The 57,480-nt window shown below is 71.9% G+C and carries 45 protein-coding genes, 1 tRNA gene and 1 riboswitch (1 of these 47 only partly in view); of the genes, 18 read left to right on the plus strand and 28 right to left on the minus strand.

Going from position 1 to position 57,480, the window contains the following annotated elements; genetic code table 11:
• Positions 1-678 (minus strand): hypothetical protein (locus VGO10_RS11675; protein ID WP_327468431.1); only part of this gene is annotated, 678 nt, incomplete at its 3' end.
• 22 nt (positions 679-700) lie between these two features.
• Here VGO10_RS11675 and VGO10_RS11680 point away from each other — a divergent pair.
• Positions 701-1,939: a glycosyltransferase family 4 protein gene (locus VGO10_RS11680; protein WP_327468433.1), complete on the plus strand. Its 1,239-nt coding sequence runs from the start codon at positions 701-703 to the stop codon at positions 1,937-1,939.
• Here VGO10_RS11680 and VGO10_RS11685 read toward each other — a convergent pair.
• Complete coding sequence (locus VGO10_RS11685; protein ID WP_327468435.1) at positions 1,917-2,903, minus strand: hypothetical protein; 987 nt, start codon at positions 2,901-2,903, stop codon at positions 1,917-1,919. The two genes, VGO10_RS11680 and VGO10_RS11685, sit on opposite strands and share 23 nt — an antisense overlap.
• 27 nt (positions 2,904-2,930) lie before the next feature.
• Between VGO10_RS11685 and VGO10_RS11690 the strand changes: the two genes are divergently transcribed.
• Genes VGO10_RS11690 through VGO10_RS11715 form a run of 6 tightly spaced genes read left to right on the plus strand, consistent with a single transcriptional unit; the run spans position 2,931 to position 10,079 of the window.
• On the plus strand, positions 2,931-3,746 hold the full coding sequence (locus VGO10_RS11690) for a hypothetical protein (RefSeq protein ID WP_327468437.1): 816 nt from the start codon (positions 2,931-2,933) through the stop codon (positions 3,744-3,746).
• Positions 3,747-3,755: 9 nt separating this feature from the next.
• Positions 3,756-4,976 (plus strand): glycosyltransferase, encoded by a 1,221-nt coding sequence (locus tag VGO10_RS11695; RefSeq protein ID WP_327468439.1) that lies wholly within the window; start codon positions 3,756-3,758, stop codon positions 4,974-4,976.
• A gap of 33 nt (positions 4,977-5,009) precedes the next feature.
• On the plus strand, positions 5,010-6,164 hold the full coding sequence (locus VGO10_RS11700) for a glycosyltransferase family 4 protein (protein ID WP_327468441.1): 1,155 nt from the start codon (positions 5,010-5,012) through the stop codon (positions 6,162-6,164).
• 2 nt (positions 6,165-6,166) lie between these two features.
• A complete protein-coding gene (locus tag VGO10_RS11705; protein ID WP_327468443.1) occupies positions 6,167-7,117 on the plus strand; it encodes a hypothetical protein in 951 nt (316 codons plus the stop codon).
• A gap of 37 nt (positions 7,118-7,154) precedes the next feature.
• Positions 7,155-9,056, plus strand: coding sequence for a polysaccharide deacetylase family protein (locus tag VGO10_RS11710; RefSeq protein WP_327468445.1), 1,902 nt, complete (start codon positions 7,155-7,157; stop codon positions 9,054-9,056).
• 45 nt (positions 9,057-9,101) lie between these two features.
• Positions 9,102-10,079, plus strand: coding sequence for a COX15/CtaA family protein (locus VGO10_RS11715; RefSeq protein WP_327468447.1), 978 nt, complete (start codon positions 9,102-9,104; stop codon positions 10,077-10,079).
• On the opposite strand, the gene VGO10_RS11720 is transcribed toward VGO10_RS11715, so the two are convergent.
• The 5 genes from VGO10_RS11720 to lon form a co-directional block, all read right to left on the minus strand.
• Positions 10,076-10,489 carry a type II toxin-antitoxin system VapC family toxin gene (locus VGO10_RS11720; protein WP_327468449.1) on the minus strand — a complete coding sequence of 138 codons (414 nt, stop codon included), beginning with the start codon at positions 10,487-10,489 and terminating at the stop codon, positions 10,076-10,078. The two genes, VGO10_RS11715 and VGO10_RS11720, sit on opposite strands and share 4 nt — an antisense overlap.
• Complete coding sequence (locus VGO10_RS11725) at positions 10,486-10,710, minus strand: FitA-like ribbon-helix-helix domain-containing protein (RefSeq protein ID WP_327468451.1); 225 nt, start codon at positions 10,708-10,710, stop codon at positions 10,486-10,488. Before VGO10_RS11725 ends, VGO10_RS11720 begins: the two co-directional genes overlap by 4 nt.
• A 69-nt stretch (positions 10,711-10,779) precedes the next feature.
• A complete protein-coding gene (locus VGO10_RS11730) occupies positions 10,780-10,947 on the minus strand; it encodes a hypothetical protein (protein WP_327468454.1) in 168 nt (55 codons plus the stop codon).
• A gap of 106 nt (positions 10,948-11,053) precedes the next feature.
• Positions 11,054-13,534: a SpoIIE family protein phosphatase gene (locus VGO10_RS11735; RefSeq protein WP_327468456.1), complete on the minus strand. Its 2,481-nt coding sequence runs from the start codon at positions 13,532-13,534 to the stop codon at positions 11,054-11,056.
• Positions 13,535-13,603: 69 nt separating this feature from the next.
• A complete protein-coding gene (gene lon / locus VGO10_RS11740) occupies positions 13,604-15,898 on the minus strand; it encodes an endopeptidase La (protein WP_327468458.1) in 2,295 nt (764 codons plus the stop codon).
• A 189-nt stretch (positions 15,899-16,087) separates the two neighbouring features.
• Here lon and VGO10_RS11745 point away from each other — a divergent pair, with 189 nt between their 5' ends.
• A complete protein-coding gene (locus tag VGO10_RS11745; protein WP_327468460.1) occupies positions 16,088-17,260 on the plus strand; it encodes a helix-turn-helix domain-containing protein in 1,173 nt (390 codons plus the stop codon).
• On the opposite strand, the gene VGO10_RS11750 is transcribed toward VGO10_RS11745, so the two are convergent.
• From VGO10_RS11750 to ftsH, 4 genes are all read right to left on the minus strand, one after another.
• Entirely contained in the window at positions 17,244-17,837 is a 594-nt protein-coding gene (locus VGO10_RS11750) for a CAP domain-containing protein (RefSeq protein ID WP_327468462.1), read from the minus strand. The two genes, VGO10_RS11745 and VGO10_RS11750, sit on opposite strands and share 17 nt — an antisense overlap.
• A gap of 59 nt (positions 17,838-17,896) precedes the next feature.
• On the minus strand, positions 17,897-18,121 hold the full coding sequence (locus VGO10_RS11755; protein ID WP_327468464.1) for a hypothetical protein: 225 nt from the start codon (positions 18,119-18,121) through the stop codon (positions 17,897-17,899).
• A gap of 115 nt (positions 18,122-18,236) precedes the next feature.
• Positions 18,237-19,577 carry a hypothetical protein gene (locus VGO10_RS11760; protein ID WP_327468466.1) on the minus strand — a complete coding sequence of 447 codons (1,341 nt, stop codon included), beginning with the start codon at positions 19,575-19,577 and terminating at the stop codon, positions 18,237-18,239.
• A 99-nt stretch (positions 19,578-19,676) separates the two neighbouring features.
• Entirely contained in the window at positions 19,677-21,707 is a 2,031-nt protein-coding gene (ftsH, locus tag VGO10_RS11765) for an ATP-dependent zinc metalloprotease FtsH (protein ID WP_414642231.1), read from the minus strand.
• Between the two features lie 105 nt (positions 21,708-21,812).
• Positions 21,813-21,974: riboswitch (cyclic di-AMP (ydaO/yuaA leader) on the plus strand.
• Positions 21,975-21,984: 10 nt separating this feature from the next.
• Here ftsH and VGO10_RS11770 point away from each other — a divergent pair.
• From VGO10_RS11770 to VGO10_RS11780, 3 genes are all read left to right on the plus strand, one after another.
• Positions 21,985-22,659, plus strand: a complete 675-nt coding sequence (locus VGO10_RS11770; RefSeq protein ID WP_327468470.1) for a transglycosylase family protein — start codon at positions 21,985-21,987, stop codon at positions 22,657-22,659.
• Positions 22,660-22,783: 124 nt separating this feature from the next.
• The gene (locus tag VGO10_RS11775; protein ID WP_327468471.1) at positions 22,784-23,047 is read left to right on the plus strand and encodes a hypothetical protein; all 264 of its coding nucleotides are present in this window, start codon (positions 22,784-22,786) and stop codon (positions 23,045-23,047) included.
• A gap of 215 nt (positions 23,048-23,262) precedes the next feature.
• Entirely contained in the window at positions 23,263-23,808 is a 546-nt protein-coding gene (locus tag VGO10_RS11780) for a PASTA domain-containing protein (protein ID WP_327468472.1), read from the plus strand.
• Here VGO10_RS11780 and VGO10_RS11785 read toward each other — a convergent pair.
• The gene (locus VGO10_RS11785; RefSeq protein WP_327468473.1) at positions 23,805-25,361 is read right to left on the minus strand and encodes a serine/threonine-protein kinase; all 1,557 of its coding nucleotides are present in this window, start codon (positions 25,359-25,361) and stop codon (positions 23,805-23,807) included. The two genes, VGO10_RS11780 and VGO10_RS11785, sit on opposite strands and share 4 nt — an antisense overlap.
• 91 nt (positions 25,362-25,452) lie before the next feature.
• On the opposite strand from VGO10_RS11785, the gene trxA reads away from it, so the two are divergent.
• A complete protein-coding gene (gene trxA / locus VGO10_RS11790) occupies positions 25,453-25,779 on the plus strand; it encodes a thioredoxin (protein ID WP_414642232.1) in 327 nt (108 codons plus the stop codon).
• On the opposite strand, the gene VGO10_RS11795 is transcribed toward trxA, so the two are convergent.
• Positions 25,776-26,657: a LysR family transcriptional regulator gene (locus VGO10_RS11795; RefSeq protein ID WP_327468476.1), complete on the minus strand. Its 882-nt coding sequence runs from the start codon at positions 26,655-26,657 to the stop codon at positions 25,776-25,778. The genes trxA and VGO10_RS11795 overlap by 4 nt on opposite strands.
• Before the next feature lie 64 nt (positions 26,658-26,721).
• Between VGO10_RS11795 and ppc the strand changes: the two genes are divergently transcribed.
• Positions 26,722-29,319: a phosphoenolpyruvate carboxylase gene (gene ppc, locus VGO10_RS11800; RefSeq protein ID WP_327468478.1), complete on the plus strand. Its 2,598-nt coding sequence runs from the start codon at positions 26,722-26,724 to the stop codon at positions 29,317-29,319.
• 5 nt (positions 29,320-29,324) lie between these two features.
• Here the strand turns inward: ppc and VGO10_RS11805 are convergent, their stop codons facing one another.
• Both VGO10_RS11805 and VGO10_RS11810 read right to left on the minus strand, forming a co-directional pair.
• Positions 29,325-29,768 carry a hypothetical protein gene (locus VGO10_RS11805; RefSeq protein ID WP_327468480.1) on the minus strand — a complete coding sequence of 148 codons (444 nt, stop codon included), beginning with the start codon at positions 29,766-29,768 and terminating at the stop codon, positions 29,325-29,327.
• Between the two features lie 92 nt (positions 29,769-29,860).
• Entirely contained in the window at positions 29,861-31,519 is a 1,659-nt protein-coding gene (locus VGO10_RS11810; RefSeq protein WP_327468482.1) for a DUF6909 family protein, read from the minus strand.
• A 142-nt stretch (positions 31,520-31,661) separates the two neighbouring features.
• Here VGO10_RS11810 and VGO10_RS11815 point away from each other — a divergent pair, with 142 nt between their 5' ends.
• The gene (locus VGO10_RS11815; RefSeq protein ID WP_327468484.1) at positions 31,662-32,048 is read left to right on the plus strand and encodes a cupin domain-containing protein; all 387 of its coding nucleotides are present in this window, start codon (positions 31,662-31,664) and stop codon (positions 32,046-32,048) included.
• 60 nt (positions 32,049-32,108) lie between these two features.
• Here VGO10_RS11815 and VGO10_RS11820 read toward each other — a convergent pair whose 3' ends face one another.
• Positions 32,109-32,636: a hypothetical protein gene (locus VGO10_RS11820; RefSeq protein ID WP_327468486.1), complete on the minus strand. Its 528-nt coding sequence runs from the start codon at positions 32,634-32,636 to the stop codon at positions 32,109-32,111.
• 144 nt (positions 32,637-32,780) lie between these two features.
• On the opposite strand from VGO10_RS11820, the gene VGO10_RS11825 reads away from it, so the two are divergent.
• Complete coding sequence (locus VGO10_RS11825) at positions 32,781-33,170, plus strand: helix-turn-helix domain-containing protein (protein WP_327468489.1); 390 nt, start codon at positions 32,781-32,783, stop codon at positions 33,168-33,170.
• 107 nt (positions 33,171-33,277) lie between these two features.
• On the opposite strand, the gene VGO10_RS11830 is transcribed toward VGO10_RS11825, so the two are convergent.
• The 4 genes from VGO10_RS11830 to tmk form a co-directional block, all read right to left on the minus strand.
• Positions 33,278-36,115: a vitamin B12-dependent ribonucleotide reductase gene (locus VGO10_RS11830; protein WP_327468491.1), complete on the minus strand. Its 2,838-nt coding sequence runs from the start codon at positions 36,113-36,115 to the stop codon at positions 33,278-33,280.
• A 141-nt stretch (positions 36,116-36,256) separates the two neighbouring features.
• Entirely contained in the window at positions 36,257-36,775 is a 519-nt protein-coding gene (locus VGO10_RS11835) for a hypothetical protein (RefSeq protein WP_327468493.1), read from the minus strand.
• Positions 36,776-36,807: 32 nt separating this feature from the next.
• Positions 36,808-42,324 (minus strand): hypothetical protein, encoded by a 5,517-nt coding sequence (locus VGO10_RS11840; protein ID WP_327468495.1) that lies wholly within the window; start codon positions 42,322-42,324, stop codon positions 36,808-36,810.
• Between the two features lie 166 nt (positions 42,325-42,490).
• Entirely contained in the window at positions 42,491-43,090 is a 600-nt protein-coding gene (tmk, locus tag VGO10_RS11845; protein WP_327468497.1) for a dTMP kinase, read from the minus strand.
• A 28-nt stretch (positions 43,091-43,118) separates the two neighbouring features.
• On the opposite strand from tmk, the gene VGO10_RS11850 reads away from it, so the two are divergent.
• A complete protein-coding gene (locus VGO10_RS11850; RefSeq protein WP_327468499.1) occupies positions 43,119-44,234 on the plus strand; it encodes a hypothetical protein in 1,116 nt (371 codons plus the stop codon).
• 56 nt (positions 44,235-44,290) lie between these two features.
• Here the strand turns inward: VGO10_RS11850 and VGO10_RS11855 are convergent, their stop codons facing one another.
• The 6 genes from VGO10_RS11855 to VGO10_RS11880 form a co-directional block, all read right to left on the minus strand.
• Positions 44,291-44,734: a hypothetical protein gene (locus VGO10_RS11855; RefSeq protein WP_327468501.1), complete on the minus strand. Its 444-nt coding sequence runs from the start codon at positions 44,732-44,734 to the stop codon at positions 44,291-44,293.
• 849 nt (positions 44,735-45,583) lie between these two features.
• On the minus strand, positions 45,584-46,402 hold the full coding sequence (locus tag VGO10_RS11860) for an undecaprenyl-diphosphate phosphatase (RefSeq protein ID WP_327468503.1): 819 nt from the start codon (positions 46,400-46,402) through the stop codon (positions 45,584-45,586).
• 80 nt (positions 46,403-46,482) lie between these two features.
• Positions 46,483-47,361: a PHP domain-containing protein gene (locus VGO10_RS11865; protein WP_327468505.1), complete on the minus strand. Its 879-nt coding sequence runs from the start codon at positions 47,359-47,361 to the stop codon at positions 46,483-46,485.
• A gap of 83 nt (positions 47,362-47,444) precedes the next feature.
• A complete protein-coding gene (locus VGO10_RS11870) occupies positions 47,445-49,352 on the minus strand; it encodes an HD domain-containing phosphohydrolase (protein ID WP_327468507.1) in 1,908 nt (635 codons plus the stop codon).
• Positions 49,353-49,468: 116 nt separating this feature from the next.
• Positions 49,469-52,714 (minus strand): hypothetical protein, encoded by a 3,246-nt coding sequence (locus tag VGO10_RS11875; RefSeq protein ID WP_327468509.1) that lies wholly within the window; start codon positions 52,712-52,714, stop codon positions 49,469-49,471.
• Positions 52,711-54,657 carry a PKD domain-containing protein gene (locus VGO10_RS11880; RefSeq protein WP_327468511.1) on the minus strand — a complete coding sequence of 649 codons (1,947 nt, stop codon included), beginning with the start codon at positions 54,655-54,657 and terminating at the stop codon, positions 52,711-52,713. Before VGO10_RS11880 ends, VGO10_RS11875 begins: the two co-directional genes overlap by 4 nt.
• A gap of 142 nt (positions 54,658-54,799) precedes the next feature.
• On the opposite strand from VGO10_RS11880, the gene VGO10_RS11885 reads away from it, so the two are divergent.
• Both VGO10_RS11885 and VGO10_RS11890 read left to right on the plus strand, forming a co-directional pair.
• A tRNA-Thr gene (locus VGO10_RS11885) sits at positions 54,800-54,872 on the plus strand.
• Between the two features lie 1,357 nt (positions 54,873-56,229).
• Positions 56,230-56,652 carry a hypothetical protein gene (locus tag VGO10_RS11890; RefSeq protein ID WP_327468513.1) on the plus strand — a complete coding sequence of 141 codons (423 nt, stop codon included), beginning with the start codon at positions 56,230-56,232 and terminating at the stop codon, positions 56,650-56,652.
• Here the strand turns inward: VGO10_RS11890 and VGO10_RS11895 are convergent.
• Complete coding sequence (locus VGO10_RS11895) at positions 56,603-56,944, minus strand: hypothetical protein (protein WP_327468515.1); 342 nt, start codon at positions 56,942-56,944, stop codon at positions 56,603-56,605. The two genes, VGO10_RS11890 and VGO10_RS11895, sit on opposite strands and share 50 nt — an antisense overlap.
• 509 nt (positions 56,945-57,453) lie before the next feature.
• Positions 57,454-57,480, minus strand: partial view of a hypothetical protein gene (locus VGO10_RS11900; protein ID WP_327468517.1) — the end only. It continues 234 nt past the right edge of the window; 27 of the gene's 261 nt are visible here — the last part of the coding sequence; its start codon lies beyond the right edge, outside the window; its stop codon occupies positions 57,454-57,456.

Here is a 57,480-nt window from a genome sequence, read left to right on the forward strand (position 1 = left end):
GCTCTCGAAGGAGTAGAGCCAGCGCTCGCCGTGCAGGGCGATGCCGGCGTCCGCCGTGCCGAGCGTGTCGCACAGCTCGGCGCCCATCAGCGCATGCGCGTAGTGGCGCACGTCGAACTCATGCTTGAGCCCGAGCAGCGACTCCTCGCGGTGCATCGTCGAATGCCCGATGAAGATGACCCGCGGCGGCCGGTGCGACGGCCGCGGCGTCCGGTAGAGCCGGTCGTCGACGGGCAGCGGCAGGCAGCGCCACATCGGCAGCAGCTCCGCCGCCGCGTCCCAGCCGTAGGGGTCGAAGCCGATGACGCGGTCGACGTTGCCGGGGTCGATCCGGCCCAGCTCGGCCAGGTTGTAGTCGTAGTTGGGGTGCGGCTCACGATCGCTGCGTGGCAGCGGCTCGGTCAGGACGCCCAGCACCGGCGCGTCGACGCCGTCCAGCGCGCCGGCAGGCAGGGCATCAGGGCGAAAGACGACGACGACATGCGGCGCGCAGCGGCGGAGCGCGTCGTGCAGCGGACCGGTCTCGCTGCCGCCGCGATAGTCGATGAACGACGGGATGAGGCCGCCGGCCGGGGCGCTGAGCGCGCACGGCTCGAAGTACGTGCGCTGGCCGACGAACGCCACGCGCACCGGCGCGCCAGGCTCGGGCAAGGCGTACGGGAGGTCGTCGCGGCGCACGCGTCCGTACGATAGGTCACCAGTGCGCGTCGCGTTTGTGCTCCAGGATCTCCAGCTCTCGGGCGGGGTCGGTGTGATCGTCGAGCACGCCGCCCAGCTGCGACGCCATCACGGCCTGGACGTGCAGCTGGTCCTGTCGCGCCCCCAGCAGCACCCCGACTGGAGCTATCGCGGTCTGGGCGAGGTGCCGGTGCTCACGCTCGACGAGGCGCTGGAGATCGATTGGGACGTCGCGCTGGCTACCTGGTGGGAGACGACCTCAGCGCTCTTCGCGTTGCGCGCACAGCGCTACGCCTACTTCATCCAGCTGTTGGAGGACTCGACCTACCCGACGGGCGCGCCCGAGCAGCTCGCGGCAGCGATGACCACCGCGCTGCCCGTGCGGTTCATCACCGAGGCGCGCTGGCTAGCTGAGTTGTTGGAGGACTACCAGCCCGGCAACCGCGTGCTCTACGTCCGCAACGGGATCCCCAAGGACGTCTTCGCCTCGCCGCCGGAGGTCCCGATCGCTGCCGACGGCGAGCCGCTGCGCGTCGTGCTCGAGGGTGCGCGGGGCTACGTCCACAAGGGCGTTGACGATGCGCTGACGGCGGTCGCCTCGATGGCCGAGCCGGCCCACGTCACCTGGGTCTCGCCCCATCCGACGGAGCCTCCGCCGGGCGTCGATCGCGTGGTCAGCGGGCTCAGCCACAGCGAGATGGCGGCGCTCTTCGCCGACAGCCACGTGCTGCTGAAGCTCTCGCGCGCCGAGGGGATGTATGGGCCGCCGCTGGAGGCCTTCCACATGGGCGCGACCGTCGTGACCACCGCGGTGACGGGCCACGACGAGTACGTCGAGCACGGGGTCAATGGCCTGGTCGTCGGCTGGGACGACCTGCGCGGGACCGCCCGGACGCTCGACCTGCTCGCGCGCGACCGGCGGCTGCTGCACGAGCTGCGGTGTGGGGCGTTGCGGACTGCGACGGCGTGGCCGGATTGGCGCCAGTCCTCCCAGTGGATGGCGATGGCCTTGCGTCGCGTGGCCGATGAGTCGCCGCCGTCGGTCGCTGCGGCCGGGCGGCGGCTGGTCTCGGACTTCTCGTCGGTGACCAGCGAGGGCCAGGAGGCGCAGTGGCGCCTGGAGATCGAGCGCGACCTGCGCGAGCAGCTCGCCGAGCAGAAGGCCATCAAGTACGCGCTGGCGCTGCGCGGGCTGCGCTATCGCGTCCGGCTGGCGCGTCAGCGTGCCGTGGCGCGCGTCAAGCGCGTGCTGGGACGCTGACCGCGACCTCGCGGTGCGTGCCGAAGGCCTGCAGATCTGCGAGCAGATCGCGCATCAGCGCCGGCCAGACGCGCGACGCGCGGACCAGCTCGGCCTTCTGACGGCCGCGCACGCGGATGCGGTGAAAGGCGTCCGGGAAGGCGCGCGCCTCGGTCGCCACCGCGAGCAGATCCTCGGGATGGCTGACCTGCACGAAGTCGAAGCCCGGCTCCAGGCCGTGCGTCGGGCTGAGTGGCTCGGAGATGACCAGATGGCCGGCGGCGAGATGCAAGAGCACGCGGTTCTCGAAGCTCGGGTACGGCTCGTTGTGGATGTTGAAGGTGATCTGGTGGGCGTCGAGCAGCTCCTCGAGCTCCTCGACCTGGATCCCGAAGGCGACGTGCAGGCAGTCAAAGCGGTGTTTGACATCGATCAAAAAGCGTTCGCGGTGCACGGTCGAGCGGCCGACGAAGAGCATCCGCGGGGTGCCGTTGACACGCTGGACCGGGCGGTAGAGGCGGTCGGCGACCGGGATCGGCAGCGAGCGCCAGACGTCCATGACCTCGTCGACGGTCTGCACGATCAGCGGGTCGAAGGAGATCAGGCGGTCGACGTTGGCGCGGTCGAGCTTGGCCATCGCGCGGCGGCGCTCTTCGAGGTCCCAATGGAGCGCCCCGCCGCTGCTTTCCCGCGAGATCGGCTCGGTCAGGAAGCCGAGGATCGGCACCGCGAGGTCGGCCAGCAGCCCGGCCGGGACGGTCTCGGGGCGAAAGACGACGACGGCGTGGGGCGCGAAGGCGGCCAACTGCGCCCGCATGAGGTCGGGGTCGCGGCCGTCGCGGTAGTCGATGAACGCCGTGCGGATCCGGGCCGAGTCTTCGTCCAGGGCGCAGGCGCGGAAGTAGGTCTGCTGGCCGACGAACGCCAAGCGCAGCGGTGCGCCCTCAGGCGGTGCGGGATAGGGCGAGCCGGCGGGACGAGCCATCGAGGGGCATACGTTACGCTGCCCGCGATGCCGACTTGGGAAGCCCGTGTGACGCGCGGGACCGCTCCGGCCGACCGGGTCGACGCCGAGCTCCGGTACGCCTATGCCGCGCCGTTGTTGCGCGACGCCGCGCTCTGGGTCGATCTCGGATGCGGGACCGGCGTCGCCGCCGGCGCTGCGCTGCGCGAAGCATCGGTCAGCGCGCGCGCGCTGCTGGTCGACCACGAGCCCGACGCGCTGGCCGAGGCGCGCCGCGAGGTCGGGGTCGAGGTTGTCGCCGCGATTGAGGCAGACCTGTCTTCGGGCTCAGGGGCCGACGCGGTGCGCGCTGCCGTCGCCGAGGTCGGCACCGACGGCCCGATCGTCGTCACCTGCTTCGACGTCTTGCACCAGCTCGCCGACTTCACCACCGCCGTCGAGCTGCTGCTCGGGCTGGGGGAGACCGCGACGGTCGTCCTGAGCGTGCCCGACGACGCCGCCGGCGCGCTGGACGACCCGCACCGTCGCAGCGCGTGGTCGGCCGGTGCGGCCGAGGAGCTGCGACGCCTGTTGCCCGCCGGCGCGATCGCCGCTCGGCAGGTCCCGGTGCGCGCGGCGGCGATCGTGCCGGCCGGCGCCGAGGCGGAGAGCGCGCCGCTAGGGAGCATGGTGATCGGCGCCGACCGCGCGCCCGCTCATCACCTGCTGGCATTCGGCGTTGGCGCCGACCGTCTCGTCCCGGTCGCGCTGGCCCGTGCCGCCGACCTCGACGCCGAGCGCACCGACGCCCGCCGGCGCGAGAGCGACCTGGCCTACCTCGAGGCGCGCCTCGCGCAGCTCGAGGCGCCCGTCACCTCGGACTAAGGGACCGTCATGCGCGTCGCGTTTCTCGTCCCCGCGCTGGATCTCTTCGGCGGCGTCGGCGTCGTCGTTGGCCACGCCCGGCGGCTGCGAGAGCGTCACGGCATCGATGCGGTGCTGGTGCTCACGCGCGCCGACCGCGCCACCAGCGAGCACGGCTATGAGGAGCTTGACGGCCTGCCGGTGCTGGAGCTCGACGGCGTGCGCGACGAGCGCTTCGACGTCGCGGTCGCCACCTGGTGGGAGACGACGCTGCAGCTCCACGAGCTGGCTGCCGAACGCTACGCCTACTTCGTGCAGTCGATGGAGGATCGCTTCTACGGGGCCGACACGGCGGAGCGCGCGGCGGCCGCGATGACCCATGCGCTGCCGGTGGCGATGATCACCGAGGCGCGCTGGATCGCCGACCAGCTCGAAGCGCTGCGCGGGACCCGCAACGGGTTCCTGGTGCACTACGTTCGCAATGGCATTGACAAGTCGGTCTTTGCTCCTCCGGCCGGCGAGGCGGCGCCCTCGCCGCGGGTCGACGGTCCGTTGCGGGTGCTCGTGGAGGGGCGGCCGGGCGTGCCGTTCAAGGGCGTCGACGAGGCGCTGGCCGCGGCCGGCGCGATGCGCGAGCCGGCGCACGTGACGCTCGTCTGCGCTGATGGCGCGGTGGTTCACGGGCCGGTGCCCGCGGGCGCCGACGAGGTCGTCGGGCCGTTGGACGCGCCCGGCATGGCCGCGTTGTACGCCAAGACCGACGTGGTGTTGAAGCTCTCGCGCGTGGAAGGGATGGCCGGCCCGCCGCTGGAGGGCTTTCACTGTGGCGCGACGTGCATCACCACGCCGGTCACGGGGCACGACGAGTACATCTCCGACGGCCGCAACGCGCTGCTGACCAGTTGGGACGACGAGCGCGGCACATCGCGGCTGCTCGACCTGCTGGCGCGCGACCGCCGGCTGCTGCACCGTCTGCGCGTCGGCGCGCTGCGCACCGCGCGGTCGTGGCCGTCGACCGAGCAGTCGACCGCGATGCTTGCGCTCGCGCTCGGCCGGATCGTGGCGGCGCCGTTGCCGGATCCGACGGGCTCGGCGGCCTCGATGGCCGCTGACATCCGGACGACGATGCAGCGCCATCAATCGGCCGAGCGCGATCACGAGCGGTTGGAGGTGCGGATGCGCCGGATCGAGTCGCTGCTGTCCAAGGGGCCACTGAAGATCGTGCGCCGTGCCGTGGCGGGGCGCCGCTAGATGGGGCTCGGGATCAAGACGAGGTTGAAGCGGATGGCCAGCGGGCCATTCGTCAACGACGAGTACGTCGAGGCCCGGGTGCTGGGAGAGCTGCTGCGCGCGCCCACGGGCGTTGCGCTGGATGCGCCGGCCGAGGGCGTGGCCCTGCACGTGGCGTTCGTCGTCCCGTTCTTTCAGCAGGGCAGCGGTGGGCACATGACGATCGCCAACCTCGTGCGCGCGCTGGAGCGCCGCGGGCACCGGTGCTCGCTGTGGATCGACGACCCAGGCGGGCGCTGCGCTGGTGGGGCGGACGGCGCGGTGCGCGACCTGCGGGCGTGGTTCGGGCCGTTCACGGCGAGCGTCGCGTACGGGCTGGAGGCGTTTGCGGGCGCTGACGTGGCGGTCGCCACGGGCTGGCAGACGGTCGCGCGGGTGCGCACGCTGCCGGCGGCGGGGCGCGCGTATCTGGTGCAGGACCACGAGCCGGAGTTCTTCGGGACCAGCGTGCAGCGGGCGTGGGCCGATGACTCCTACCGGCACGACCTGTACCCGATCACCGCGGGCCAGTGGCTGGCCGACACGATGGGCGAGCTGTACGGGTTGCCTGCCACGCCGTTTGACCTGGGCATCGACGGCGAGCGCTACCGACCGCTGCCGGAGGTGCAGCGGCGCTCCAACGTGGTGGTGGCCTACGCGCGCTCGACGACGCCGCGCCGCGGGGTGCCTGTCGCGCTGGCCGCGCTGGCCGAGCTGCACGACCGGCGCCCGGAGGTCGAGGCGTGGCTCTTCGGGCACGGTGGCGATCCGGGCGTCGACTTCCCCTACAAGAACCTCGGCGTCGTTCCCGAGCCGGCGCTGCCGGCGGTCTACGCGGAGGCGACGGTCGGGTTGGTGTTGTCGATGACCAACTACTCGCTGGTCGCCCAGGAGATGCTCTCCTGTGGGCTGGCCTGTGTGGAGCTGGACGCGCCGAGCGTGGTCGCCGCCTTCGGCCGCGGCGGGCCGGTGGACTTCGCGCCGCTTGACCCGATCGCGATCGCCGACGCGCTGGAGCGGTTGCTGGCGGATCCGGCGCTGCGTGCCGATCGGGCGGTGCAAGGCGCTGCGCTGCGGGCCGAGCGCACGTGGGATCGTGCGGCGGCTCAGGTCGACGTGGGTCTGCGCGCCGCGATCGCCTACGCCCACCGCGACCGCGGGGCGGTCTGACCGTGCCGGCGCTGCGACGCCGGCGCGGCGGGGGCGATGAGGGCGTTGCGCCGGCGGTGCCGTGGGCGCTGGGGGAGCTGCTGCGGGTCGGGCCGGCGCCGCTGGCCGATCGCCCGCTGGGAGCTGGTGATGGGCTCGATGTGGCGCTCGTGCTCGGGCCGGGGCAGGTCGAGGCGCGTGAGGCCGGGGTGCCTGCGGAGTTGTTGCAGGCGTTGAAGGGCGAGGGTGTTGTTGTCCAGGTTGTTGCGGACGGCGATGACCCTGCGCGCGCCGATGTCGTCCTCGCGGCCGGCTGGCCGGCGGCGCCCGCGGTGCTCCGCGCCGCCGGGGTCCGGGCGCGCGCCGTGCTGGCGACGAGCGCGCCGGCGCCGTTGGTCGGGTTGGGGTGGACGGCGGGGATCGAGGTGCTCGGTCCGCCGTGGCTGGACGGCTCGCTGCCCGGCGGTGCTGACGCCGCCTACACGCCGCTCCCAGTCCATCGCCGCGAAGACCTCGTGCTGGTGCATGGCGACGAGCCGTTCGGCCTGCTCGCCGCGGCTGAGCTGCGCCGGCGCCGCGACGACCTGACGTTCGCGGTCAGCGGCGTGCGCCAGGATCTCGAGCTGCCGTTCCCGTTTCTGGGCGTCGAACCCGGCGGCGACGCGCTCGCGCACGCCTTCGCCTCGGCGACCGTGGCGCTTGCCCCGCCGGTCCGCGGCTGGCGGCCGGCCGCCGTGGCGATGCTGGTCTGCGGCCAGACGATCGTCGCACCCGACGACGCGCCGACCCGCGTCGCGCTCGGCGCGACCGCGTCGTTCGCGTCCGGGCCGCTCGCCGCCGCCAACGAGGTCGAGGCCCTGCTCGCCGATCTCCCACTGCGCGCCGAACGCGCCCGCGCCGGCTTCGCCCACATCGCCTCTGGCTGGTCGGCGACCGCCACGGCGCTGGCGACCGCACTGCGAGAGCTCCCATGACCACCGTCGTCCCTCGATGGCTACGAGTGGTGGTGGCGTGAGGGTCTGCGTTGTTGTCGTGGTGGCTCCGGGCGCCGATGGTGGCCCGGCGGTGGCGGCGCTGCGCGCTGCCGGCGTCGAGGATGCGTTGACGGTCGTCCTGGAGCGGCCGGGCGCGTGGGCGGCGGCGCGCAACCGCGCTCTCGACCTCGCGGCCGAGAGCGACATCATGGCCTTGGTCGAGGATGATGTACGGGTTGATCCGGGGTGGGGTGCGGCGGTGCTCGAGGCGTTCGCCGATGCGCGGGTCGGCGTGGCCGGTGGGGCCCTGCGGGCGGACGGCGCACCCGCGTGGCTGGATGACGCAGGCCACGCCGAGGTGCTCGGCCTGCACGATGGCGATCCGCAGCGATCCGGGCCGTTCCCAGGCGGCAGTGTCGCCTTCCGCGTTGCGGCGCTGCGCGGCGTCGGTGGCTTCTTCCCTGCACGCGGACACGCGGCCGCGCGTGACAGCGTGGGCGAGGAGCGTCGCGCGCAGCATGAGTTGCAGGATGCGGGCTGGAAGATCGTCGCCGCGCCTGGGATGTCGGCCATGCGCGACCTGTCCGCGCTGCGCCCCGCCGAGCTCCTGCGCCGTCGCGCCCAGACCGGTGCTCGCGCTGCGGTCCTTGGCTCCACCGATCGCCAGACCGGCGCGGCCCTGGTGGCGCGTGCTGCGGCGTCGGCTGCGATCAATCTCCTACGGGGGCGCCGCGCCGCCGCGATTGACCGTACCGCTTGGGCTGCCGCCGGCACCGGCGCCATCCTCGGCCCGGCGCTCGCCCACCGCGGCCTCCAACCCGATCGTTCTTCGACCAGCCTGCGCGCCGACGTCCCGGCGCCGCTGCCGCACCCGCTGCGCACACCGCGCTCCGGCGGCGCCTCCCCGGCGCCGTTCGCGCTGCGCGAGCCGCGCCTCGGCCGCGCCGACGCGCCGGCCCTCGCTACGCGCTCCCGCCGCACGCGCCACCGTGCGGCGTCACCTAACACCCTCTACGGCGCGATCCTGCTCTACCACCGCGTCGCCGACATCGGCCCCGATCCGCTCGGCCTCGCCGTCACGCCCGCGCACTTCGCCCAGCAGCTCGAGGCGCTCGCGACTGGCTGGACGCCAGCGCCACTAGAGGCCGTCATCGCCGGCGAGGCCGGTCCCCACGCCGTGGCCATCACCTTCGACGACGGCTACCACGACAACTTGGTCCATGCCCTGCCGGCGCTGGCCGCGGCACACATCCCCGCCACGCTCTTTGCCTCCACCAGCCACATCGCCACCGGCGTCGGCTACTGGTGGGACGGCGTCGATGCGGCGCTGGCCAGCCCCGAGGGCGACGACCGCGACATCCTCACCCTCGACCTCCCCGAGGGCGCGCGCGCCTGGGCGCCGCACACACAGGACGAGCGCGCTGCGGTTCGGGGCCACGTGCACGCCGCGCTGCGCACCCGCGACCGCGCGACGATCGCCGGCGCGCTGGCCCAACTCCGAGCCTGGGCCGGCCAGGACGGGGCACCCCAGCCGCCGGACCGCGACCGCCCGCTGACGCCCGATGAGCTCGTCACGCTCGCCACGGCCGGCCCCTTCGCCGTCCAGGCCCACGGCCGCACGCACCTCAGCCTCGCCCACGCGCCGGCCCCGGTCCGGGCCGGCGAGCTGACCGGCAGCGCCGGCGACCTCGCTTCCTGGCTCGGCGAGGCCAAGCGCCCAACGATCTTCTCCTACCCCTTCGGCGTCCCCGGCGTGGACGTCGACGACGCCACCAAGGCCGCCGCCCGCGCCGCCGGCTACACGCACGCCACCGTCAACGCGCCCGGTCTCGTGCACGCGAGCACCGACCCCTACGCCTTGCCCCGGCTCGCGGTTCCGGACGTCGACGGCCCCGCCTTTGCGCGGTGGCTCCAAGACGTTCTCCCCGGCCGCTCCTGACCGGCGGCTCCGCCGGGCGCCTCGACTTGTCATCCTGTCGGGCGCATGTCCCGTCTGGATCGCCTGCGCGAGCGGTGGCCCGTCTCGCCCCGCGTACACGCCTACGCCGCGTGGTCGGCGCTGGTGCTGTTCACCCTCATCGTCATTTCCGGCGCCGCGGTGCGGCTGACCGGGTCCGGTCTGGGCTGCCCGGAGTGGCCGCGCTGCAACGGCACGTCGGTGACGCCGTCCAACGGCCACGCCTACATCGAGTTCAGCAACCGGATGATCACGACGCCGGTCTCGATCGCCGCGCTGCTCTGCCTCGCCTTCGCGCTGCTGCGCCGGCCCTATCGCCGCGACTTCACCGTTCTCGGCGCGCTGCTCGCCGTCGGCGTCCTGATCCAGGCCGTGCTGGGCGGGATCACGGTCCTCACCGGCCTCAATCCCGTGACGGTCATGAGCCACTTCCTGCTCTCGATGGCCACGCTGGTCGTGGCGATGACGCTCGTCTGGCGCGTGGTGCGTGAGCGCTCCGGCAAACCGCAGACGCCGGTCCACGACGCGCTGCTGGTTGGCCTCACCCGCGCGCTGACGGTCGCGGGCGGCGTGGTCGTCGTGGTCGGCACCGCGGTGACCGCTTCGGGCCCTTACGCCGGCGGCGAGGGCACCGACGACACCGTCTCGCGCCTGGGCATCTTCGGCGACGACACCTTCAAGACGGTGATCATGGTCCACGCCCGCGTCGCCGCCGTCTTCGGCGTCGCCGCCGTCGCGCTCTGGCTCTACGCCCGCATCCGCGGCGCCCGCGACCTCTCCGGTCCCCTGACCGCCGTCTGCCTCTGCGTCGCGCTGACCGGCGCCATCGGAACGCTCCAGTACCACATCCTCAATTACCCGTCCTGGACCGTCTGGCTCCACGTCTCCTCGGTCTGCCTGACCTGGAACGCGCTGATCTGGTCCTACCTGGCAGCCGGGCGCAGCGAGCACATCGCCGCCGAGGCCGAGCCACCGCCGCTCCCGCGCGAGCCCGCGACGGTCTAGGACACGTGCCGCACGCGATCGTCGCCGAGCGCGGCGCGCGCGCTGGTCGCGAGACCGGGGTCGCCGGTCATGAGGACCGCGCCGTCGAGCGCCTCGGTCAGTGCCAGATAGGCGGCGTCGTACGCGGTGAGGTTGTGGCGGAGCTCCCAGATGCGCGCGCGCAACGGGTCGTGCGGGTAGCGAATGAGCCGAATCACGCCGAGATCGTCAACCGCTTCGTCTGCGCGCTGGTCAGTGACGGCCCTGGCCCTGACGAGACTTCGTAGTGCATTGAGTGTCTCGGGCTCGACGACCTCGGGTGCGTGCAGGGGATCGTGCTCGCGCCCCGCCAGCTCGCGGTCGATCGCCTCGGTCGCCTTGTCGCGGCCTAAGAGGAAGTCGGTGAGGACCGACGCGTCGATGACGATCAACGGGCGTCACGCGCGGCGCGGATGACGGCGGCACTCGACGGGCCGTCGTAGCGTTCCCGTCCGCGGATGCGCTCAGCCAGTTGCGGCACTGTCGGCGTGCGCGCGATGTCGGTCATCCGTGCCAGGAGGAACTCGTTGAGGGACTGCCCGGCGAGTGCTGCCTGAGACTTCAGCTGACGATGGACGTCGTCGGGGACTCCGCGGACCTGGACGTTGATCATGGAGCGACGATAGCATTGTGCATGCATTCCATGCATTTTGCATGCAGCCGGCACTGCTGGAAGTCAGAGCTAGCCCAGGCGCTCGGCGCCCACGACCAGCAGCGCCACGAGCGCGGCGGCGAAGCCCATGACACCCGGGCCCACGAGGCGCGCCCAGCGGCGTCGGCGACGCGACCATCCGCGGCCGTGGCCACGGCGGCTGGCGGTACTGGCGTAGATCGGTAGCGACCGTTCCATGACCCTCCTCGAAGGCGGCATGCCACGCCCGTTGGCCCGGTGGGTCAACGATGCGTGCGCGAGCATGCCGCACGTTCCGGACGAATCTTTTGACCGTGCCCGGAGGTCAGGCCGCGCGAGTGTCGGGCGCGCCGCCGGCGACGGCCGTCTGCGGCGCGCCGTCTGCCGTTCCCGCCAGCACCAGGACGGCGACGTCGTCGCGCTGCTCGCCGAACTCCTGCAGCGCCGCGTCGATCCCGCCGGCGATCGTCTCGGCGTCCGCCGGGCCGATGGTGCGCAGCAGCGCCTCCAGGCGCTCGGTGCCGAAGCGGCCGTCGGGCCCGCGCGTGTCGGTGACGCCGTCGGTGTAGAGGACGAGCGCGTCGCCGAGCCCCAGCGCGACGTCGGCGACGCTCCAGCGTCCGTCGGCAAAGGCGCCGAGCAGTGTGCCCGGCCGGCCGACCGGCCGCACCTCGCCGTCGGCCGTCACCAGCAGCGGCGACGGGTGCCCGGCGCAGACGATCTGCAGCCCGACCTCCGGCGCGTTTTCGGTCGGTGGCCGCACGCCGACGCAGACCGCGGTGCAGATCTGGCGCCGCTCGGGGTCGGAGCCGAGCGTCGCGTTCAGGCGGCGCAGCATCGCGGTCGGGTCGTCCTCGTACTGGGCCGCGGTACGCATCGTGTAGCGCGCCAGTGAGGTGATCGCCGCCGCCCCCGGGCCCTTGCCGGTGACGTCGCCCATCATGACCATCCAGCGCTCGCGCGCCTCGAAGAGGTCGTAGAAGTCCCCGCCGACCTCGGTCGCCGTGCCCGCCGCGCGGAAGCGCGCCGCGATCTCCAAGCCCGGGATCACCGGCAGGCGTGGCGGCAGCAGCGACCGCTGCAGCGTCGTGGCGATGTGCGTGCGAACCGCGTGCACGCGCGCGTGGTCGACCGCGATGGCCGCGCGCCGCGCGAGCTCTTCGGCCAGTTCGAGGTCGGCGGTGCCGAGCATCCGCCCGCTCTCGGAGGTCGTCGCGAGCTGCATCGTCCCGATCACCTGGTCGCCCACGACCATCGGGACGATCAGCATCGAGCGGGTGTCGATGATGCGCATCAGCTCCGCGTGGCGCGGCGACTGGGCGTAACGGACCACGTCCTCGGGATCGACATCGGCCCACACGATCGACGTCCCCGTGCGCATGACCTCGGCCGGCCCGCGGTCGTCGGACTCCACGGGCGGGAAGTCGCGACGCCACTCGTGCAGCAGCTCGACGCGCTCCAGATCCCGATGGGCGACCGCCATCTGCACCAGCGCGCCACGCTCGTCGCGGAGGTCGATGCGCGCCCAGTCGGCCAGCTCCGGGACGACCGCCCACGCCGCCTTGTCGATCGTCGCGTCGGCGTCGAGCGAGGAGGAGAGGAGCTTGCTGGCGTTCGAGAGCAGCCGCTCGCGCACCTCCTGGCGCTTGACCGCGGTCACGTCCTCTCCGACCCAGACGACGAAGTCGATCGCCCCGGTCTCGTCGTGCACGGGCACGGCGCGGGTGAACAGCCAACGGTCGTGGCCGGTCTCACGGTCGACCGCGTGATGCAGCCGCGGGCCGGGCGTCTCGCCGGCCAGCGCGCGCACGACCAGGAGGTCCTCCATCGCGATCTCCGCGCCGTGCTCGTCGAGCACCATCCAGCGGCGCAGCAGGGCCGCGCTGCCGAGGGCGATGAGCGCGGGAACGTCCGGCACGCCGGCGAACTCGGCGGCCGCGCCGTTGGCGAAGCGCAGGCTGCCGTCGGGCGCGATCGCGGCGATCGCCTCGCCGAGGTTCTCGACGATCGCCTCCAGCCGCCCCTCGGCGCGGCGCAAGTCGTCGAAGAGCCGTGCGTTGTCGAGGGCCTGGGCGGCACGGGCGGCGAGGTCGCGGCCGAGCTGGACCTCGTCGTCGGTGAACGGCTCGCGGCTGGCACCGCGAACGAAGGACAGCGTGCCGAAGGTCGCTCCGCGGCCGATCAGCGGCAGGACCACCACCGACTGGTAGTCGGATCCGAGGACGTGAGCGATGTGCTCGGCGCTGGCGGTGTAGTGATGGATCTTGTCGGCCAGGTTCTGCAGCAGCACGGGCTCGCGCGTGCGCAGCGCGGTGGCGACCGGATGGTTGCTCGTGAGCTGCAGCGGATGCTCCTCGCGCAGCCGGCGCAGGTCGTCGGCGACGGCCGGATCGACGGCGGCGGTGACTGCACCACGCAGCGTGCCGTCGCGCTGGAGGAGGTCGAGGACGGCGACGTCGCCGAGCTGGGGCACGAACAGCTCGGTGAGGCGCTCGACCATCACCCGCGGCTCGAGCATCGACTCCAGCAGCTCGCTCACGGCGGCCACGAGGTCGGCGCGGCGGCGCGCCGTCCGCTCGGCGTCGCGCTCGACGACCAGCGTCTGCGCCGTGTGGGCGAGCGTCCGCTGGGCGCGGATCAGCGCGAAGACCACGGCAGCCAGCAGCGTGACCGCGATGATCGTCAGCGCGGTGCCGCCGGTGATGAGGTCGGCGATCACCACGGCCAGGAGGCCGACGACGGCAATCGGCAGCGCCCGCGAGCCCGGGCCAGGGACATCCCGGATCGGTGGGTCGCCTGGTTGCACTGCGGCGATGCTATGCGCGTGGCGCCGGGTCCGCCATCGCAGACCCGACACGCACGCGCTTTTGCACCACTAACTTGCCAGCGACTCGGCAGCCTTGGGAGCCGGCTCGAGCGCCTGCTCCAACACCTCGGCGACGGTCATCACCGGGTGGAACGTCATCGCCTCGCGGACGTCGGCGGGGACGTCGTCGAGGTCGCCGCGGTTGCGCTCGGGGATGATCACGTCGGTCAGCCCCGCCGCGTGCGCGGCCAGCACCTTTTGCTTGAGCCCGCCGATCGGGAGCACGCGGCCCTGCAGCGTGACCTCGCCGGTCATACCGACCGTGTGCTTGACCGGGCGCCCCGTGAGCAGGGAGGCCAGCGCCGTCGTCATCGTGATGCCGGCGCTCGGGCCGTCCTTCGGGATCGCGCCCGCGGGCACGTGCACGTGGAACTCACGCTGCTCGAAGATGTCGGGGTCGATCCCGAGCTCCTCGGCGTGGGCGCGCACGAACGTCAGCGCGATCCGCGCGGACTCCTTCATCACGTCGCCCAGCTGTCCGGTCAGCTGCAGGCCGGGCTTGGACGACTTGGTGGCGTTGGCCTCGATGAACAGGACGTCGCCGCCGGTGCCGGTGACGCTCAATCCTGTCGCCACGCCGGGAACGGCGGTGCGCTGGGCGGCCTCGTGGAACACCTTCTGGCGCCCGAGGGCGTCGCGGACGCTCTCGATGTCAACCGCCACAGGCGTGATGGACTCATCCGTCGCGATCCGCGTCGCCGTCTTGCGCAGCACCTTGCCGAGCTCACGCTCGAGCTGGCGGACGCCGGCCTCCCGCGTGTACTCGGAGACCACCGTGCGCAGGATCCCGTCCTCGACGGTCACCTCGTCCTCGCGCAGCCCGTTGCGCTCCCGCTGGCGCGGGAACAGGTAGTCGCGGCCGATGGCGACCTTCTCGTCGACGGTGTAGCCGTCGAAGCGGATGACCTCCATGCGGTCCAGCAGCGGCCCGGGGATCGTCTCGGCCTGGTTGGCCGTGGCGATGAACACGACCTCTGAGAGGTCGAGCTCGACGTCGAGGTAGTGGTCGCGGAACGTGGAGTTCTGCGCCGGGTCCAAGACCTCCAACAACGCTGCCGACGGGTCGCCGCGCCAGTCGGCGCCGACCTTGTCGACCTCGTCGAGCAGGATCACGGGGTTCATGGTTCCCGCGTCCCTGAGCGCCCGCACCAGGCGGCCCGGGAGCGCGCCGATGTAGGTGCGGCGGTGGCCCCGGATCTCGGCCTCGTCACGGACGCCGCCGAGCGACATGCGCACGAACTCACGGCCCATCGCGCGGGCGATCGACTCGCCGATCGAGGTCTTGCCGGTGCCGGGCGGGCCGATCAGGGTCAGGATCGCTCCGCTGCGCTTGTCGGCGGAGATCCCCCGCTCTTCCCGCAGCTTCTTCACAGCGACGTACTCGACGATGCGGTCCTTGACGTCGTCCAGGCCGGCGTGGTCGGCGTCCAGCACCTCGCGGGTGTGGGTCGGATCCAACTGGTCCTCGGACCGCTCGCTCCACGGCACCGACACGAGCCAATCCAGGTAGGTCCGGATCGTCTGCGCCTCGCCCGACTGCTCGCCGGAGCGCTCCAGGCGGGCCAGCTCGCGCTCGGCCTGCTCGCGCACCTCGTCGGGCATGCCGGCTTCGGCGATCTTGGTGCGGTAGTCCTCGCCGACGGTCGCGTCGTCCTCGCCGAGCTCGCGGCGGATCGACTCCATCTGCTTGCGCAGGACGTACTCGCGCTGCTGCTTGGCCGCGCCGGACTCGACGTCCTCGCGGATCTTGCGGCGCACCTGCAGCTCGGCCAGGCGCTCACGCTGACGCGACAGCGCCAGCTCCAGGCGAGCCGTCACGTCGACGGTCTCCAGCAGCTCGACCTTCTGCTCGAAGGTCAGGTCCGGGGCGTAGCCGGAGGTGTCGGCCAGCGCGCCGGGCTCGGTGATGGCCCGGACCCAGGACGCGATGCGGCCGTCGTCGCCACGCAACTCGAGGATCTCCTCGACGGTGGCGCGGTACTCGCGCTCGATCTCGCGCGTGCGGCCGTCGACGGGCACGTCGTCGACGCGCTCCTCGACCTCGACGCGCAGGCGCCCGGCGTGGTCGGTGTGCGCGGCGCCGGCGACGCCACGCGAGATGCCCTCGAGCATCGCGCCGTGGCCACCGCCGGGGAGACGGACCTTCTGGGCCACCTTGGCGATGGTGCCGACGGAGGCGTACTCGCCCTCGTGGCGCGGAACGAGCAGGACGCGATCGTCGTCACCGGTGTCCACCGGCAGCGTCACATCCATGGTCGGGAAGACGACGGTGTCGTCGAGCGGGATGAGGAGGAGAGAGGTCATTGGGCGCTGAGATCCTTTGAGTCCGCGAGTCGTTGCTTCTGCAACGGTCTCGATGATCTTAGCGCGCCGGACTCAGATGTCTTACGGCATTGCCGTTGCGGCACGAAGTTGTTTCGAAATACGCTCATTCGGTGCCCGATGTCCGTCATGGCGGATGATCTCGCACCCGGATCTGTAGCCTCGTGCTAAATGGACCAGGCCCTTCCCTCGGCGCTCGGCGACGCGCTGCGTCCGATCCTCCCCGGCCTCGCCGAGGAGATGATCGCCGCGATCGGCCGCGAGGTCCCCGAGTACGCGCGCCCGCTCGAGGGGCCGTTCGGGCGCGGCCTGCGGGCCGGCGTCGAGCAGGCGCTGGGGCGCTTCGTCGAGACGGTCATCGACCCGACCGCCGACGAGGATCCCGGCTTCCGCGCCATCTACGTCGCGCTCGGCCGCGGCGAGATGCGCGCCGGCCGCTCGCTGGACGCGCTGCTCAGCGCCTACCGCCTCGGCGCGCGCCTGGCCTGGGAGCGCTGCGTCGCCGCCGGCCAGGCCGCGGGCTTCGATCCCGAGACGCTCTACCGCCTGGCGACCGCGATCTTCTCCTACATCGACCGGATCTCGGCCGAGTCGGTCGAGGGCTACGCCGCGGAGCAGTCGGCCACGCTGGCCGAGCGCCAGCGCCGCCGTCGCGCGCTCGTCCGTCTGCTGGCGCGCGACGACGCCGGCGCCGAGGAGGTGCGCGATCTGGCGCAGCTCGCCATCTGGCCGCGGCCTGCGACCGTCGCCGGCCTCGTCGTCCGCACGCCCGATGCCGATCGTCTCGCCTCACGCCTGGGCGGCGAGACGATCGCCGCCGCCGACCACGAGCTGACGCTCGCCTTCATCCCCGACCCCGGCGCGCCCGGCCGCCGCGCCGAGCTGACCGCCGCGCTCAACGGCACGCCCGCGGCGCTCGGCCCGACCGTCGCGCTGGAGCGCGCCGCCGGCTCGCTGGCCCGCGCGCAGGCGGCCTTCGGCCTCCAGGAGCTTGACCTCCTGCCACCCGCCAGCCCGCTGCTCAGCGACGAGCATCTCCCGGCGTTGCTGCTGCACGGCGACGGTGCGCTCGCCGCCGACCTCGCCGCTCGCGCGCTCGCGCCGCTCGACGACCTCCGCGCGGGCGCGCGCGACAAGCTCGTCGAGACGTTGCGCGCGTGGCTCGACGAGCCGGGCCAGGTCTCACGTGTCGCCGAGCGCCTGCACGTGCATCCGCAGACCGTCCGCTACCGGATGGCTCAACTGCGCGAGCTGTTCGGCGAGCGTCTCGACGATCCCGACGCGCGCTTCGAGCTCGCGCTGGCGCTGCGCGCCTCGGCGCCCGCCGTCAGCGCGACGACGTGAAGGATCCGGGTCGCTGAGAGCTGCCATGGGCAGCTCCTGCCGACCCGGATTGCGCGGCAGCGCGCCGCGCCGCCACCTCGACGACGAACGTCGTCACGGCGCCGCGCGTCACCACGCCGATGCCGACGTCGCGGTAGCGCGTGCTGGTCAGCAGCCGGCGCGTGCTTGCTGACGCCAGCCAGTTCTTGACTCGCCGCGCCGGGGTTGCGAGTGACCCATTCGAGCGCCCGAGCGTCTCGGCCGCCGAGAAGGAGCCGCCACGCGGATAGCCGACCGCGGCGATCCGGTCCAGCGGCGATGTCCCGCCGTGGCCGTCGTGGGTCAGCGGCTTGGCGGGATCGAGCGCGCGGGCGAAGCGCTGGGCGGCGCGGGCGAGCCGGGCGTCGGGCCGCAGCGACGCCGCGGGGCCGCGGGCGGCGTTGAGCAAGCAGCTGATCGCGCTGCGTGTCTGGGTGACCGTCAGCGTTGCCGGCGTCTGGTCGGCGCCGGCGCAGGCAGGAGCATCCGCCGCGGAGGCGGTGGGGCTGCCGGCGGCAAAGGACAGCGCCGCGACCGCGATGAGGGCTGACCCACGCACGCCACCGGATTCTGGCACGGCTCTCATAACCAAGAGCCTTACCGTACGAGGAGGTTTGGCTAACCCTGAAGAGGTCCGTCGAGCCGCGCGCGAAGCATCGCGATCTCGGTGATGACGGCGCCCATGTAGGCCGACCGGTAAGTGGCGATCTCGTCCTCGAGGTCGGCCATGTAGGCGCGGTCGTGGTCCAGCCCGGCCTCGTGCGCGAGCACGCGCTCCTCGCCGAGGAGCATCAGATGGTGGCGGACTTCGGTGGCGTACATGGTCGGGATTTGGGTGGGCATGTCGATGCAGTTGGGAGGTGTACCCCGGGAACGCGCTTCTGCACGTGGGGTTACGCTCATCCAACCGAATCGGATGTCTCACTTCGTGGGGGCGGGCCGGTGTCCTGCGCTGCGGTTATCCGTACACCCGAACCGGCGGGCCGACGTAGGTGGCTCCGTCGGGGGCCGTCCAGCGCACGCGCCATGTCCGGCCGGCGCGCCACGGCAGCCGTGCGGTCCATGTGCCGCCGGCGTCGGTGGGCCGCGTTGCCACTGCCGTGGCGTGCGCGCTGTTGCGATCCCGGGCGAGGACCTCGACGCGTGTCGCGCCGTCGGCCGGCCGGATGAGGCCCCAGAGCAGCGCCATCGCACCGCTGCGCCGGACGGTCAAGGGCATGCGGAACTCGTCGAAGCTCGGCTTGGCGCGTCCGGATGCCGTCATCAGCCCGGACTGAAAGCCGCTGAGCGCCGTGTCATCGGTGAGTAAGTACTGGGCGGTCGCGGCGATCCGCGGGTCGGCACGCAGGATCCGCTCGGAGATCGAGCGGTACTCGGCCTGCTGAGCGAGCGGCACGCCGAGCGTCGTGTCGGGCGTGCTCTGCACGCCGAACTCCGTCACCCAGACCGGAAGCTTGCGATGGGCTGCACGGGTGAGCGCGGTCTCCAGTCTCCCCATGACGCCGACGGTCACGTTGTCGCGATCGGGCGGGACGTAGAACGGGCCGCGTCGGTTGGCGTAGGGGTGGTGGGCCCAGCCGTCGATGCGCAGCTTGGTGCAGCCCGCGCAATAGACGCCACGCAGGAACTGCAGCGGCGGGACGGATCGCTTGCGGTCGCCACCCGGTGCCGTCTCGCCGCCCAACATGGTGTCCTCGCTCTGGCCGGCGGCTTCCAGGCCACGCACCGCGGCCAGGTGCAACCCGCGGTAGAGCGCCGGCGCGGCCGGCTTGCCGTTGACGTACTGCGGCTTGAGGAAGCGCGGGTGGTTGGGCTCGTTCCACATGCCCCAGGCGTCGACGGCGTCCCCGAAGCGGCGCCCGGCGGCGGTGGCGAACGCACCGAGCTCCGGAGCGCTGGGGCGGGTGACCTGGTCGGTGCGCGCCGCGGTCGCCCACTTCGGTGCCGGGGCGCTGAAGGTGATCAGCACGCGCCAGCCGCGTGCGTGTACAGCGTCGACGAGGCGCCCGTAGCCACCCCAGTTATAGGCATTGGGATCGGCGGCGTCGAAGGTCGGGCGCACGGCGCTGCCGGCGTCCGGCGCGACGGCGGCCCAGACGAGCGTCAGGCGCAGCGCGCGCACGCCGAGGGCGTCGAGGCGGGCTAGGGTGGCGTCGCGCGTCTCGTCGTGCACTGCAGCCGTGCCGGCGTCGAAGTACATCGGCGCGCGGCTTGAAGCTCGGGCGGTGGGCGCCGCGCAGGCGACGCAGAGCAGGAGGGCAGCGGCCAGCGCCGCCCCTGGGAGGGCGTGTCGGGACATGGGAGAAGACGGCCCCGGGGCATCTCATCTGGGAGGACTTCACATGACCCCGAGGCCGTGTGAGGAGAACGGCCCGGGGTGCGTGGAAGTTGCGCGGAGCTAGGTGGCGTTGTCGCTCGGCGCCGCGTCGAGCGCCGGCGCGCTGCGCACCGACGGCTCCTTGAGCATCCCGTGCGGCGGCCGGTCGCCCGGCGCGCTGCCACGCTCGTATCCGGCCGCCTCGTACGCCGCGTCCTGGTCGAGCGTCTCACGCTCCAGCAGCTTGGCGGCCAGCCCGTCGAGCCGCTCGCGGTTCTCGCGTAGCTGGTCGACGGCGCGGACGTAGCACTCCTCGACGATCCGACGGACCTCGCGGTCGATCAGCTCGCGCGTCTCCTCGGAAGCCGGATCGGTCCCGGGGTACTGCGGCTCGTCGGAGATGACGGTGACCAGGCCGATCGCGTCCGACATGCCCCAGCGGCCGACCATCGAGCGCGCGATCTGGGTGACCTGCTGGAGGTCGGACTCGGCGCCGGTGGTGACCGACCCGTACACGATCTCCTCGGCCGCGCGGCCGCCCAGCGCGCCGGTGATCCGGCCCAGCAGGTAGGCCGTGTCGTACCCGTAGCGGTCGCTCTCGGGCGACTGGAACGTCACGCCGAGCGCGCGCCCGCGCGGGACGATCGAGACCTTGCGGACCGGGTCGGCGCCCGGCTCGAGCATGCCCAGCAGCGCATGGCCGCCCTCGTGGTAGGCGGTGCGCTCGCGCTCCTCGCGGCTGAGGGTGATGCGCCGCTCGGTGCCGAGGACGATCTTCTCGAAGGCGTTGTAGAAGTCGGCGGACTCGACCGCCTTGTGCCCCGACTTGGCGGCGCCGAGCGCGGCCTCGTTGACGAGGTTGCGCAGGTCGGCGCCGACCATCCCGGGCGTCGTCGCGGCCAGGCCCTTGAGGTCGACGTCGTCAGCCAGCGGCACCGAGCGCGTGTGGACCTCGAGGATCTTCTCGCGGCCCTCGACGTCGGGCGGGTTGACGGTGACGCGGCGGTCGAAGCGGCCGGGGCGCAGCAGCGCAGCGTCAAGGACATCAGGTCGGTTGGTCGAGGCCAGGACGATGACGCCTTCAGAGCCCGTGAAGCCGTCCATCTCGGTGAGGATCTGGTTGAGCGTCTGCTCGCGCTCGTCGTGGCCGCCGAGCGATGCGCCGCCGCCGCGCTGGCGGCCGATCGCGTCGAGCTCGTCGATGAAGATGATCGACGGCGCCGCGGCCTTGGCCTGCGTGAAGAGATCGCGGACGCGGGAGGCGCCGACGCCGACGACCATCTCGATGAACTCCGACGCCGAGATGGAGAAGAACGGCACGTCGGCCTCGCCGGCGACCGCGCGGGCCAGGAGCGTCTTGCCCGTGCCGGGCTGGCCGCTCAGCAGCACGCCCTTCGGGATCATCGCCCCGAGCGAGCGGTACTTGTCGGGGTTCTTGAGGAAGTCGACGACCTCTTCGAGCTCATCCTCGGCCTCGTCGATGCCGGCGACGTCGGCGAAGGTCGTGCGCGACGTGCTGGCCGAGTCATAGCGCTTGGCCCGCGAGCGGCCGAGGCCCGACAGGCCGGCGGCGCCGCCACCCGCGCGGCGGGCGATGACGATGAAGAGGCCGACGATCAGCAGCGTCGGGCCGAAGAAGAGCAGGATGTCGGCCCACAGCGAGCGGCCGTTGTCCAGTGGCTTGGCGTTGACGATGACGCCCTTGGCCTGCAGCTGGGCGAGCAGCGTCTCGTTGGTCGGCGCGAAGGCCGGACGGAAGGTCTTGAACTTGGTCTCGGACTCGTGCTTGGAGTCCTGCGGGTCGACCTTGACCTTGAAGACGCCCTGGATGTCATCCCCCTTGGAGGTGACCTCGCGGACGTTGTTCTTGTCGACCTCGTTGAGGAACTGCGTATAAGGCACCGAGATCCGGTTCGGCTGGCTGGGGACCAGGAAGCCGAACAGGACGTTCAAAGCCAGCACGGCGACGACGAAGTAGAGGAAGCGGCGGCCTCCGGGAGGGCGTGGCATGCCCATCGGGCCCTGCTTCTTCTCGGTCGGTCCGCCCTCGACCCGCCACGGCGTTGGCTGGCGGTCATCCCTGCGGCGGGGTGCTTCTGGCTCTGGTGGCATGCGCTGGGGCGCAGTGTACGAACCAGGACGGCGCGGCTCGCCGACGGCTCGGTCCCGAACGTTCTGTCACCCAGCATGTGTCGTGCCGATGTGCTTCCCTACACGGCTGTACACCAGCCGAGTCCCGGTGGCGCCGTGTCGCCGGGAGCGGGGGACCCAACTGGATCCGCGTGAGCGGGTCCCGGGGCGAATCGCCACATCTGTGGCGTAGCGCAGCTCTACAGCGCGAGCCCGTCAGCTAACCCCGTAGGCGTGAAGAGCAAAGGAAGCACCCTTCGTGATCTACGAGATCGAACGCGCCTGCCAGGCGTCCATGGAACGCTCGCGTGCGCGCCGGACCGCTGTGGCGCAACGGCTGGCGGTCCTCCGCCGACGGCGACGCCGCGGCGGCAGCAGCTCGGTGGCGATCCTCGGCGCCGTGCTGGCGCTGGGCGGCCCGCTGGCGCTGGCGCAGACCAGCGCGCAAGCGCCGGTCCCGAGCACGCTGAGCGCCGGTTCGTCCGGCAGCGCCGTCTCCGCCCTGCAGGCGGCGCTCGGCATCGGGCAGACCGGCCGCTTCTCGGCGGCGACCGCGCGCGCCGTGCGCTCCTTCCAGCGCGCCCACGGCCTGACGGTCGACGGGATCGTCGGCCCGCAGACGGCGGGCGCGATGAAGCTGCCGTCCGGGACGGCGGCGCCGGCGAGCAGCGCTGGGCCGGAGGCGGTCGCCTCCGCGGTCGGACCGGACTCCGCGACGCTGGGTCGGATCGCCCGGTGCGAGTCCGGCGGCGATCCGACGGCGATCTCCGCCGATGGGCAGTACCGCGGCAAGTACCAGTTCACCCGCGCGACGTGGCGGGCGATGGGCGGCAGCGGCGACCCCGCCGCCGCGCCCGAGGCCGAGCAGGATCGGCGCGCCGCGGCGCTGCTGGCGGCGCAGGGCACCACGCCCTGGCCGGCCTGCGGCAGATGATCCCTGGGATCGATCGCTGAGCGACACCGAACCCGCGCATATCGCGGGTTCGGTGTCGTCGAGTGCTGCGGAGGCCGCTCGTCCACGTGGCGCAAGCGTCGCGCACCTGCGACGCTTGCGCGCGGTGTCCGCTCCCGACCAGCTCTCCCTGACGCTCGGCCCGTCGTTCACGGTCGAGGTCGACGATCGCTTCAGCCCGGGGCTGACGGGTCGCCATGACCGCGCCTACGCCTCGCCGCCGCAGCCGCGCGACGAGGCGCTGACGCTGGCGGCGCTGCTGCTCGACGCCGGCCAGGATCTCGACGGCGTCGGCCCATGGCAGCGCGCCCTGGCCGGCGGCCGCCGGACGGTCCGGCTCGTGCCGGCGTCCAACGGCGCGGCGGACTGAGCCACCGCCCGGCCACATCGCGCCCGGCCCATCTCAAGTCTGTGCGGGCGGCTGCCGACTACTGGAGTGAGCGTGTAGCACCCTCCTCCTCCGCTCATGTTTGACCTTCCTCATCCGAAGCCCTCTGTGCCAGCAGGGGGCTTCGGGAGTTAACGACGGGCGGGCGCTGTCGCATACTGGTGGGGTTCGGTGTGCTGCACCGGCGACCTCGACGCATGCGGCTCTCCCTCCTCACCGGCGCAGCGTGCGCCCTCCTGCTCGGCGCCTGTGGTGGCGACAAGCCGGCCAAGCCGGTCGCACCCGTGCGCCTGCAGGTCACCGCGCCGCAGGATCTCGGGACGGTGCGGACGGCGAGCGTGGAGGTCCGTGGGACCGTGAGACCGGCGAGCGCGACCGTCACGGTGCGCGGCGAGCGCGCGCAGGTGAGCGGTGGCGCCTGGAGCGCGCAGATCAGCGTCGAACCCGGCGTCAACGTCGTCGACGTCCTCGCCAGCGCCGGCCGCGCTCGCCCGGCGCTGACCGCCGTGCGGGTCCGTCGCGTCGTCGACGTCGTGGTCCCCGACCTCGTCGGCCTCAGCGCCGACGACGCCAAGTCCGCGCTGGCCGACGCCCATCTCGAAGGCGATCTGCAGACCACCAACGGCGGCTTCTTCGACGAACTGCTCGGCGGCAAGCCCGAGGTCTGTGCGACCGACCCGAGCGCCGGCGCCCACGTCGATCCGGGGTCGACGGTGGTCGTGCAGCTCGCGCGCCGCTGCTAGGCCCGCGGCTCGGTCGCGATCAGGTCGATCGCGGCCTTGCCGTCGCGGCGGATGACGCCGAAGACGATCCGGCCGGTGATCGGCGGTGCGCCGTCGCGCGTCACGGTGTAGCGGCCCTCAGCGCGGCCGGCGGTGCCGCCCGAGACCTTCAGGTTGTCGAGCGCGTAGTGCTGGATCTTGCTCGTGGCGAACTGGCGGTGGTACTCGCTGACGACTGCCACGCGACCGCGCTGCGCCGCGCCGCTGGCGCCCCAGCGCCGGACCGCGGGCGTCAGCGTGTGTCGTAGCGCTGCGTCGTCCTCGTTGCTGTAGGCGTCGGCGAACGACTGCGCCGCGTCGCGCACCTCGCCGGCGCTGAGCGGGCCGGTCGCGGTGCCGTCGGCACCGGCGACCCAGCGGACGACGAGCACCGTCGGGATCGCCAGGACCGCGACGGTCGCCGCCAGGGCCAGCTTGCGCCCGCGGCCACGCTGGACCTTCACGGCAGCCGGGCGGCGCTGGTCGCGCCGCGGCGGTGGCGCGCTCGTGCCGTTGGCCACGCCGGCGTGCGCCGTCGCCGCCGTCTCGGATGCCGATCCTGCCGGTGCGCTGGTCGACTTGACCGGCGCTGTGCCGGAGAAGTCGACCATCACCGCGGTCGCGCCCGGCGCCGGGGCGATCCGCGTCGGTTCGGCCTCCTCGGGCGTCGCCGCCCCGGTGGCCACAGAGCCGCGCGCGGTGGACGCCCATTCGCCCGCGGCCGCCGCGCGCGCCGCGCGGCCCAGATCGCCCGCCGACGGGTAACGATCGGCCGGATCCTTGGCCAGCGCCCGCGCGATCACGGCGTCGAACGCCGCCGGCACGCCGGCGGTCTCCGACGGCCGCGGGGGCGGATCGTGCAGATGCGCGGTGATCGTCACCGGCACGGTGTCGCGCCGAAACGGCGGGGTGCCCGTCAGCGCCGTGAACAGGACACAGCCCAAGGCGTACACGTCGGCGCGGGCGTCGGTCGGCTCCCCGCGCAGATGCTCGGGGGCCATGAAGTCCACGGTCCCGATCCAGTTGCCGCTGTCGGTGATCCGCGTGTCGGACGCCTGCACGCGCGTGATGCCGAAGTCGCTGAGGTAGGCATGGTCGTTGTTGATGAGGATGTTGGCCGGCTTGACGTCGCGGTGCACGAGGCCCGCGGCGTGCGCGGCGTCGAGCGCGTCGGCGACCTGCGCGACGATCGAGGCGGCGCGTGCGGGCGGCACGCGTCGCTCCTCTTGCAGCAGGTGATGGAGGTCGGTCCCCGGCACGAAGCGCATCACGAGGTAGAGGTGGCCGTCCTCCTCGCCTGCCGCGTAGACCGGAACGACGTTGGGGTGCTCGATCGACGCCGTCATCCGCGCCTCGCGCTCGAAGCGCTCGCGCACATCGGGGTCCGAGGCCTGCTCGGTGGCGATCAGTTTGAGCGCGACCGGCCGCCCGAGCCGCAGCTCGGTCGCCCGGTAGATGACGCCCATCCCGCCGCGGCCGAGGACCCCCTCGATGCGACAGCCGGCGAACTCGCTGCCTGTTTGAAGCTCGGCCACTGCCCTTCATTCTGCCGCGTGCAGCGTTGCTACTCGCGTCGATCGCTGATTGGCGTCGACCGACGGGCCTCCGCGCCGCACACTGAGGGCCATGACCACCGCCTCCTTCCCCCAGGCCACCGACGACTCGTTCGCCGCCGACGTGCTCGAGTCCGACGTCCCCGTCCTCGTCGACTTCTGGGCCGCCTGGTGCGGTCCGTGTCGCGCGATGCACCCGATCCTCGACGCGCTCGCGGCCGAGCGCGACGACCTCCGCGTCGTCGGCCTCGACGTCGAGGCCAACCAGGCGATCGCCGCCAAGTACGGCGTCCTGTCGATGCCGACGTTCCTGCTCTTTCGGGGCGGCGAGCCGATCCTGCAGCTGATCGGCTCGCGGCCGCGGCGGCGGCTGGAACAGGAGATCGCCGACGTGCTCTAGCCGAGCGTCGCCTGCAGGTGCTCGGCCAGCAGACGGGCGATCGGCGTCGGCGTCGTCCGCCGTGTCAGGAGCGCGACCGCGTGCACCGCGTTCGCGCCGGCGACGGTGGCCATCCCGACCTCCGGGCCTTCGAGCGCCAGCCACGACGCCGGGACCAGCGAGACGCCCAGCCCCGCGCCGACCAGGAAGCGCACCGCCGTCGGCTCGCCGACCTCGAAGAGCGGGACCGGGCCGAAGCCCTCGGCCGCGCACGCCGCCAGCGCCGAGCCGCGCAGCGCGGTGCCCGGCTCGGCGAGCACGAACGGGCGGTCGCGGACGTCCCAGAGCTTGACGGCGGTCTTGCCGGCCAAGGCGTCGTCGGGCGCGACGAGCAAGACGAGCGGCTCGGCGGCGAGCGCCAGCGCCTCGACGTCTTCCGGCAGCGCCGTCGCCTCCGGCAGCGCCGCGACCGCGAGGTCCACTGCGCCGTTGGCGACCAAGTCCACCACCTCGCTCGGGCCACCCTGGCGCAGCGCGATCCGCACGCTTGGATGCTCGCGCCCGAAGCGCGCCAGCGCGGGCGCCAGCCGCAGCGCGTCACCCGTCGTGGCGGCCGCCCGGACGCCGCCGCGCAGCGTTCCTGCGTGCTCGTCCATCGCCGCCCGCGCGCCCGCGACGTCGGCCAGGATCGCCTCGGCACGCCCGAGCAGCTCCTCGCCGGCCGGGGTGATTTGCACGCCGTGGGATGTCCGGCGCAGCAGCTCCAGACCCAACTCGGCCTCCAGCCGCCGGACCGCTTGGGAGACCGCCGACTGCGTGACGTACAGCGACTCCGCCGCGCGCCGGAAGTGCCGATGGCGGGCGACCGCGGCGAAGTACTCGAGCTGTCGCAGATCCATGGTGGTGCATTCTGCCCGCCGGTCCATGTCCACGGCCGCCGCACGCCACTAGCGTGGGCGCCGCATGGACACCTCTGACCTCGAACTGCTCGAAGCGCTGGTCCGCGACGTGCTCACCGAGCAGTGCGGCGCCGACTTCGCCGACGCCGTGACGTGGCTGCATGCGACCGCCGCCCGGGTGCGGAAGAGCGAGGAGGGCGCGGCCGAGACGCTCCTCGCGCGCCTCCATGGGCTATCCGAGAACGAGCTGGAGCCGATCATCCGCGCGTGCTCGCTGCAGCTGCAGGTGGCCAACATCGCCGAGGAGCGCGAGCGGCTGCGCCGCCGTCGCAGCTACGACGCCCAAGGCACGGTGCAGCGCGAGTCATTGGCCGAGACCGCCAACCTCCTGGCCGAGCACGCGGTCGATCCGGTCACCGCGCTGGCCGACCTCCACGTCGAGCTCGTGCTCACCGCCCATCCGACCGAGGCGTCGCGGCGCTCGGTGCTCGATCACCAGTGGGCGATCACCCAGCTGTTGGATCGTCTCGAGGACTCGCGGACCGGTCGCTCGCGCCGGCGTGCGCTGCTGGAGGAGCTGCGCGAGGTCCTGACGATCTGGTGGCAGACCGACGAGGTCCGCCGCGCGCGGCCGCATGTCGAGGACGAAGTACGCCGCACGCTCTACGTCTTCGAGTCGGTGCTCTACGACACGGTGCCGACGGTCCTCGACGAGCTCGAGCGCGACCTCGGGCCGTTGCCCGCCACGCCCGTGTTGGAGTTCGCGTCGTGGCCGGGCGGCGACATGGACGGTCATCCGGAGGTCGGTGCCGCGACCGTCACCGCGACGATCGAGCTGCACCGGCGCGCCGCGATCCGGATGCTCCGCGAGCGCGTCGCGCGGCTGGCCCGGCGCTTCTCGCACTCCGAGCGCCGGGTGACGGTGAGCGAGGCGCTGACCGCCTCGCTTCAGCGCGATGCGCAGGAGCTGCCCGACGCGCGGGTGCTGCGCCGCCCCCATCACGAGTGGGAGCCGCTGCGAACCAAGTTGGGGTTCATCGAGCGCAGGTTGATCAACATGCTCGACGTCCGCGGCGGGCAGGCCGGCTACGAGAGCCCCGCGCAGCTGCGCGCGGATCTCGAGCTGATCGCCGACAGCCTCGGCTCTGCGCACGTCGCTCACGGATCGCTGCGGCGGCTGTTGCGCCAGGTCGACACCTTCGGCTTCCATCTCGCCGGGCTGGACCTGCGCCAGAACGCGACGGTCATCGACGCGGCCGTCGGCGCGCTGCTGCCCGGCTACGCCAACGCGCCGGAGGAGGAGCGCCAGACGCTGCTCGACGAGGCGATCGCGGCCGGGGACGTCGGCCTGCAGCGCCGGCCGCCCGGCACGGCCGGCGAGCTGGTCGCCGCGCTCGACGCGGCCGCGCTGGCGTCGGAGGCCTACGGCCCGGACGTCGTCCGCTGTCTGATCGTGTCGATGACCGAGCAGCCCTCGCACGTCCTGGGCGCCCGCTGGCTGGCGCAGCGCGCGGGCGCGGCGCTGGACCTGCGCTTCGTCCCGCTCTTCGAGACGCTCGACGACCTCGACCGCGCTCCGGAGACGATGGCCAAGTTGTATGGGTCGGACTCGTACCGCGAGTTGCTGGCGCGTCAAGGCAACCGTCAAGTCATCATGTTGGGGTACTCGGACTCCGGCAAGGACGGGTCCTTCTTCGCCAGCCAGTGGGCGCTGCGCGGCGCGCAGCTCGATCTCGCCCGCCAGGCGGCCGGGGCCGGCATCGAGCTCGAGCTCTTCCACGGTCGCGGCGGCTCGACCTCGCGCGGCGGTGGCCCGACCTACCGCGCGATCGTCGCGCAGCCGACCGGCTCGCTGCGCGGTCGCATCCGGATCACCGAACAGGGCGAGACGATCAGCTCCCGCTACGGCCATCCGGAGCTGGCTGAGCGCTCGCTGGAGCAGACGCTGAGCGCGGTGCTGCTGGCCTCCAACGTCGCGCGGCCGGCGGCGGCCGAAGACTGGCGCGCCGATGTCGATCGGTTGGCCCGCCGCTCGCGCGAGACCTATCGCGCGCTGGTCTACGAGGACCCGGACTTCGCGCGCTTCTTCTTCCAGATCACGCCGGTCGAGGCGCTCGCCGACCTCAACATCGGCTCGCGGCCGCCGTCGCGCGGCAGCGACGGCACGATCCAGTCGCTGCGCGCGATCCCGTGGGTCTTCGCGTGGACGCAGAATCGGATCCTGCTGCCGTCCTGGTACGGCGCGGGCACCGCGCTGGCCGAGGGCGACCTCGAGCGCTACCGCGCGATGTCCGCGCGCTGGCCGTTCTTCGCCACGCTGATCTCGACGCTGGAGATGGCGCTCTTCAAGACCGACCTCGGCGTCGCCGAGCGCTACCTGCGGCTGGTGGATCCCGAGCTGCGCGCGCGCTTCTGGCCCCAGATCGTCGCAGAGCACGAGAAGGTCAAGTCGTCGGTGTTGGCGATCACCGGCGGCGATCGGCTGCTCGCCGGCGCCGCGCGCCTGCAGGACCGCCTCGCCCACCGCGATCCGTGGGTCGATCCACTCTCGCACCTGCAGGTCGAGCTGCTGGAGCGCACGCGAGCCGACGCGACCGCCGATCGTCAGGCGCTGCTGGGAACCGTGACCGGGATCGCGTTCGGCCTGCGCAACACCGGCTGAGCCATTTACGCGTCGGCGCCGGCCGCGCGGGCGGCCTCGCCCAAGACGGCGTGCAGCGCGTCGGCGCGCAGCGAGGCCATGGGGTCGAGCAATGCGGCGACGAGCGGATGGATCGCCTGGTCGTCTTCCCGCATCCAGCCGCGCTCGTCGGCGGCGGCGATCCATTCAGAGAGCGCGTCGTGCAGCGCGACGAAGCGCGCTAGCTGGAGGATGACGGTCGCGTTGGCGCCGTGGTCGGCGAGCATGTGGAGCTCGTCGGAGAGGCCGGTCAGCTCGCGCAAGGCCAGCACGTCGTCGGTGCTGAGGGCTTGGTGACGGTGGCGCTCGAGGCGAATCGCCTCGGCGGCACGGGCCGTGGCGTGCAGCTGCTCGGCCGAGAGGTCGAACGACACGTTGCAGACGGGGGTTCCGTCTGCGGCGTGGAGCGTGCGGAGCTCGGCGTTGACCATGACGTGACGCTAGCGACCTGGGAGGACGCGCAACGTTGTTCCCAGGTTATCGACCGTTGACACGCGGCTCTGGAGACCGGCCGCGCGCCCGGTCAGGAGAGTGCCCCTTCGAGGGTGAAGATCCGGCGCAGGATCGCGATCGAGGTCGCGTAGGTGGAGTCCATTCCGTAATAGCTCATGCCGCGGGCGCCGAGCGTGCGCGCCTGCGTGAAGGGCGTGTCTGAGGCGTAGTGGACGATCCCGAAGTCGATCGGGAGCTTGGAGAAGTTGACCTGCTCGCCGGCGGGGTAGCGGTCGGGCTCGGCGATCTCGTAGACCGCGTCGCAGTAGGGCCCGGCCTCCATCTCCACCACCGTGTAGGCCTCGCGGTAGTAGCGATCGAGGTAGTTGCGGTTCTGCAGGAACGTCGAGCGGACGGTGACCGCGCGCTGATTGTCGAGGCCCGAGCCGAAGCGCAGATAGGGCGCGATGGCGTCGAAGTCAAAGGCGTTGTCGAGCCAGTAGGTGGTGCCCGAGTGCTCGTCGTAGATGGTGTTGGAGATCATCACGTCGCCGACGTCGGCGTTGAGCGTGGCGGCCTTGCCGAGGACGTAGACGCCGCGCAGCGTGTCGCGGTCCTCGGTGATCTCGCGCAGGATGTTGTAGGCCGCGAGGCCGAGCGGGTAGTCGATGTTGATCAGGACCGCGCGGCTGGCCTGCAGGGCCTCGGCGTCGACGTCGCCGAGGCGGTCGTCGATCGCTGCGGGGTCGAGCTTGTTGAGCGGCATCACCTGGGCGGCGACGCGCAGGCCCGACTCGGCGTTGAGGTGCAGGATGCCGCGCGCGGCCTCGGCGTAGCGGCGCGTCTGCGGGCCGGGCTCGGAGACCGCCTGCTCGCGGGCCAGGAAGTACAGGAAGTTGTTCCACGAGCCGGCGGTGCGCTCCTCGCGGAAGGCGGCGAGCTCGTCCTGGAGGTCGCGCGCGCCGGCGCGCTGGACCCAGTCGACGAGGTCGGCCTCCCGGGTGCGGGCGTCGCCAGAGAGCAGGTTGACCAAGGAGTGGGTGTTGGAGGAGACGAAGTAGATCGGGGCGTCGCGGCCGATGCTGTGGTCGCGCATCGTCTGGCCGACGGGTGCCCACCAGCGGCGGGTGAGGCGCGCGTAGGAGACCTGCGAGCCGCCGAGCATGCGGACGCGGAGGCTCAGGTTCGTCTCGGCGACCTCGCCGAGGCGGCGGGCGAACGCGGTGCCCCAGGCTTCCTGGAGACGTTCCCAGTCGTCGACCGAGCCGCCGAGGACGCGCGCGCACTCGTCGGCGCCGGGGAGGCCCTGTGGCCGCGGCCAGCCGATCGCGCGCAGCTTGCGCCGCAGCTTGTTCCACTCAATCTGGTAGGCGACGAGGGTCGGGACGAGGTCGTCGACGTCGGAGGTCGAGGAGAGCAGGACGCCCCATTGACCGTCGGGGCCCTCGTGCCACTGCCGGCGGCGGGCGGGCGCCTCGGTGGTCGGCCAGTCGACGAGCGGAAGGCCGACGCCGGCGAACTGCTCCTCCTCCTGGCCCATGATGACCACGCGGCCCTGGTAGATGTTGGCCGGCAGCCGCTGCGTGGCGTAGAGGAACGCGCCGAGGTCGAGCTCCTCGGCGCCCGCGAACGGATGCAGCGAAGACTCGATCGCAATATGCGACGACTCCAAGATCCTCAACTTCGTCTCACCCCGCGACCGCAGCAGGGTCGAGTAGGTGCGCTGATAGAGCTCGACGTCGGAGGGCATTGGCGTGCGGGTATACCAGCACCGGTCTTCTCGAACCGAACAGCCATCGCTTGTTCGGGCGAAGTTGGAGGTTGGGTGTCGAATCGGGCGATCTCGTCCGTCGACTCATCGACAGGCCAACTATCCGACCAGGAGGTCGCTGATGTCTGATGTCGTCGTCAAGCGGGTGGAGGAGTTCGATTCGCCCAATGGCGGAGGGTTCTGCCGGGCGCGTGCGGGGCTGGGCGTGACGTCGTTCGGGATGCAGGTGGAGAACTTTCCGCCGCACTTCGAGCACTTCCCCGAGCACGATCACTCGGCTGACGGCCAGGAAGAGGTCTACACCGCGCTGTCGGGCTCGGCCACGCTGCACGCCGATGGCGCCGAGCACCGGCTGGAGCCCGGCGTCTTCGCGCGCGTCGGCCCGGGCGTGAGCCGCAAGATCACGACGGGTGACGACCCGGTGCGGCTGCTGGCGATCGGTGCGACGCCGGGCCAGCCCTACGTCGCACCGGCGTTCACCGAGCCGGGCGCCGCGCTTCCCGGTTGAGCGCGCATGTCGCGACGGGCGGGCATCCCGTCCGTCGCGACGCTCGGGGAATCAGAAGGGCTACTCCACGTCGAGCAGGCCCGCTGTGATCTCTTCGGCAAGGACGGCGCGAAAGTCGTCCAACGCCCCGCCGGCTGAGATTGGGGCCTCGGGCACGCGGATCTTGTTTGACTCGCCAAAAGGGTGGCGGTGATAGACGATGTCATCCGTCTTCATCGGGTCGAAGTCGTGACGATGGTTGCGGTCCCCGTCGTTGCGGCCGTTGCCCGCGATGTGGCCGTTGTAGGCGTAGCCGGCCAACCACAAGCCCTCGCGTTCGACGAGCGCAAACGGTGTCGGCTTGACCGACCAGCGCTCCATCAGCGAGAACGTCACGCGTCTGTCCTCGTCGGCATCGGGATCGGTGTCGGCATTGGGCAGCCAGACGCCCTTGACCCGGACCAGTCCGAGAGGCGGGTCGTCTCGCCATTCGTTCGGATATCGCGGGTGAGTGTTGTCGGCGATATCGAAGCCGTGGCCTTGCAGGAGCGCTACGAGTTCGTCCCAGCGGCGAGGTACAAATCGAGAGAGCTGTGTATCGGGTGACAAGGGGTCGCGGTTTCTAGCACTCCGGTCGGGCACTTTTGCCGCTCATGGGCCGTTTCGGCCTTGCCTGCAGAAACTAGTCCCATTTGTCCCATATGTCCCACGAAAGCGCTCAAGCCTCAATGGAGTGGGTACGATTACCGGACTATGGAGTTCGACAGCCGCCCATTCTGGAAGCCGCGGGACCTGGCTAAGCTGCTCGACGTCAGCTCGTCGCAGATCTATCGCCTGATCGAGGCCGGCACGCTCGAACACGTCAAGGTTGGTCAGCGCACGGTGCGGGTCTCGGCCGCATCCGTCGCTGAGTTCCTTGGTGTGGGTGCGCCCGCTGTCGGACCGCAAGCCGACACCGAGGCTTCTGATTTCGACGCACGCGCCGAGTTGTTCGCCAAGCGGACCGGGTGCACGCCTGAGGAGTTCATCGTCGCCTGGCGTCGCGACGAGATTCCAGACACGCCCGAGCACAGCCAAGACGCAATGGAAGCGTTGGCTCTCCGTGGGGCCGGCGTCGGACGTCGCGCTATCGCGACCGCCTGACGGCCGCTCGAAAGACGGCCCAGAACGATGAAGGGGCGCCCGCTGGGCGCCCCTTCATCAGAGCTTCGACGCGGGCCGGCGCCGGAGCGGCTGGACCTGGCGGTGGCTCAGCCGCAGCCGGTGTTGTTGCCGCAGGACGAGCAGGTGTAGCAGGAGCCGGTGCGCTGCATCATGCCGCCGCACTGGCTGCAGGCCGGGCCGAGGTCGAGGCCGACCAGGCGGGCGGGGCGGACCGGCGGGGTGTCGGTCAGCGCCGAGGTCGGCGGCTTGGAGCTGCCGTTGCCGCCGCCGTTGGACGGCGTCGCCTGCGGCGTGGCCGGGCCGGCGGTGTCGCTCGAGAAGGCCACGGCCTCTTCGGCCGACTTCTTGGCCCGCACCTGCGGCGTCAGGATCCCGAGCTCCTCCTGGATCTCGGCGTCCAGAAAGCGCGAGGCGAGCCAGCGCATGATGTAGTCGGGCATCGACTTCGCGAACGGGATCTCCGGGTTCTGGGTGATCCCTTCCGGCTCGAAGCGCATGTAGGCGAACTTCGAGACGAGCGTCTCGAGCGGCACGCCGTACTGCAGCGCGATCGAGATCGCGGTCGCGAACGAGTTCATCATGCCGCGGAGGGTCGAGCCCTCCTTGCCGACGTCGGTGATGAAGATCTCGCCGACCTGGCCGTCCTCGTACATGCCGGCCGTGATGTAGCCCTCGTGGCCGCCGATGGTGAACTTGTGCGTGATCGACTGGCGCTCACGCGGCATCTTGTTGCGGCGCGGGCCGATCGAATCAAGCTGCTTGGTGACCTCGTCGGAGACCGCCTTCGCGAACGCCTCGGAGTCCAGCGCCGGCACCGGCGCCTCGTCGGACTGGGCGTCGGTGCGCAGCGCCTGTGCGGTCTTTGACCCGTCGCGGTAGATCGCCAGCGCCTTGATGCCCAGGCGCCAGGCCTGCGTGTAGGCGTCGACGATGTCCTCCACCGTCGCCGTGCTCGGGAGGTTGACCGTCTTGGAGATCGCACCCGAGATGAAGGGCTGGACCGCGCCCATCATCTTGATGTGGCCCATGTGGCTGATCGCGCGCGAGCCGACGGCGACGTCGAAGACCTCGAGGTGCTCGTCCTTGATGCCGGGCGCCTCGACGATCGTGCCGTACTGGTCGATGTGCGCGACGATCTGGTCGATCTCCGCGCGCTCGTAGCCCAGCGTCTGCAGCGCGAGGCCCACCGTCTTGTTGACGATGATCATCGAGCCGCCGCCGACGAGCTCCTTGTGCTTGACCAGCGAGAAGTCGGGCTCGACGCCCGTGGTGTCGCAGTCCATCAGGAACGAGATCGTGCCCGTGGGCGCGAGCACCGTCGCCTGCGCGTTGCGGTAGCCGTAAGCCTCGCCGACCTCGACCGCCTCGTCCCAGACCTCGCGGGCCGCGGCCAGCAGCGTGTCGTCGCGGCCGGTGCCGACCGGGATGTGCGCGGTCGCGTCGCGGTGCATCCGCATGACCGAGTTGTGCGCCTCGCGGTTCTCGGCGTAGCGCTCGTACGGACCGATCGCCGCGGCGACCTTGGCCGACTGCAGGTAGGCGCGGCCGGTCATCAGGGCGGTGATCGCGGCGGCGGTCGCGCGACCGGCGTCCGAGTCATACGGCATGCCGTTGGACATCAGGTAGGCGCCGAGGTTGGCGTAGCCCAGGCCGAGCTGGCGGAACGCGCGGGCGTTGACGCCGATCTCCTCGGTCGGGTAGCTCGACGGGCCCACGACGATCTCCTGGGCGAGGAAGACGACGTCGACCGCCTTCTCGAACTTCTCGACCTCGAAGGTGCCGTCAGGACGACGGAACTTCATGAGGTTCAGCGACGCGAGGTTGCAGGCCGAGTCATCGACGTGCATGTATTCCGAGCACGGGTTGGACGCGTTGATGCGCCCCGAGTTCGGGCACGTGTGCCACTCGTTGATGATGGTGTCGTACTGCACGCCCGGGTCGGCGCAGCGCCAGGCGGCGTCGCCGATCTTGCGCATCAGGTCGCGCGCCTGCATCGTCGGGCCGATCGGCTTGCGGTCCTTGCGCGACAGCGTCTGCCACTCGGCGTCGTTCTCGACGGCCTCCATGAACGCGTCGGTCACGCGGACCGAGTTGTTGGCGTTCTGGTACTGGATCGACTTGAAGCCGTCGCCGTCGATGGACATGTCGAAGCCTGCGTTGCGCAGCGCCTCGGCCTTGTCCTCCTCCTTGGCCTTGCATTCGATGAACTCGACGATGTCGGGATGGTCGACGTCCAACACCACCATCTTGGCGGCGCGGCGCGTCTTGCCGCCGGACTTGATCGTGCCGGCCCAGGAGTCGGCGCCGCGCATGAAGGAGACGGGGCCCGAGGCGGTGCCGCCCTTGCTCAGGTGCTCCATCGACCCGCGGATGTTGGACAGGTTGATGCCCGACCCGGAGCCGCCGCGGAAGATCCGGCCCTCGCGCGTGTTCCAGTCGAGGATCGAGTCCATGGTGTCCTCGACCGAGAGGATGAAGCAGGCCGAGCACTGCGGCGACTCTTCGAAGCCGACGTTGAACCAGACGGGTGAGTTAAACGCCGCGAGCTGGTGCAGCAAGATGTAGGTGAGCTCGTCCTGGAAGGCGTCGCCGTCCTCCGCGGTCGCGAAGTAGCCGCGCTGGCGGCCCCAGTCGGAGATGGTGCCGGCGACGCGGCCGATCATCTGCTTGACGGAGCGCTCACGCGCGGGCGAGTCGATCTGGCCGCGGAAGTACTTCTGCGTGACGATGTTGGTGGCGTTCTGGGACCACGTCTTGGGGAACTCGACATCGTCCTGGCGGAACGAGCCGACGGCTGCGGTGCGCAGCTCCCAGTCGACGGTGTCGAACGGGGCGACGCCCGCGGTGGTGAAATACCGCTCGATCGACAGTGCGCGACCCGGCTGGATCTCCGATGCGAATGCGGTCTGTGGTGCTGTGTCCATGCGCCTCTGCTTCCTTCCTCGCCGCCGGCCCGCGGCACGCTCGAAACCTTGAAGGTGGGTCGAGCAGGGTGGCGCGTGGGGCGGACGGAATGACGGGTCGATCCCGCTCGTTCCGTGTTAACTCAGTGTAGGCGGCCCGGGCTAGCGCCCGAGACGGACCCAGTCACGGAACTCGGCCCAGGCGGCGGACGTCCGCCAGCCGGCCTCAGCCGTCGCGTGACGCCACCGGACCCACCACATGGGCTCGGCGGCCCACCAGCGGGCGGCACCCCAGAGCGCGGCCGCGAGGAGCAGCAGAAGGCCGATGACGGCGAGGAGGACGATCGTCTTGGTGTCGTCGTCCGATGACGGACGGGCGCCCTTGCCGGAGGTCCCCGCGGGGACAGCGGTAGATGCGGTCCCACCCGCCCCGGCTGTGGTGGCGGGCGCTGCGGTCGTCGGAGGGGCCGTCGTGCTCGCCGTGGGCGGAACGGTGCCGGCCGGGAGCGACGAGCTGGCGGGCGCACTCGAGGTTGCGGCGCCGGGTGCGGTCGACGTCGCGGTTCCGGGTGCGGTGGCGCTGGCCTGCGACTGACCGGGCGCCTGTGCGGAGGCAGGCAGGGGCGTGGCCGCCGCCAGCGCGGCACAGCACATCCCGACGGTGACGAGGCGGCGGCGCATCCGGCGGCACAGGCTAACCGACGGGCCGTCGCTCAATGCAGCACGTCGGTGAGGCCGCCGGTGACGAGCGCCACGCCGGCGACCACGGCGATGAAGAGCAAGGCCATGACGATGAGGCGCTCACGGCGGACCTCCGGCGCGAGCAGCGTGCGGTCCTCGCCGTCATCGCCGAGGGCGGCCAAGAGCTCGTCGTCGATAACGAGGCCGGCTGCTGGGGATGCGGCTTGGGCGCGTTCGGCGGCGCTGCGCAGATCCTCGAGCTCGGCGCGCAGCGCGGCCTCGCGCTCGCCGGCGTTTGCGTGGGCGGTGTCGACCGCGGCGCGCAACTGCTCCTCGCGCTCCTGGGCCTCGGCGAGTGCCGCCTGCAGCGCGTCGTGCTGGGCGGTGAGCCGGGTGAGGTCATCCTGCGCGTCGTTGCTGTGCTCTAGGCGCGAGCGCAGCTCGGCCTCGCGCTCACGGCCCTCGGCCAGCGCGCTCTGGATCTCGTCGAGACGATTGGTGAGATCCGCTTCGCGGGTGGCTGCTGCGTGGGCGGCACGCTCGAGCTCGGCGAGGCGGGTGTCGGCCGCGTTGGCCTCGGCGAGGCGACGGTGAGCGTCGCGAAGTTCGTCCTGGAGTGCGACGACTTGCGCTGTGCCGGCGTCGCCATCGGAGATGCGGGCCAGAAGCGCGGCGCGTTCGGCTTCGAATGCCGCGGCGCGCTCGGCGTGTTCGGCCTGGGCGGCGACGAACCGGCCTTCGGTGGCGCGGGCGCGATCCTCGGCGGCGGACTGGGCGGCCGCGATCCGCTGGTCGGCGTCGTGGTCGGCCTGCGCGCGGGCATCGGCAACGGCGGCGGCGATCCGCGCATCGGCCTCGGCTTGGTAGCTCGCGCGGGCGGACTCGAGATCGTGCTCGGCCTGGGCACGAGCGGCTTCGAGCTGCGCAGCCGCTTCGGCACGCGCGATCTCAACTTGCTCGTCGCCAGTGCTGCCCGCCTCGGCGCGAATACGCGCGATCTCGTTCTCGGCCGCCGCGACGCGCTCCTGCGCGCGCTGCTGGGCGCGGGCGGCGGTGGCCTCCGCCTCGGCGCGGACGGCCTCGAGCTGCGTCGCGTTGGCTTCCCGCTCGTCGGTGAGGTGGTCCTGGACCGCAGCGAGCTGTTCGGCGGATGCGGCTTGGACGGACGCGATGCGGGCTTCGGCCTGTTTCTCGACGGCGACGGCGCGCGCCTGTGCCTCGTCCTGCACTGCCGCGATGCGGGCAGCCGCTTCGGCTTCGAGTGCTTCGAGGCGCCCAATGGAACCCGTCTCGGCGGCCTCCAGCTGGTCGCGCAGCGCGGCGAGACGGCTCGCCGTCTGGGACTCGGCCTCCGACGCTTGCTCCCGTGCCGCCGCGACCTGCGCTGCCGCTTCGGCCTCGACCTCGGCCAGGCGCTCCTGTGCGGCGTCCTCGATCGCTTGGACTTCCTCAGCGGCTGCCTCGCGCCCGCGAGCGAGAGCGTCCTGCGCCGCTGCCAGGCGCGCCTCGGCCTCGGACCGGGCGGCGGCGATGCGCTCGGCGAGCAAACCGCGCTCGTGCTCCTGCTCGGCGATGATCGCCGCCACGCGTGCGTCAGCGTCGGCCTCGGCGGCCGCGATGCGGTCGCCGGCCTCGTCACGCTCGCGGTCGAGGCCGTCCTGGAGCGCTGCGATCCGCGCCTCGCCGTCGGCCCGCGCGGCGGCGACGCGCTCCTCGGCATCGGCACGTGCCGCGGTCTGTGCGGCCGCGATCGCGAGGCCCGCCGCCTCCGCCTCGGCGGTCGCCTCGTCACGTGCGGCCCGTGCATCAGCCTGTGCACGCGCCACGGCGGCTTCGGCCTCGGAGACCGCCTCGTCGCGTGCGTCTCGCGCGTCGGCCTGTGCACGTGCCTCGGCGGCTTCGGCCTCGGCGATCGCCGCTGCGGCTTGCGCGCGCGTTGCTTCGAGCTCTCCGCGCGCGTCGTCGATCGCTTCTGCGCGCGCCCGCTCGACCGCGGCTCGCGCTGCGGTGACTTGCTCGTCGGCGTGGTCCTGGGCCGCGCGCGCCTCGGCTTGGACGGCGGCGACACGCGCCTCGCCTTCGGACTCGATCGCAGAGATTCGCTCATCGATCTGGGCCTGAACGTGTGCGACGGCTTGCTCGGTCTCCGCCTCCGCTCGCGCGCGGGCCTCCTCGGCGGCGCTGGCGCGATCCTCGGCCTCGGCCACCCGCACGCGGGCGTCGGTCTCGACCGCTGCGACATGCTGCTCGGCCGCCGCCCGTGCCGCGGCCACGCGCCGCTCGGCTTCGTCGCGGGCGGTCGCGACCTCGTCGGCGACGGCGGCGCGCGCCGCGGTGACGTGCTCTGCGATCTCCTCCCGCGCGACCGCGGCCTCTGCCTGTGCGGCGGCGACCAACTGCTCCGCCTCCGCGCGCGCTGCGGCGGTCTGCTCGTCGGCGGCTGCCTGCGCTGCGGCGACCTGCAGCGCGACCTCGTCGTGTGCTGTCGCGGCCGCGGCCTGCGCGGCGGAGATGCGCTGCTCGGCTTCTGCGCGTGTTGCTGTGGCCTGCTCTTCGGCGGCCGCCTGTGCGGCAGCGACGCGCTGAGCGATCTCCTCCCGCGCGGTCGCGGCCTCTGCCTGTGCGGCGGCGACCAACTGCGCCGCCTCCGCGCGTGCCGCGGCGGTCTGCTCGTCGGCGGCTGCCTGCGCTGCGGCGACCTGCTGAGCGACCTCTTCGCGAGCCGTTGCCGCCGCGGCCTCTGCGGCGGCGATGCGCTGTGTGGCTTCCGCGCGTGCCGCCGTGGTCTGCTCGTCGGCGGCTGCCTGCGCCGCGGCGACCTGCTGAGCGAATTCGTCGCGTGCCGTTGCTGCCTCTGCCTGTGCTGCCGCGACACGTTGCCGGGCCTGCTCGCGTGCGTTGTCGACGGCGTCGGCGGCTTCGGCCTGCGCCGCGGCGATCTGCTGCTCGGCCTCTTCGCGCGCGGTCGCGGCTTGCGCTTGCGCTGCCGCGATGCGCTGCCGGGTGCTCGCGATCTCCTCGGCGGCCGCGGCGCGGGCAGCCGCGATCTGCTCGTCGGCCTCTTGGCGCGCGGCAGACGTCGCGGCCGCGGCTGCGGCCTGGGCCGCCGTGACCTGCCGGTCGGTCTCCGCCTGCGCCGCGGCCACGCGCTGCTCGGCCTCGGCGCGCGCCGCCGCGACATGCTGGTCGGCCTGTTCCTGCGCCCCGGACGTCGCGGTCTCGACGGCCGCCTGCGCAGCGGCCATCCGCTCGTCAGCTTCCGTGCGCGCGGTCGCGACCTGTCGCTCAGCCTCGGCGCGCGCCGTTGCGACCTCGCGCTCGGCCTCCTCCCGTGCCGCGGACGCCTCCGCCGCAGCCGTCGCCCGCGCCGCGCTCACGCGCTCCTCGAAGGATGCCTCCTGCGCGTCGGCCTTCTCGCGCGCGGCCGCCTCTGCGGCCCGCGCGGCGACCAGCTCGTCCTGCAGTTCGTCAAGGACAGCCGTCGCCTTCGCCTCGGCGTCCTCGAGCCGGCGGCGCAGCGCGTCGGCCTCGGCGGCCGCCGCCGCGTCGGTCTCGCGCAGCTGCGTGCGCAACGCGTCGGTCTCGGTCGTCGCTGAGGCTTGGGCCTCCTCCAGCCGCGCGCGCAGACCTTCGGTCTCCGACGCGGCGACCTCGGCTGCCTCGGCTGCTGCGCGGCGCAGGCGGTCACGCTCGCGCGCCGCCTCCTCCTCGAAGCTCGCCAGCCGCCCTTCGACCTCGACGACCCGCTCCTCGGCCACGCGCTCGACCGCCGCCAGCCGCTCGCGCAGACCCGCGGCCTCGGACTCGCCCGACGCCTCGATGACCGCGAGTCGCTCCTGCAGTGCCGAGAGCTCGTCGGCGGCGGCGCGCTGCGCTTCCTCCAGTCGCGCGCGCAGCGTCTCCGCTTCTGCCGCCGCCTCGGCCTCAGCCACCGCGAGCCGCTCGCGCACGGCGCCGGCGTCGGCCGCCGCGCGGCCGGCGCGCTGCTCGGCGTCGGCCAGCCAGTTGCGCAGGTCGTCGGTGTCGGCCTGCAGCGCCTGTTGGGCGCCCTCGGCGTCCGCTTGGGCGGCGCTCAGCGCGGCCTGCAGGGCCAGCGTCTCCTCCGCTCGCGCCCCCTCGGTCTCCTCCAGCCGCGCCCGCAGCGTCTCGGCCTCGCCAGCGGCGGTCTCGCGATCCTCGGTCGCCGCAGCCAGACGACGGCGCAGCGACCCGGCCTCCTCACCTCGCGCCCGAGCCTCGGCCAGCTCGGCCTCCACACGTGCCAGACCCGCGGTCGCCTGCTCGGCCAGCGCGGCCCGTTCGCTGGCGGCGGTCGCCGCGACCCGCAGCTCCTCGAGCTCAGCGCTCGCCGCCTCCGCGCGCGCCTCGGCCTCACGCCGCGCGGTGTCTTCGGCGTCGATCCGCCGCCGCGCCTCGCGCAATTCGGAGGAGAGCAACGCCGCGCGCTGAGCGGATTCGTCGGCGTTCTCGCGGGCAGCTTGCTGGGCCTCGGCTTCGGCGGCCCGCCGTGCCGCGCGCTCCTCGCGCACGCGCGTGGTGAGGTCATCGGCGCGGCGTGCCGCGGCCTCGGCGCGCTGGGCGAGCGCCTCGGTCTCGGCCAGCTTCTGCTCCAGCCCCCGGACGCGCTGCTCGGCCTGCTCGGCACGGCGCTGCGCGGTCCCGGCGCTCAGCAGCGCCTGGGAGCGCTCGTCCTCGATCGACTCGGCGCGCTCGCGGAACTCCGACAGGTCGGCCGCGCGCCCCTCGGCGACCTGTCGCGCCTCATCGACCGCTGCCAGTCGTGCTTCGGCCGCGCGGGCGGCGCGGGTCGCGCGCTCGGCTTGCTCCTGGGCGATCGCGATCTCGTCCTCGCGCTCCTGCAGCGCGCGGCGCGCCTCGTGGGCGACCTCGACGGCCTGGCGCGCTTGGTCGGCGGCCCGCGTCGCGCGTTCGCGGTGCTCGCGGGCACGCTCCTCTTCGGCCGCGGCGCGCTCGCTGGAGCGGACGCGCTCCTCGGTGAGGGCGTCGACGGCGCCGACGCGCGCGGCCTCGGCGCGGGCGGCGAGCTCGGCGATCCGCTGGGCCTCATTGGCGGCCTGCTGGGCGATGGAGTGCGCCTCGGCGGCGCGGCGCTCGGCGTTCTCGCGCGCCGCGCGCTCCTCGGTCAGCCGCGCGTGCAAGGCGGCGACGTCGGACGCCCGTGCGAGCTCACCGACGTCGAGCGTCGACGGCGGAGGCTCTTCGGCCGGGCGCACCAGCCGTCGCAACGCGCCCCGGCTGCGCTCGGCCTCGGGCTCGGCCGGCAGTTCCTCGACGACGGCCTCTGGCGGCGGCGCCACTGGCACCGATCGCCCGCCACGCCCCGTCGGCCGCGGCAGATCCGTGATCTGGCCCCGGCCCGCCTGCAACGCGAACGCCACGCGCGCGCTCGCCACGACCTCGGCCGGTGCGCTGAACGCCGCGCGCCACGCCGGACCCTCGGGGCCGACCTGCGGGGCTGCGTCCTCCGGGCCGGGCAGCGGCGACAGTCGATGCGTCCGCCGGCCGTCGTCGAGCAGCAGGAGCGGCATCGGCAGACGCTCCCGAGACGGGCCAATCCAGCGACCAGCGATCCGCAGCAGCACCGTGCCGGGACCTGCGGGGACCTGCTCGAAGGACTGAACCTCGAAGCGCGGAGTCATAGGGGAAGGGCGCAACGAACCCGGCGTCGCCCGCCGATCGTAGTCGCCGGACCGGCTATTGCAGGCGCTTGAGGACCGTCAGCGCGGTTGCGAGGACCACGTCGGGCGGGTCGGTGCCGTCCAGGACGACGTAGCGATCGCGCTCCTTCGCGGCCAGCGCGTCGTAGGCCGCGACGACCGCAGAGAAGAACGCCTCGCCCTCCTGCTCCAACCGATCCTCGCCGCCCCGGCGCGCCGCACCCACCGCCGGATCGACCCGCAAATAGAGCGTTAGGTCGGCGGTGAGGCCCGCGGTCGCGAAGCGGTTGAGCTCGGCGATCTCCTCTACGCCGAGGCCACGTCCGGCACCTTGGTAGGCCAGCGAGGAGTCCACGAAGCGATCCAGGATCACCGTGCGCCCGGAGGCCAGCAGCGGCAGCAGCTTCTCGCTGACCAGCTGCGCCCGCGCCGCGGCGTACAGCAGCGCCTCGGCGCGCGGATCGACCTCCAGCGCCGGGTCCTTGACCAATGCGCGGATCCGCTCCGACAGGACCGCGCCGCCCGGCTCGCGCAGGACGGTGACGTCCGGGAGCGCCGCCGCGATGCCCTCCGCGAGCGTCGTCTTGCCCGCGCCGTCGATGCCCTCGACCGCGATCAGTCGTCCACTCCTCGCCATCGCCGCGTGACAGTACCCTGGCCCGCGCATGCTCGAGGTCGTCGATCGCCATCCCCACGCCCGCGCGGTCCTGCACGCGGCGGTGCCGCCGGACGGGTCGCCGTCGCACGCCTACCTCTTCCACGGCCCCGCCGGGGCCGGCAAGCGCGAGGTCGCCCGGGCCTTCGCCGCCGAGCTGCTGGCCGAGGGCGCGGCCGATCCGGTCGACGCCCGCCGCCGTGCTGTCGAGGGCGTCCATCCCGACCTCACCTGGGTCCGTCCGAGCGGCGCGGCCGAGATGCTCGTTGGCGACATCGAGGAGCCGGTGATCGGCGCCGCCTCGCGTACGCCGTTTGAGTCCCAGCGCCGGGTCTTCGTGATCGAGGGCGCCGACACGATGAACGACCAAGCGGCCAACAAGATGCTCAAGACGCTGGAGGAGCCGCCGCCCTTCGCGCACCTCGTCCTGCTCACCGACAAGCCGGGCAACATGCTCGCGACGATCCTCTCGCGCTGTCAGCTCGTGCGGTTCGAGGCGGCAACGCCGGCGGAGCTGAGCACGCGCTTGCAGACCAAGCATGGTGTGCCGCCGCTGACCGCGGACGCTTGCGCGCGGTTGGCGTTGGGGGATGCCGAGCGGGCGCTGGCGCTTGCGCTGGCTGAGGGTCCTGCGTTGCGTGCTGCTGGCGAGGGCATTGCCCGTGCCGCGTTGCACTCGACGCTGGCGGCGCGCCCGCACGTCGCGTTGCTGGATCTCGCGCGTGCCCGTGGTGACGTCGCGGCGACGGTTGTCGCCGAGCAGATCGCTGCCGACGCTGATTTGCTGCCGGATCGCGAGGCCAAGCGCGCCAAGCGGGAAGGGGAGACGACGGGCAAGCGGGCTCATCGCCGGGCGTACGCGGCGACGCTCGACCATGGGATGCAGCTCGTCGGCCTCTGGCTGCGGGATGTCGCCTGTGTGAAGGACGGCGTCCCGGAGCTTGTGCACCATGTCGATCGTGTGGCCGAGGTCAGTGCCGACGCGGAGGCGTCGGACGCGTCGGCCAACCGGTTGCGCGATGCGGTCGGGCTGGTTGAGGAGGCGCGGACGATGCAGATCCTCAACCCGTCGGAAGAGCTCGCGCTGGAGGCGCTGGCCTCGAAGCTGGAGCGGTTGTTGCACTGAGAGCGAGACGGGGCGCGACGGAACATCGTCCGCCGCGCCGTTTGCGTCTTCGGTGCTCAGGTCGCGCGGGCGGCCTTGGTGTAGGTGGTGAAGAGGCGGTCCAGTGCCTGGGCGGCGAGGCGGTCGACGGTGATCTCGGCGAGGAGGTCGGGAGGGATGGGCTTGTCGACGGGCAGGCCGTCGAGGCGGTCGTTGTTGCAGCGCGCCAGGTCGTAACGGCGGTGGCGCAACTGCTCGACGAGGTCGTCGGTCAACGGGACCTCGAAGGTCTCGGTGTCGGGGTCGTCCTTGTTGGGGTCCCAGCCGACGGCGGTGATGAGCGCGGTTGCTGCGCAGAAGCGCATGGCGAGCACGTATTGGGCTTCGGGTCCGTAGAGGAGGAAATCCTCGAAGAGCTCGTGGCCGAGGTCCATCATCTTCTTGGTCTCACGCCGAAGGACATCGGCGGTCTCGCGATCGACGGTGATCGCGCGGGCGTGGGTACGCTGCGGGGTACTCATGGGAGTTGCAACTCCTTGGGTCATGCCCCCGGCTTGGTGCAAACAGGCGCGGGGGTGCTGTATTTGGATAGAGGCGGAGCCTAGCTGGCTGGTCGGACGGAATTGGCTCACTGCGCAGAATTGGTGCAAAGTCGCAATCTTGTTGCATATCGACCACACCAACAACTCGTGGGCGCTGGCGTTCGGGCGCTCAGCGCAACCGGTCTCAGGGTGTGCGATGTGGTCTGTCGGCACCGAGGGGAGTGAGCGGGGTCGGTGACTCGCGGCGTTGGCTCGTCATCCGCCTCGGCCCCGGGAGGGTGGGCCTGTTGGCGGACGTGCTGCGTCCGTGTACAGGCCCACCTTGGTCGACCACGGCAGTCCGCGTGCAGGCGGGCCTCTTTGCGGACGGCATTCGTCCGCCGACAGGCCCACCCGCGCTCGAGCCTCCTGGCAGGCGATCCGTGTCGTCTGGTGTCCCTCCACGGGACACCAGACGCCCTCGACCTCCAGGGGGTGGGATCCGGGTCGATTTGAACGTCACATGGACGCCAAAAACGCCCCGGACCACGCCCACACCCGGATCGATGCGGGGCGTCTAATGACGAACTATTCACCACAAAGCGACCCGCATCTCCCGCGCCCCGGCGCTCGCGGACAACAGACCAACGCTGCGAGCCACCGACCCCGCTCACTCCCCTCGATGCCAAACAGACCACGCCGCGAACCCCGACCAAGGTCTGCACGGAACACCACCAACAACACGCGCCACCCAAGCGCTCGCAACACCAGCGCACGCCCCGCGGCCAACGCCCCACGACGCCAGTCTCAGGCGGTCCGCCACCCGACCGGCACAAGCGCCGCCGTCAGCTACCCGCTCAGCGTCCCACTCGCCACCAGCGCCAGCACAACCACACCCAGCACCACCCGATACACCACGAACACCGTCACCGGATGCCGGGTCAAGTACTTCAGGAACCACGCGATCGACGCATACCCGACGATGAACGCGAAGATGGTGGCGATGATCGTCGGGACCGCGCCCGCGCCGCCACCGTTGCCCACGTCCTTGAGCTCGAAGAGCCCCGACAGCACGACCGCGGGGACCGACAGCAGAAACGAGTAGCGCGCCGCCGCGGCGCGCTCGAGCCCGAGGAACAACCCGGCCGAGATCGTCGACCCGCTGCGGCTCACGCCCGGCACGAGCGCCGCGGCCTGCGCGCAGCCGATGATCACGCCGTCGCGCAGCGTCAGCGAGTCGATCTCGCGCTCCTTGCGTCCGACCTTCTCGGCGATCTCCAGCACGATGCCCAGGACGATCAGCGCGATCCCGATCAGCACCAACTGGCGCGCGTCGGTCTCGATCTTGTCCTTGAACAGGACGCCGAGGATCGAGACCGGGATCGTGCCGATGATCAGGTACCAGCCCAAGCGAGCGTCGAGCGTCCCGCGCGCCTCGGGGTCGCGCAGCGAGCGCAGCCATGCCCGCGCGATGTTCCACAAGTCCTCGCGGAAGTACAACAAGACGGCCGCCATCGTCCCGAGCTGGACGACCGCGGTGAACGCGGTGCCCGGGTCGTCCCACCCGGCGAACGCCGGGACGAGGCGCAGGTGCGCGGTGGAGGAGATCGGCAGGAACTCGGTGAGTCCCTGCACGATGCCCAAGACGATGGCCTGGAATGCGTCCATATGCGCGGCGCACAGTAACCGCCGGATCGGCCGTGGCGACGTCCGACCGGCCAGGTCTGGTCGCGGCGTTCAGGTTGCGTTCAGGCGTCGGCGAGCGGACCCAGGCGCGGTGTGCAGCCGTGCAGCTCGAAGGCGCGGAACGCGTTGAAGCGCGGATGGTCGGGGCCGTGGAAGTCGGCCGAGCCGGTGCTCAGCAGCTCCCGTTCCTCACACACGCGCGCGACGAGCAGCGTCTGCTCACGCGTGTGGGTGACGTAGAACGCCTCGACGCCGTCCAGTCCATAACCGACAAAGCGGTCGATGATCGCGGTGACCTCGTCGGGGTGCTCGACGTCCCAGAACGGGTGCGCCCAGATCGCGACACCACCGGCGGCGTAGATCGCGGCGATCGCCTCGGCGACCGTCGGCGTCGTGCGGCGACGGTAGGCCGGCGTGCCGGAGATCAGGTAGGCCTCGAGCAGCTCGCCGAAGTCGTTGAGGCCCTCGTCAGCGAGACGTTGTGCGTTGTTGGGGTGGTTGAACGCGGCCTGGGCGAGGTGGGGCCGGCCGATCGGCAGTCCGGCGGCGCGGCGAGCGTCCAATGGCTTGCGGTCCAAGGCGAAGCCGCACTCCTCGAGCGCGTCAGCCATCCGCTGGGCGCGCGCCGCGCGGTCGGCGCGGAAGCGCGTGAGCTCCGCGAGAAAGGTGGCGTCGGTGTGGTCGATCCCGTAGCCGAGGACATGGAGATCCTCGTGGTCGCCGTCGATGGTCGACAGTTCGGTGGCGCTGACGACGCGGATCGCGCTGCCGGACGCGCGCGCGGCCGCCTGCGCCTCGGCCACGCCGTCGACCGTGTCGTGGTCGCTGAGCGCCAGCAGTTCGACGCCCGCGGCGGCCGCGCGGGCGACGACGTCGGCCGGCGCGAGCGAGCCGTCCGAGTACGTCGAGTGCGACTGGAGGTCGAAGGTCGGGCGGGCCATCGCAGCGGACCGTACCCGGACCGGTCGTCAGGAGCCGGGTGCGAGAGGCCGTCGAGGGACGATTGAATCTCGTAGAGCGAGATTCAATCGTCCCTCGACATCGCCAGGGCGCTCCTGCGCTGCTGCTGAGTGCGCAGCGACGAGCCCGCTGGCGCGCCGCCGCCGGTGAGCCCATCGGCGACCGTCTCGACCACCTCGGGGTCGAACTGCGTGCCGGCGCAGCGCCGGAGCTCGACGAGCGCGACGTCGAGCGGCCGCGCCTCGCGGTACGGTCGGTCCGACGTCATCGCGTGCAGCGCGTCGCAGACCGCGACGATCCGCGCGGGCAGCGGGATCGCGTCGCCGCTCAGGCCGTCGGGGTACCCGGCGCCGTCGTAGCGCTCGTGCACCGCGCGCACCAGCGGCGCGACGGCCGTCAGCAGCGGGATCCGCGCCAGCAGCGCCGCGCCGATCGCCGAGTGCTCCTTGATCTCCTCGAACTCGTCGAGCGTCAGCCGTCCGGGCTTGGTGAGGAGATCAGAGCGGACGCCGATCTTGCCGATGTCGTGCAACAGCGCGCAGTATCGGAGCGGACGCAGCTCGGCATCGGAGAGGCCGAGGTCGCGGCCGGTCTGCAGCGCGAGGTCGGCGACCACGTCGGCGTGGTCGGCGGTGTAGGCGTCCTTGGTCTCCAGAACGTCGGCCAGGACGCCGAGCGTCGTGGCGAAGGAGGTCTCGAGCTCCTGGGTCAGCGCGCAGCGGTGCAGCGCGGCCCCGACCTGGGCGACGACCGCGTCGGCGAGCAGGAGGTCGTCGTCGCCGAAGGCGTGGGTGGCGAGCTGCTCCAGGTTGAGCACGCCCCAGATGCGGCCGTCGACGACGATCGGCAGCGACAGCTCCGAGCCCGGGTCCGAGCGCGGGTCGCGGCGCAGGTAGTCCGGGTCGGTGGTCGTGTCGGCGATGATCGCCCGCTGGCCGGTGCGCGCGACGCGGCCGTTGACCCCTTCTTGTATGGGTTGCTCGTAGGCCAGGAAGTCGTCGTGGTCGGCCAGCGGGCCGGCGGCGGCGACGACGCGCAGCGTGTCGTCGGGGTCGAGGCGTTGGATGACCGCGAGGAAGAAGCCGAAGGCGCGGTGGAGCTCGTCGACGGCGGTCTGGGCGACGGCGTCGGGTTCGTCGAGCGGCGCGAGCTTGGTGGCCAGGCGCGCGGCGACCGCGAGGCGGGCGTGAGGGCCGGGATCCTCGCGCACCGTCTGCGGTGCGCGACCCTTGTTGGTGTACATGGCCGAATCGGCGGCGAAGAGCAGCGCGTCGCGGGTCGCGCCGTCGGCCGGGAAGGTCGCGATGCCGAAGGAGACGCCGTGGTGGTGGGCGACGCGCTCGATCGCGTCGGCGGCGCGGCGGGCGATCCGTGAGGCTGCCTCAGCGTCGGCGCGGGGCAGGACGAGCGCGAACTCGTCGCCGCCGATGCGATATGCGGCGTCGGTCGTCCGACAGGCGGCCGCGACCGCGCCGGCGGTCGCCCGCAGGGTCCGGTCGCCGGCCGCGTGGCCACCGAGGTCGTTGACCGCCTTGAAGCGGTCGAGATCGAAGATGACGACCGAGAGCGACAGCGGCGGCGTGGCCCGTTCTGCGCGGTGCAGGTGCCCGTCGAGCGCGTCGTGGAACTCGCGGTGGTTGAGCAGGCCGGTGAGCGGATCGCGCCGCGCGCGGGCATCGTGCTCGGCGATCGTGAAGAGGTTGTCGAGGACCAGCGCGGCGTGCTCGGCGAAGGTGCCGATCGCGCGGCGCTGCCGTCGGCGGCGCGCTGGCACCGGGGTGGCAGTCTGCAGGTAACCGATCGTCTTTCCGCGGGCGACCAGCGCGAAGACCGCATCCGGCGGCCCATCCGGCCCGGTCCCGAGCTTGAGCTGCGGCTGCAGTCCTGGGAACAGTTGCACGGCCCGCCGCTGCACGACGGCAGCGCAATCCTCGACGCTCGTCGTGGCTGCGACATCGGCCACCGCGGCCATCAGACGGGAAGAACTGCCTCTGCTCAGCATGCCACCGGGAGGTCGGCAGGACGAGGTCGGTTCTGTTGGGACCGCCGGTCCAAAGCGCCTCCGACCGGCGGTCCACCACCCGTGCCTCAGCCGATCGTCACCCGCGTGCTCGCCCGCTTGGCCGAGATCGCCGGCAGCACGCGGCCCTTGGCCGTCACGCCGACGACCAGGCTGGCGCGCACGGCGTAGCTCCCCTTGGACGCCTTGATCGTGAACGGGACGCCACGGCCTGCCCCGAGGTCGGCGAGCTGCGCGGCGCTCAGCGTCAGCGCGCCCTTGCGCACGGTGCGCGAGCCCTTGCGGACCTGCCAGGTCAGGGTCGCGCTCGCGGGCACCGTCGCCGCCGGCAGGCGCAGCTTCGCGGTCGCCGTGATCTGGGCCCCGCGGGCCTTGAGCTTGAGCGACCGGACCACGGTCGCGCCGCCGCCGGCCTTCGTCCGCAGCGTCAGCCGGCGCAGCGCGCCGCCCTTGCCGCGAACGCTGACACGGGCGCTGCCGGCCTTCGACCACGAGCCGGGCCGGACCGTCGCGGTCTCGCCACGGCGCAGACGCAGGCCGTTCAGCGTCAGCGATCCCGTGCCGCGCTTGGCGACCTGGCCGAGCGTGAGGGCGACCGCGCCGCTGCCGCGGACGGTCAGCGCGCCGCCAGCCCCGAGGCCGATGGCCGCGTCGCCTCCAGCCGCGTAGCGAGCGGTCGCCGCGCGGGTGGCGCCGCCGCTCGTGCTCGTCGTCGTCAGCGTCAGGCCCTTGGCGGCGCCCTGGGCGCCGATCGTCGTGCCGCCCGCGTCCATCGTCAGCGTCTTGGCCGTGCCGGCGAGCTGGAAGGCGTGGTTGCGGCCGAACAGCGCCAGCGTCCCGCCGCCGCCCTTCAGCGGCGCGCGCAGCGTGTGGCCGCGCGGGATGACGTCGGTCAGCGGGCCGGGCTCGTCACCGGTCTCCGAGGCCAGCTGGACCGCGCCGGGGATCGGCTTGCCCGCCGCGTCGGTGACCTCCGAGATCGCCGTCGCATCCGGGTACATGATGGCGATGAGCACATCCGCCACGCCGGTCGGAGGTGAGAGGTTCTGCGGAATGGCGTCGATGTCGTAGGCGCCGATCTTGTCGAAGCCGCCGCTCCAGCTCAGGCCTGGGAACGACCAGGTTCCGTTGATGTTGACGTGGATGCGGCTCTTCTCCAGCGCGCCGTCGTGGGTGCCCGAGTTGGCGTCCTCGGTCGGCATGTGCGGCGAGTTGGGGTTGTAGGTCTCGATGTCATAGCCATTGGGTGTCGGCGTCAGGCCGTAGGCCAGGACGGCGTGGCCGCTGTCGCCCTGTCGGAGCGACATCATCGCCGGATGGCCCTTGTCCAGCGCGCCTTGGATCGCCTGGAAGAGCGTGCCGGGGCTCTGGCGGCCGACCGATGCGGCGCGGATGAGCATCGTCTCGCTCGCCGACTGCGCGAGCATCATCTGGCGGACGTAGTACCGCAGCTCGCCCGCGGCGCCGGACGGGCCGTCGAGCTGGAACGGCCACGTGGCGCCCGCCGGCGCGAAGTCGGCCATCGACCTCTTGCTCGCCCAGAGCCGATAGCTGGCGAGGTCGAGGCCGTAGCAGTTGCCCTTCTCGCCGTAGCCGGCGACCGCGGCGTAGTAGATCGCGACCTCGGGCCGCGGGATGCCGGTCGAGACGCCGCAGTCGGCGATGCCGAAGGTCACGGCGCCGCACGGGTCGACCTCGATCGTCGTCTGGTCCTTGCCGTAGAGCCGGACGATGTCGCCCCAGTTCGGGCCGTCGGACTTGAAGTTGGCAAACGAGAACCCCATGGTGTTGCGGTAGGTCGCGACGGTCAGCGCGCGGCCGAAGGTGATCGTGCCGGCGCTGTGGCCGTCGCTGTCGGGGTTGCTCAGCGTCGGGTTGCCGTCGGTGGCCGTGAAAGGGACGCGGACGTTCGCGCTGCGGCCGTCGGCGGCGCGGTTCTCCAGCGGGGCGCCCTTGGAGTCGCCGGGGCCGAAGAAGATCCGCGAGTCCGGGCAGAGGCCGCGGCCGAGCACGCGCAGGTAGGTGCCGGGCTGCCCGAGGCGCGGGGCGACGACCGGGCCGGCGTTGACGTCGGCGACCACCGCGACCTTGACGCCGTCGAGCGCGCCGGCGTTGCGATCGACGTCGATGGTGGCGACCCTGGTGAAGCTGCCGCTGCTGGCCGTGATCGTCAGGCGGTCGTCGGCGGACTTGCCGGTGCCCGGCGCCGCGCTGAGCGCCAGCGTCTTGATCGGGTCCGAGAAGCCGGGCGTGAAGCGGGCCGGCAGCGTCGCGTCGACCGTACCCGAGCTGTGGGTGATCGAGATGTCGATGGGGTCGGTGTAGCCGGGCTCGACCTCCAGCGCGAAGGGCATCGACGTCGGGGTGCAGGGCGAGACCGATGCGGTGCTCTGAGCGCTCAGCCGGAACGGGGGCACGACGTCGACGGCGAAGCCGGCGGAGTCGGCGGAGTCACCGGCGCTGGCGGCCGGGTTGGCGGTGACGGTCGGCGTGAAGTGGCCGGCCGACGCGTAGGACTGCGCGGTCAGCTTGAGCGTCGCGGTCGTCAGGAACGACGAGCCGCCCGCGGGGTTGGGCGTGAAGGCGGCGCTGACGTCACCGGGGAGGCCGTCGGCGCTCAGGTTGACGTTGCCGTTGGAGCCGTTGAAGCGCAGGATGCGGACCGTGACGTCGGCCGTGCCGCCCTGGCGCAGGCGCGCGTAGCCGCCGTTGTCGATGCCGATCGCGATGTGCGGGTCGGGCGGCACCGGCGGGTTGTCGAAGGTGAAGTCATCAAAGCGCGGCGAGGTCGGGTAGATGCCGTCGCGCTGCAGGGTGAAGAAGGCGATCTGGGGCGTGCCGAGCGAGATCGAGAGGGTGCGCCCGGCGGCGCTGATCGGGACCGAGGCGGTGGCGATCTGGTTGCGGCGCACGTCGTAGACGCGCAACGTCACGTCCTCGGTGAGGTCGTCGGCGCCGTTGCCGCTGATGACCTTCATGCTGACCTTGCTGCGGAAGCTGCTGAACGCGCCCATCGAGGCGTAGTTGGGGAACTCGGCGGCGCCGCCGCAGAAGCCGAGCGAGGCGGTGCCGGAGCGGGCGGCCGGTGCGTTCGGTGAGCAGCCGTCGTAGAGCTCGCCGAAGCCGAAGGCGGCCGCGTCACCGAAGAGCACGCCCTGGGCGGCGTACTGATTGGTGATGGCGCTGCCTTCGGGGAGGCCGTCGAAGGTGATGGTGGTGTCGGCGGCGCGCGCGGCTGCGGGGACGAGCAGGACGACCGCGAGGAGCAGCGCGACCGTTGTGAGGGTCAGACGGCGGGGGCGGAGGTGCGTCATCGGTGGGCCCTCTTGTTGGTGGTCTTGGCGATGCGTCGGGACGCGGATGTCGCGGTTCCCGCCGGGCGGCCGGGGAGCGTGGCGGTCACGCGGCAGGCGAGCTTGTGGCCCGCGTCGGCGCGGACGACCTTGTGGGTGGACTTGGCCGCGCGTTTGATCGCCTTGCCGTCACGCAGCCAGCGGTAGGCGAACTTCGGCTTGCCCTCCCAGCGGCCGGGCGAGCAGCGCAGGACGTTGGCGTGCTTCTTGTCGCGGGAGATGGTGGGGCGCTTGAGGTTGCGCGGGGCCTTGGGCGCGGCGGCGGTGTCGTGGCCGACCTGGGGTAGGGGCTCGGGGCCGGCGCCGGGTCCGCCGGGCGCTGCCGGGCCGGTGACGTCGACGGTCGTCGTCGCCGTGGTCGTCGCGCCGTCGTTGTCGGTGACGGTGAGGACCACCGAGTAGCGGCCGGGCGCTGCGTAACGGTGCGGGCCCTGCGGTCCGTTGGCGGAGCTGCCGTCGCCGAAGGACCAGCTGTAGCTGTCGACCCACCCGTCGACGTCGCTGGAGGCGGTGCCGTCGACGGTGATCTCCAGGCTGCCGGGGGTGATGGTGGTCTGCGGCGTGGCGACCGGCGCCGCATTGATCCCGTTGTCGCGCAGGTAGCCGTCGTTGGCGGAGTTGTTGTCGCCGTTGGCGTAGATGCTGAGCGTCTCGAAGAGGACGAAGCGCCCCGTCGGCCCGACCACGAGCGGGACGCCGGCGCTGCCGAGCGCGTTGCCGCCGTCGGAGAGCACCGAGGCGCGCTGGATGGCGCCGGTGTCGCGGTCCACGACGTAGATGTCGTAGTTGCTGGACGTGTCGCTGCTGATCAGCTGGGAGATCGTCTGGAAGGCGACGTACCGGCCGGTCGCCGAGATCGCGGGGCTGGTGCCGCCATATTGGGACTCCGCGCCGTTAGGGCCGACGCTCGCGCGGCTGGTCTGGCCGAAGCGCAGGTCGCGGACGAAGACGTCGTTCGCGCCATTGAGGTCGCCGGTGACGATGTTGGTGCCGACGCTGTCGAAGGCGACGACGCTGCCGTCGCCGCTGATCACGGGACGGACGGAGTCGGCGCCGGTGACCTCGCCACCGTTGGAGGAGACCGAGGCGCGCTGGGTGGTGTGCAGCGTGCGATCGCGGACGAAGACGTCGAGCTTGCCGTTGGTGTCGTTGGGCACTAGGTCGCTGGCCGCGGAGGAGAACGCGATGAAGCGACCGTCACCGCTGATCGACGGCCCGTCGTTGGAGATCTCGCCATTGGAGGCCGCACCGTTGGGGAGCCCGTCGACGCGCTCGGCCGCCGGCTGGTCGAGCTGTCGCGCGAACACGTGGAAGGTGAGGCCCGAGCCGTCGTTGTTGAAGGCGAAGTCCGGGCCCACCCACGCGACCGTCCGGCCGTCGGCGCTGATCGCCGGCTGCATGACGTCGTCGTTGTTGATGGTCGCCGGGCCGGCGACGGTGCCGTCGGTCCGCACGCTCGCCCGCACCGTGGTTCCCGCCGCGACGTTGCGCACGTAGACGTCCGAGCCGCCGTTGATGTCGTTGGCGACGAGGTTCTCCGAGAGCGACTCGAAGGCGATGATGTTGCCGTCGGCCGACATCGACGGATGCGAGCTGGAGCCGTCGAAGGTCTGCAGCGCCGGGTCCGGCATGCTGATGCGCACGATCTCGTGGGTCCGGCGATCACGCCGGTAGACGTCGCGCGTCCCGTTCGTGTCGCCCGCGACCAGCGGCACCGCCGTGACGAAGGCGACGTAGCGGCCATCCGGGGTCATCGTCACATCCGTCGCGCCGGAGCCCAGGGCACTGCCGGTCCCATCCGTCGACGCGAGCATCGTGCTCGGCAGTGCTTGCGCGGCGCCGGTGAAGGCCAGGCAGGCGAGGAGGCCGCCAACCACGCTGGTGAGACCTCGGAGAGCGCGCATGTGCGCAATCTGACCACACTCAAGCCACCGGCGACCGGAGCCTGGACGTCCGGGCAGGACGCCGCGCTCCGTCCAACTGGCAGGCCCCACTCGCAGGAACCTCCCACCGAGCCCTGCTCACCGCTACCATCTGGCCCGTATCGCCACCGTAGCTCAGCTGGTAGAGCACTTCACTCGTAATGAAGGGGTCACGGGTTCGAGTCCCGTCGGTGGCTTCCCCTTTCGCCCTTGAGGGATAAGGGCTGAGAGCCTGGCGGCCAGGTGACGCAGGATGCCGTCGAGGCGCGTGGCGCCCTTCTGGCGTCCGTTGCTCATGCAACTACTGGCACGGCGGGTCTCCTTCGAGGTGCTGGACTTGCCCGCGCGAGCATCGACGAGGCCGACGCGCGGGCGCTCGATGAGTTCCGGCGCGACAACGAGGTCAGCACATGACCGGACGAGACCACGAGATTGAGGCATACGTCGATCCGCGCTGAGATGGCCCGACGGCTTGGGATCAGCGTCGGTTCGCTTGACAGGATGGTCAGGCGGGTGAGATCCCGAGCGTGACGTGAGGCCGTCGCCTTCGACGGTTCCTGCCCTCGGAGGTGATCGAGGTGCTGTCGAACCAGCCTGACGAGCCGAAGTCACCGCTCGCGCCGGAGGAGGACCGGATTGTAAGGTCAGGCCCATGAACAGCGGTAAGCGAAATGAATTGGAAACCGCGCTTGCGGACGCGGCGATCGAACTAGCGAAGCGAGCCGAGGCAGAGACGAGCCCTGTCGCTGCTAAGAACCTTGCCGAGGCGGCAGCGGCGTTAGGCCACGCTGCGAAGGGCACCAGGGGTCCGTCAGAGGCGGGCTGAGCAAGCATGCAGAGCCGCGCAGCGACCTGGAGGATCCAGTGATCACGTCGCTGCGCCGAGACCACCCGTCATGGCCCTCTCCCTGAGTCGGACCGGGCACCCAAGCGCTAATGTCCGTATGCGGACATTAGTTCCAAGGGGTCATTTTGAGTCTGCTGAGACGCAGAGCGCAGGTAGATTGGCAAAGTAAGCAATCCTGATCTTATCGTCGGACTGGGTGGCTTGCGCCGCGCCGTCGCTGGGTTTTGGGCGCGCATCTAGCCCTAGGGCTTGTAGATCAGGGAATTTGAGGCGCGGTTGCCACCATTGCGCAGCAAATCTGCACGCTCACAAGCGGTACACGCACAATGGCATCCTTAGTCAACTTCAAGGTAGTAGCCAGCGGTAACTCAGGCTAGGCTGACGGCGCCAGAACGACGAAGAGTCCGCGGTCTAGGCGGACTCTTCGCGTCAAACCTCCAAGCGCCGCAGAACGGCGAGAAGGCCTAGTGACATGGACAGCGTATCGATGCTCGGCATCCTTTTGGGGATCGCCGCGCTTTGCATCACGTGCTTCGCGGTGGGGTTTGCCCTCGGCCAGGCAATTAAGAAGTAGGGGCTCGCGGTGGGACGGCCAGACGGCCGAGACGCCCAGGAGGCTCCCGGGTTGGTCGCCGATGCGATTCCTAAAGCGATCTAGGGCCCAAAGGGCAGTTGCACACGCCGATGGTTTCGGAGAGGGTGCCCGGATGGACGGAGGCCCCTTCATCACAGCCGCCCTCTTCTGCGAGCGCGTGCTCGAGGAGCGAGACGGCGTCATGAGCGCGATCCGCATCGTGGATCGCCTGACGATCATCCAACCCGAGCCACCATTCATCGCCGCGGTGACAGCGGTGATCTCGCTCAAGCAAGGCAAGGCGGTCGGCCGCTACGCCCTCGGCCTCCGACCGGAAGCACCCAGCGGACTACAGCTGCCGGTCTTCCAAGCCCCGGTGAACTTCGACGGGGGTGAGGGCGACCGCGGCGTCAGCGTCGTCCTTCCCCTGCAACTCGAGGTCGAGGAAGGCCTCTACTGGTTCGACGTGCTCTGGATCGACGACCGCGCCGACCATCAGGAGTTGCTTACGCGAATGCCCCTGCGGGTCGTTTGGCAGCCCACGCCGGCACAATGATCTCGGCTTCGTCCTCGTGGACCGTCACGGTCTGCGCAGCCGACGTCGTGCTTACCGGGGACGGCATCCACTCTGGCGACAACGCCGCGAGTCGCTCTCGGAGCTCGGCCTCGGTGATGTCCCCGCGATCCAACTCGGCGATGCCGAGCATCACCGACCCGGCCATGCCCGCCGCGGCGATGTCGCCCTCAACGATGCTCGTCGCTGCAGCGTCCTCGAGTCCCTCAACATCCATTGCGCCGCGCACGTAGCTGGCGACGGCGATAAGGAATTCGGTAGCGAACATGTCCAAGCCTCGGGTTCGTGTCGGTGCGGATGAACTACGGAGACGATTCAAAGATCTTCGATGTCACGAGCGATTGCAAGCGGGAGAACTAGTCGCCCTGGCAGAAGCAGAACGCCCCGGCCCTTCCTGGTTACCCGCAGGCTCGCTGTCTCAGATCCTCGTCTATTACGAACGTGATGGTACGAAAGTCGCGGTTGTCCACCAGTATCTTCGGCCAGACGGCGCCCTGGGCGCAAGCGGGATGCCCGACCCAAAGCTCATCGTGGACGAGGGTACGGTCTATCTGCTCGACCGCAAGAACACCTGAGCACGGGCCAAGAAACGACGAGGTGCGTCTCGGCCTTTCGGCCGAGGCGCCTCAAGGGAACAACGTCGACTTCGAGGGGTAGGGCGGGGCTACGCGGCGACCGGCCCTTTGGCCGTGCACTTGACGTTCCTTGAGGCAATCGCCTCCCGGCGCCGGATCGCGTTGGTCTCGGCCTTGCCGTGCGGGCGCCCATGCGCCCGCCACCAGTTCAGCTTGCGGCAGGTGACCCGGTCTG

Source organism: Baekduia sp., from assembly GCF_035996765.1.
GTDB lineage: Bacteria > Actinomycetota > Thermoleophilia > Solirubrobacterales > Solirubrobacteraceae > Baekduia.

Excerpts from the sequence above, each read along its gene's own strand:
- VGO10_RS11815 (WP_327468484.1), top strand. The coding sequence starts at position 31,662 with ATGTCTGATGTCGTCGTCAAGCGGGTGGAGGAGTTCGATTCGCCCAAT.
- VGO10_RS11685 (WP_327468435.1), bottom strand. The coding sequence starts at position 2,903 with ATGGCTCGTCCCGCCGGCTCGCCCTATCCCGCACCGCCTGAGGGCGCA.
- VGO10_RS11850 (WP_327468499.1), top strand. The coding sequence starts at position 43,119 with ATGCTCGAGGTCGTCGATCGCCATCCCCACGCCCGCGCGGTCCTGCAC.
- VGO10_RS11730 (WP_327468454.1), bottom strand. The coding sequence starts at position 10,947 with ATGGAACGGTCGCTACCGATCTACGCCAGTACCGCCAGCCGCCGTGGC.
- VGO10_RS11840 (WP_327468495.1), bottom strand. The coding sequence starts at position 42,324 with ATGCCGCTCCTGCTGCTCGACGACGGCCGGCGGACGCATCGACTGTCG.
- VGO10_RS11690 (WP_327468437.1), top strand. The coding sequence starts at position 2,931 with ATGCCGACTTGGGAAGCCCGTGTGACGCGCGGGACCGCTCCGGCCGAC.
- VGO10_RS11695 (WP_327468439.1), top strand. The coding sequence starts at position 3,756 with ATGCGCGTCGCGTTTCTCGTCCCCGCGCTGGATCTCTTCGGCGGCGTC.
- trxA (WP_414642232.1), top strand. The coding sequence starts at position 25,453 with ATGACCACCGCCTCCTTCCCCCAGGCCACCGACGACTCGTTCGCCGCC.
- VGO10_RS11805 (WP_327468480.1), bottom strand. The coding sequence starts at position 29,768 with ATGGTCAACGCCGAGCTCCGCACGCTCCACGCCGCAGACGGAACCCCC.
- VGO10_RS11860 (WP_327468503.1), bottom strand. The coding sequence starts at position 46,402 with ATGGACGCATTCCAGGCCATCGTCTTGGGCATCGTGCAGGGACTCACC.
- VGO10_RS11715 (WP_327468447.1), top strand. The coding sequence starts at position 9,102 with ATGTCCCGTCTGGATCGCCTGCGCGAGCGGTGGCCCGTCTCGCCCCGC.
- VGO10_RS11760 (WP_327468466.1), bottom strand. The coding sequence starts at position 19,577 with ATGTCCCGACACGCCCTCCCAGGGGCGGCGCTGGCCGCTGCCCTCCTG.
- VGO10_RS11780 (WP_327468472.1), top strand. The coding sequence starts at position 23,263 with ATGCGGCTCTCCCTCCTCACCGGCGCAGCGTGCGCCCTCCTGCTCGGC.
- VGO10_RS11890 (WP_327468513.1), top strand. The coding sequence starts at position 56,230 with ATGGACGGAGGCCCCTTCATCACAGCCGCCCTCTTCTGCGAGCGCGTG.
- tmk (WP_327468497.1), bottom strand. The coding sequence starts at position 43,090 with ATGGCGAGGAGTGGACGACTGATCGCGGTCGAGGGCATCGACGGCGCG.
- VGO10_RS11855 (WP_327468501.1), bottom strand. The coding sequence starts at position 44,734 with ATGAGTACCCCGCAGCGTACCCACGCCCGCGCGATCACCGTCGATCGC.
- VGO10_RS11725 (WP_327468451.1), bottom strand. The coding sequence starts at position 10,710 with ATGATCAACGTCCAGGTCCGCGGAGTCCCCGACGACGTCCATCGTCAG.
- VGO10_RS11865 (WP_327468505.1), bottom strand. The coding sequence starts at position 47,361 with ATGGCCCGCCCGACCTTCGACCTCCAGTCGCACTCGACGTACTCGGAC.
- ppc (WP_327468478.1), top strand. The coding sequence starts at position 26,722 with ATGGACACCTCTGACCTCGAACTGCTCGAAGCGCTGGTCCGCGACGTG.
- lon (WP_327468458.1), bottom strand. The coding sequence starts at position 15,898 with ATGACCTCTCTCCTCCTCATCCCGCTCGACGACACCGTCGTCTTCCCG.
- VGO10_RS11875 (WP_327468509.1), bottom strand. The coding sequence starts at position 52,714 with ATGACGCACCTCCGCCCCCGCCGTCTGACCCTCACAACGGTCGCGCTG.
- VGO10_RS11755 (WP_327468464.1), bottom strand. The coding sequence starts at position 18,121 with ATGCCCACCCAAATCCCGACCATGTACGCCACCGAAGTCCGCCACCAT.
- VGO10_RS11825 (WP_327468489.1), top strand. The coding sequence starts at position 32,781 with ATGGAGTTCGACAGCCGCCCATTCTGGAAGCCGCGGGACCTGGCTAAG.
- VGO10_RS11830 (WP_327468491.1), bottom strand. The coding sequence starts at position 36,115 with ATGGACACAGCACCACAGACCGCATTCGCATCGGAGATCCAGCCGGGT.
- VGO10_RS11880 (WP_327468511.1), bottom strand. The coding sequence starts at position 54,657 with ATGCGCGCTCTCCGAGGTCTCACCAGCGTGGTTGGCGGCCTCCTCGCC.
- VGO10_RS11810 (WP_327468482.1), bottom strand. The coding sequence starts at position 31,519 with ATGCCCTCCGACGTCGAGCTCTATCAGCGCACCTACTCGACCCTGCTG.
- ftsH (WP_414642231.1), bottom strand. The coding sequence starts at position 21,707 with ATGCCACCAGAGCCAGAAGCACCCCGCCGCAGGGATGACCGCCAGCCA.
- VGO10_RS11700 (WP_327468441.1), top strand. The coding sequence starts at position 5,010 with ATGGCCAGCGGGCCATTCGTCAACGACGAGTACGTCGAGGCCCGGGTG.
- VGO10_RS11835 (WP_327468493.1), bottom strand. The coding sequence starts at position 36,775 with ATGCGCCGCCGCCTCGTCACCGTCGGGATGTGCTGTGCCGCGCTGGCG.
- VGO10_RS11870 (WP_327468507.1), bottom strand. The coding sequence starts at position 49,352 with ATGGCCGCGGTGGCCGATGTCGCAGCCACGACGAGCGTCGAGGATTGC.
- VGO10_RS11745 (WP_327468460.1), top strand. The coding sequence starts at position 16,088 with ATGGACCAGGCCCTTCCCTCGGCGCTCGGCGACGCGCTGCGTCCGATC.
- VGO10_RS11795 (WP_327468476.1), bottom strand. The coding sequence starts at position 26,657 with ATGGATCTGCGACAGCTCGAGTACTTCGCCGCGGTCGCCCGCCATCGG.